Raw genomic sequence first — 56,687 nt, forward strand, 5'->3', positions numbered from 1 at the left:
CCGGGTTTCCGTTGCCCGGCCCGATAAGTTGTGTGCATGTCAAGCCTCATCGGTGGGCATGCTCGCCTCGCACCCCGGGAGGGTGACGCGGGCGAGCGCCCGGGCGCCTCCCGGCCCGTCCGCCACCGAGCCGAGGAGCGACCGTGCCCCAGGACATCGACTTCGCGCTCCCCTGGGACCTCCGGGTCAGCCCGCACCTGGCCGCCGCCCGCGAGCACAACGTCGACTGGATGATCGCGGGCGGCCTGCTCGCCCCCGAGGCGCTCCCGCAGTACCTGGGATGGCAACTCGCCGAGGTGGCGGCCTACTTCTACCCCGAGGCCTCCGAGGAGGGCCTGTTCCTCGCGGCCGATCTGATGGGCTGGTACTTCACCCCGTTCGACGACCAGTTCGACGGGGCGCTGGGCGCCCGCCCGCAGGCCGTCGCCGAGATCCTCTCCCGCTTCGTGGCCGAACTCCACACCGGGAGCGGCCTCGACCACCCGGCGATCTCCGCGTTCGCCGACATCTGGCAGCGCTACTGCCGGGGGATGTCGCCGAACTGGACGGCCCGGACGGCGGCGAACTGGTGCCAGTACCTCGCGGTGTACCTGACCGAGTCCCAGATCCGCACCGGCCAGGTGGCCCCCGGCGGCGTCGAGGCCCACCTGTGGCGCCGCCGCCGCTCGACCAGCGCCTACGTCGTCAACGACCTGTGCGAGCGGGTCAGCGGCTTCGAGGTCCCGGCGCTCGCCTGGTACAGCCAGGCCCTCAACGACCTGCGCGACACCGCGGCCGACATCGTGAGCATCAGCAACGACGTCGCCTCCGTGGAGAAGGAGGCCGGCGGGCAGACCGGCCACAGTAACCTGCTGCTCCTCCTGGAGCACGACCTCGGCATGACCCGGCAGGAGTCCCTCGCCGAGGCGGTGGAGCGCACCCAGGGCCTCGTCCGCCGGTTCACCGCCCTGGAGGAGGAGGCTCTGAGCGTCGGCCGCTGCCTGCCCGAGGGCGGGGAGGAGAGCGTGCGCCGGTACGTCCTCATGCTCCGGGACTCCATGGTCGGCAACGACCACTGGGAACGCACCAGTTCCCGGTACGCCGCCGCACCCGCGCAGCACCCCGCTCCCGGCCCCGCGCTGGACCTGCGCAGGCTGGCCACCCGTACGCGCCCCCGACCGGACGCCACCCGCTGACCACCGCACCACCGAACCCCCTGGGGGAGACGTGACCCAGCACCGGCCCGCGCCGAACGACGACGACCCGCCCGCCACCGCCCCACCGGGCGCACCGCCGCGCGCCCTCGCCACCGTCCCCGTCGCGCCGGGACGCCTGCCGGCCCTCGGGCACCTCGTGCCGTTCATGCGGAACCCGATGAGGTTCATCACCTCCCTGCAACCCGTCGGCCCGCTGGTCCGGATCGACGCCGGCCCGATGACGATGTACCTCGTCAACTCGCCCGCGCTGCTCCATCAGGTCCTCGTCACCGACGCCCGCCGGTACGAGAAGGGCGCCGCCTTCGACAAGGCCCGCACGATCATGGGCAACGGCGTCCTCTTCTCGGAGGAGCCGCTCCACCTCCAGCAGCGCCGGCTCGTCCAGCCCGCCTTCCGCCGCGGCGACGCCCCCGCGTGGCGCGCCACGGCCGCCGCCTGCGCCGCCGCGCGCATCGGCCGGTGGCGGGAGGGGCAGAGCGTCGACGTCCTCGACGAGATGCACCGGATCTCCCTGACGCTGATCATCCGCTCCTTCTTCGCCACGGACCCCGCCCCCGCGACCCTCGACAGGCTCCACCGGATCATGAAGATCCTCCTCGGCGGGATCATGGTGCGGTTCATGACCCCCGGAACGGCCCTGGAGCGCCTGCCGATCCCGTCGAACCGGCGCTTCAACCGGGCCGTCGAGGACCTGAACACCATCGTCGCCGACATGGCCCGGGCCGGCGCCCGCACCCGGCAGGACCCCGGCAACGACCGCCGGGACCTCTTCGCCACCCTCTGCCCCGCCGGCGCCGGCCGCGCCCCGTCGCAGCCGCTCGCCCAGACCTGCGACGAGGCGATCTCCGTCCTGATCGCCGGCACCGAGACGATGGCCACCACCCTGTCCTGGCTCCTCCACGAACTCGCCCAACACCCTGACTGGGAACGGCAGTTACGCGCCGAACTCCGGGCCGCCGACGGAGACACCGGCCAGGCGGAGATCCTCGACCGCCTGCTCAGCGAGGTGCTCCGGCTGCACACGCCCAACTGGGTCCTGATGCGCCGTGCCCGAACGGACGTCGAACTCGGCGGAGTGCACCTGCCCGCCGGTACGGAACTCCTGTTCAGCCTCTCGGCCCTGCACCGCGACCCGCAGGTCTTCGACGACGCCTCCGCCTTCGACCCCGACCGCTGGCTGCCCGGCCGCGAGACCGGCCGCGACCGGTTCGTCTTCATCCCCTTCGGGGACGGCAACCGCAAGTGCCTCGGCGACGCCTTCGCCTGGACCGGGATGCGCGAGATCGCCGCCGAACTCGTCACCCGCTGGAGCCTGCGCCACGCGCCCGGAGCGACGGTCGGCGAGACGCGCCTGTTCGCCACCCTCCAGCCGACCGGGCTGCGCATGACCGTCGCCCCGGCACCGGCCGCCTGACCGCACGTCCACCGCACGCCCGCCGCATGCCCACCGCATGCCCGCCCAGGGAGACGCAGATGCCCGGCACACCCACCTCCACGGCCGTCGCCGCGTTCTACGACAACACCGACGTCGTCGACGCCCTCCTCGGCTCCCGGCTGCATATGGGCTACTGGCCCGGGAGCACGAACCTCGAACAGGCCCAGGACCACCTCACGGACCTCGTCATCGCCGCCCTCGACGCGCCGCGCGGATGCCACGTCCTCGACGTCGGCTGCGGCACGGGCGGCCCGGCACGCCGCCTCGCCCGGACCAGCGGGGTCGCGGTCACCGGCGTCACGCTCAGCGCGCGGCAGGCGGAGCAGGCCGGGGCCGCGCCCGGTGTCTCCTTCCGCGTCGCGGACGTGGTGCGGTTGCCGTTCCCCGAGCGGACCTTCGATGCCGCGATGGTCCTGGAGAGCCTCTTCCACGTCGCGGACAAGCGGCAGGCCCTGCGCGAGATCGCCCGCGTGCTGCGCCCGGGCGCGAGGCTGGCCGTCGCCGACCTCACCCAGCGCCGCCCCCTGGAGGCGCCGACGCCCGGGGCCGCCCAACTCCTCGGCCTCCTCGCCTGCGAGGAGGCCGGTGCGTACGAGGGCCTCCTCGCCGACGCCGGGTTCACGATCCACGAGGCGCGCGGCATCGGTACGGAGATCAGCGCGACCTACCGTGCTCTGCTCGACCGTATGGCAGGAAACCGGCCCGTCCTGGAGAAGACGATCGGGGAGGAGACCGTGCTCGCCCTTGAAGAGGCGGTCCAGGCCTTGGCCGCCGCTGCGGAGGGCGGGGACCTGGGCTACGTCCTCCTGACGGCGAGCCTCACGGAGCGGGCGGAGGTGTAGCCGTGGGGCGGCGGGTGAGTCGGAACACCCGGAGCTCCCGTGCGGTTCGGCGCTGGTAGGCGTCGAGCAGGAACCGGAAGGCGGTGAGCTGCGCCCACGCCTGCTCGCGCCGCTCGCCCGTGAGCTGGGCGGCGGTCACCTCGATCCGCTCGCCCCGCCAGGAGATGACGGCCTGCGGGTGCTTGCGCAGGTTCGCGCTCCAGGCGGGGTGTCCCGGCTTGGCGAAGTTGCTCCCGACGAGCAGCCACGTACCGGTGCCCCCGTCGAAGGTGCAGGCGAGCGGCGTCTCCCGGAGGAGTCCGGACCTGGCGCCCGTACTGGTCAGGACCAGGCCCTCCCGGGGGCGAACCAGCGTGAGCAGCATCTTCCGTCCGCCGGTGAGCCGGTGGACCGTCCGGTCGAGGGCGGGGACGACGTGGGGAGCGACGGCGACGAAGACGGGCGAGGCCGTGACACGCCCGGCGATCCTGGCCCCGAGGCCGGCCGCGTTGCGCGAACACTTCACGCTGTCCATCACATCACGTCGGCACGGTCCCGCGGGGAGTGTTCAACGAGTCTTCATCCCGGCCATGACATATCGCCGGAAAGCCTTCCCCTGGCCGAGGAACCTTGCACCGAGCGAAACTACTAACCGGTAACTACCCTCGATCCCAAGGATCTTCGTGAAGCGAACCGTACCCCTGTCCGCGGCCGTGGCCGTCACCCTCGCCGCGGGCGCACTGTTCACCGCGGGCACCGCCTCCGCGCGGGACCTGTCCGGCGCCTCACACGCCCGGCGCGACCTCTACGGCACCAAGACCCCGTACGCCCCGCAGGGCAGGCCCGGCACGTACGAGAAGGCGCCGAAGGGCTTCACGCCGGTCTTCACCGAGAACGTCGCCCGTCACGGCTCCCGCGCCATGACGGACGGCGGAGACGGCGCCACCGTGCTCGCCGCCCTGAGCAAGGCCCAGGATCAGGACGAACTCACCGATCTCGGCGCCGAGTTGGGACCCCAGGTGCAGTCGCTGCTGGCCGCCGCCACCAAGCTCGGCTACGGCAACCTGTCCGCCCGGGGCGCCGATGAGCACCGGCAGACCGCACTGCGCATGGAGCAGCGACTGCCGGGCCTGTTCGCGGACATCGCCTCCCGGCACGAGCCGATCGTGGTGGAGACGTCCGGCGTGACGCGCGCGGTGGCCAGTGCCAACGCGTTCACGGGCGGTCTGGCGTCGGGCGATCCGGCACTGGCCGGCCTGATCGAGGCGCCCGTCACCGACAAGAACCTGCTGTACTTCCACAAGCAGCCGCAGAACGCCGACTACCAGGCGTACGTGAAGAACGACCCGGACCTCGCCGCCGTCCTCGCGGAGATCGACGGCGACCCCCGCACCACCGAGGCCGCGCGCCACGTCGTCTCGCGCCTGTTCCGGGACGACTACGCCGCGACGCTCTCCGACGAGGAGCAGGTCACGTTCGCCCGCGCGCTGTACCAGCTCTACAGCGCCGCCCCCGACCTGGCGGTGGAAGCCCCGGACGTCGACCTCACCCCGTACCTCACGCGACGCGACGCCCAGTGGTTCGCCTACCTCGACGACGCCGAGGAGTTCTACCAGAAGGGCCCCGCCTTCAGCGGCCGCACGATCACCTACCGGATGGCGGGCGTCCTCCTCGACGACCTGCTGGCCCAGGCCACCGCCAAGGCCACCGGCGCCAGCCCGAACGGCGCGGTGCTGCGATTCACCCACGCGGAGGAGATCGAACCCCTCGCCGCCCTGATGGGCCTGCCCGGCAGCACCGAACCCGCCGAGCCCGGCGAGCCGTACGCCTATGGCAACAACCCGTGGCGCGGAGCGGAGGTCTCGCCGATGGCCGCGAACATCCAGTGGGACCTGTTCGCCGGCACACCGGTTGAGGGGCAGTCGGCCACCTACCTGGTGCGCATGCTCTACAACGAGAAGGAGACGGCGTTCAAGGCGTCCTGCACGCCTGTCGCCAAGAACAGCCACTTCTACGAACTCGACGAGCTGAAGCGCTGCCTCAAGCAGGACTGAGCAGACGGCACGGCGGGGGATGCGCAGGAAGTCGGCCCGGCCGACTTCCTGCTCCCGGGCGAGGCCGTGACACGCCCGGCGATCCTGGCCCCGAGGCCGGCAGAGGTCAACACGGTGCCCTCCTGGACGCTCGGGAACGTGCCGGCGCGACGGGCTCATAGCGTCGTAGCGCAGACGAAGCCGAGGTCGGAAAGCCCTTCCGCCTGGCAGAGCCGGTCGGAGGCGCCGTCGGCGGTGGTCTGCAGGAGTTGGTAGTCGGCGCCGTTGACAGCGCCCCAGTGCATGGCCGCGCGCCACAGCAGGCGGCCCAGGCCTTGGCCACGGTACTCGGGCAGCACGCCGAAGTACTGCGGCAGTAGCCGGGCCTTGCCGATCGGGTCGGCCATGGTCTCCATCGGGCCGATGGCGCCCACCACCCGCTCGTCGCGGACGGCGGTCAGGACGGGGCCGACGCTGTCGATGCGGGAGCGCAGGAAGGCGAAGCCCTCGTCGGCGAGTTCCTCGGCGAACACGGCGAAGGTGGCGCGCACGGGCTGGGGCCGGGCGTCCAGACACTCGATCCCGCCGACCGGCGGGGCCGGCTGGTCGAAGGTGCGGAGCTGGACGCGGGTGGAGGCGGCCACGGGGTCGGGCTCGGCCCGGAACCGGACCACGCGGGCCGTGGTGGCGCCGTGGACGGCGGCAAGCTTGGCGGCCGCCTCCGTGGCCTCGGGGCGGTGCTCGTCGGCGCCGTAGAGGTGGACGCGCAGGACGCCGCGGCCGGTCAGGGTGGGAAGCAGCGTGCGGCGGCCGTCCTGGCGGACGTCGCCGACGAGGAGGCGTTCGTCCTTCCGGCCCGACCAGCGGCGGTCCTTGTCGTGTGGGAGGAACCCGCCGGTGGCAGCGACCTGAACGATGGCGTCGAGCAGGTCGCCGCCGAGCGCGTCAGGGTGCACGGGCCCGAGCGTCGGCAGGTACGGCACGGACATCACGGGGCGCAGCAGGTCCCAGGAAAGCTCCATGCCCGCATCCTGTTCGCCGACCGGGCAGGGCTCGGCTCGGGTTTTGGGCCGCCGCTGCGATTCTGCGGATGTCGCGGAACCCGCGTCGGGCCCGGGCGGGCGTGAGTCGCTCATACGCAGCGGCCGTTCTCTCGTGCTTCGTGACTCGACAGTGTGCAGCCGGGTGAATCCGTAGAGGACCGTGGCGTCGGTGTGGACGGCGTCCGCCCGTTCCTCCGAGAGGTCCTGCCCGCAGGGGGCGACGTCGGTGCGGAAGTGGAGGGGGCTGGAGATGAGTCCGGCCGGGGTCGGGAGCGGAGGCGAGGGCATGCCCGCCGCGGGCGTGCCCCGGCGGCGGCCATGGTGCGGGGGGTTCGGCGCGTGAGAGGGTCGCTCCATGGAACAGCGCGTACTCGGCCGGACCGGCCGCCCCGTATCGATCGTCGGACTCGGCACCTGGCAGCTCGGAGCGGGCTGGGGTGACGTCCGGGAGGAGGACGCCCTCGCCGTACTGGAGGCCTCGGTGGAGGCCGGTGTGACGCTCGTCGACACCGCCGACGTCTACGGGGACGGCCGCAGCGAGCAGCTGATCGGCCGCTTCCTGAAGTCGCGCCCGGACGCCGAGGTGTTCGTCGCCACCAAGTTCGGCCGTCGGGTCGAGCAGCGCCCCGAGCACTACACCCTGGCGAACTTCCGGGCCTGGGCCGACCGTTCACGGGACAACCTGGGGGTGGAGCGGCTCGACCTGGTGCAGCTGCACTGCCCGCCCACGCCCGTCTACTCCTCGGACGAGGTGTTCGATGCGCTGGACACCCTGGTGGCGGAGGAGCGCATCGCCGCCTACGGGGTGAGCGTGGAGACCTGCGCCGAGGCGATGACCGCGATCGCGCGACCGGGCGTCGCGAGCGTCCAGATCATCCTGAACGCCTTCCGGCTGAAGCCGCTGGAGCAGGTGCTGCCCGCCGCCGAGGCGGCCGGGGTGGGGATCCTCGTGCGGGTGCCGCTGGCCTCGGGGCTGCTGTCGGGCCGCTACACCGAGAACACCGTCTTCGCCCCGGACGACCACCGCACCTTCAACCGCCACGGCGAGTCCTTCGACCAGGGGGAGACCTTCTCCGGGGTGGACTTCGCGACCGGTGTCGAGGCGGCGGCGCGGTTCGCCGCGCTCGCGCCCGAGGGGGCGAGCGCGGCCCAGACGGCCCTGCGCTGGGTCACCCAGCAGCCGGGGGTGACGACGGTGATCCCCGGCGCCCGCAACGCGACCCAGGCCCGGGCCAACGCGGCCGCCGCCGACCTCGCCCCGCTGCCGTCGGCCACCCTGGCCGCCGTGCGCGAGCTGTACGACCAGCGGATCCGGGCGCAGGTGCACGGCCGCTGGTGACGAGCTCCGGCGTCGCCCCGCAGTCGGGGATCTGAAGAGGGCGGCTACGACGATCGCCGCCGGGGTCGGTCCGCGGGCCGACCCCGCCGCTGCGACGGCCGGTCGGCCGCACGCCTGGGGCGAACTGCACACCGTGGCCTCCGCACTGCTCCGCCGGGGCGCGCGAGGGGCGATTGCTGGTTGACGCGCCGGCGGCGCTGGACTGAGGGCGGGGGTCCGCCGACGCGGAGTTGCAGGGATCAGACGGTATCGAAGTCTCCGGACTTCAGGCCGGCGATGAAGGAGTTCCAGGCGTCGGTGCCGAAGGTGAGTTGAGGGCCCTCGGGGTCCTTGCTGTCACGGACGGGGAGGATACCCGGGAGGCCGGGGGCGATCTCGATGCACTGGCCACCACCGTTGCTGTAGGACGACTTCATCCAGGAGTTGGGCTTGGTGGCCGTGATGGGGAACATGGTGTGGAACTCCTTCAGCCGGTTGCGGATGAGCGCCAGGGTTTCCGCGCATGAGAGGGCTTGGACCTGGAGCCAATCGTAACGGGTGGAGAGGGAACGGACTTCGCTCTGATCATCGCGCTCGACGTAGCCGCGCTGGATGGTTTCCAGGTATGCCATCCACGTCTCGTTGGGCGAGGTCAGAAGCGTGAACGGCCAAGTCGCCGGGAGGTTTTCGCCGAGACTGGCCGGTGCGATTTGAAGCGTGACGTTCGGGAGGCCGGCCATGCTCTGAAGCCACCGGAGCTGTTCGGTCATGACGAAGGGGCCGCCGACGGTCCGCAGGCAACTCTCATCCATGATGACGTGGACGGACGGGGCGGGCTCTCGATACAGCAGTGCCTGCCGTGCCATGCGAACGTTCAGGCGTTCGTCGACCTTGTCCTCGGGGATCTCGCCTCGCCGAGCTGCTGCGGCGATGAGCGCGGAGGCGTAGGCACGGGTCTGGAGCAGTCCAGGGACGACGTTCAACTCGAAGATCTTGAGAGCGGTGGCCTTGGTCTCGTGCTCGATGTAGGCGAGGAATCCGCCGATGAGAGTGCTGCCCTTCGTGCTCCAGTACAGGAGTTCAAGCGCCCCACACGTGTCGAGCACCTTGTCGGCCCGCCGAAGAAGGGTCAGCGGGGCGGGTCGCTGGCCGGTCTCGATGAGGGAGATCAGCGAGTCGCTGTAGTGGATCAACTCCCCGAGCTCGATCTGTGTGTAGCCCTTGGCCTTGCGGAACCGGCGGAGTTGAGCGCCGATCGCGACGTTCGGAGATGATGCGAGGTCAATTTCCTGCTGAGGCATAGTGATCACGTCATTCCACATCACTGGCTGTCAAAGTGAAGCCCTTCCGATGCTAGCCGTAATTCGCGACTCTTGGTGAGGAGTTAGCGACAGATAGACGCTGCTCGACAGTTCGACTTTCGGAGGTTGTAGATATGACGAACAGTCAATCTACTGAAAGCCTGATTTTGCGGCGGAATTTCCCGCCCTGCCGGTGCGCGCAGTGCGGCGACGCCGTCCCCGAATCCCGCCTGAGCGCGGACGCCATCGCCCCGGCGGCGCCGCCCGCGAGGCGGGTGGCGCCGCCCTCCCACCCCTACCGCCCCTTCATCCTCGGGGAGTCCGTCTTCGACGTCCGCTCCGGCCGGTGGGGCGCCTTCATGGGCTGGCAGCAGGGCCGCGTCTACCTCCGCCCCCTCGGCGGTGGCGTCGAATGGGACACGGACGCGCGCTGGATCTCCACCACCGAACAGTGAGATGCCCCATGAACAGCATGATCGACAAGACCACGACCGAGGACCGTCGCGCCGCCGCCGACATCCTCGACGACCTCCAGGCCGTCCTGAGCGCCGCGAATATCAAACTCCCGTCGCTCGGGATCGACTGGCGCTCGGCGAAAGCCACCGGCGTCATCCTGATCGACCTCGGGGCCGCCCGGCCGGACGTCATCGAACGGCTGGTCGTCGTCCTCCGGCGCGGTATGCGACCGTAGTCGCCGCCGGCACCATCACCGCCGGGAGTTTCGTCCTCGCGAGCCTCGTCTTCCTCGCGATACCCGAGGACATTTCCCCCACCGCCAGCACGCTGGTGTTCGCCCTCGTCTTCCTCGGCTCCTCAACGGGCGGATTCGCGCTCGCCGCTGGCTGGATGAAGGTACCGAGGTGACAGCGCGGGCTTCGAGCACGCTCGAAGCCCGCGCCAAGAATTCAGAACGGCGGGCTTTCCGAATAGCGCGGCCCGGAGCCGGAGTTGGCCCAGAACCGGGCTCGGCGCTCGCGGGCCTCGATGTCGGATGCGTTCTCCAGGGTGCTGGTGTCGTGTCCCACGTCCTTCAACGCGCCCAGGACGCGGTCTCGTCTACGGCGGTGGGTGCTGGAGGCCAGAAGCCGGTGCGAGTGGTCGATGACCTCGCCTCGATGAGAGGCGAGGTCGGGGTGCTCCGAGAGGGGGAGCATCGTGACAACGGCCAACTCCCGGACTTCCGGGACTGGGTGGTCGAGAAATGGGCGGACAGCAGCGAAGAGCGTCGGTCGCTGGTCTCGGAATGCGCGCAGGGCCATGCAAACCCACGTCTCGTGACCCGGTGGGGGTTGCTCCGCTATCGCGAGGTTGAGATCGTCGGCGTCGTCGGCGGTGCAGCCGAGCCATTCGAGCAACTCAGTCAGGGTGGCGACGTATCCCAACTCGTCGATGTCGGCGAGGACGGCGGCCACGAACAGTGCCACCGGAGTGGTGGCTTCGCAGAACATCCGGGTCGGGGCGGAGAAAGCGTTCCAGCTCGCCGGGCAGCGATTCGCCGGTTCCGTTCAGTGTGGCAACGCGCGCCCAGTCCGTGGTGTCGAGGATCGCCTGTTGATGGGGTCTGAAGCCGCTCATGGACGGAGGCTAGTCTGCGCAGGAAGTCGGCCCGGCCGACTTCCTGCGCAGCCCGATCAGCCCAGCACCTTGCGGCAGTGCTCCCATGCGGGCTCGGACAGCAACGGCCGCCAGCCAGTGAACAGTTCGAGCAGCGCGGGGCCGTAGCGGGCCCGCATCTCGGGGCTGACAGCCGCGATGTCCAGTTCGTTGGCGGCCGTGAGCTCCGCGAAGTCGCGGCGCTGCTGGGCAGTTGGCCGGAGCCGCTCGCCGGTGAAGCGGTCGGTGAACTCGGAACCGTCCACGGCGAGGGTGCGGTACGAGGCCTCACGGTCGCAGGAGGCGTACGCGTGGACCAGCTCCTCCGCCTCCTCGCCGATGGCCCCCACCAGCTCGGCCCGACGGGAAAGCGGCAGGAGGTGGGTGGCGAAGCCGTCGGTGCCGTAGAAGGCGTGGCACAGCCCGGCCGAGACCAGGGCCGGGCGGGCGCCCCAGGAGTCGAGGAGGGCGCTGACCCGTACGAGGTGGGCCAGCAGGGTGCCGCCGGGGTGGTCGATGGTCTCGGCGCCGGCCGTCCGCAACAGCGTGAGTGCCTGGTCGGTCATGGTGTTGCTGCCTTCCCCCGCTCGGATGTCACACCTGGCATCGTTGCACGGTCCTACCTGCACCAGCGAAGGAAGGGACCGTCCAGATGAAGACCGTCATCGTGTGCGCCTCCGTGTCGCACGGCAACACCCGTCGGATCGCCGACGCCATGGCCCAGGTGCTGGGCGCGCAGGTGGTTTCCCCGGAGGAGGCGGACCTCACGGGTGCCGATCTCGTGGGGTTCGGGTCGGGGGTGTACTACGCCAGGCTGCACCCGAGCCTGCGGGAGTTCGTCGAGGGGCTTCCGCAGACGGACAACAAGGCGTTCGTGTTCGCGACGAGCGGCTTCGCCGTGCCGTACACCCGCCCGCTCGCCCGGCGCCTCGCGGGCAAGGGCTTCGAGGTGGTCGGCAGCTTCGACTGCCGTGCCCTCGACACCTGGGGCCCGTTCAAGCTGCTCGGCGGCATCCACAAGCACCGCCCGAACAGCGACGACCTCGCCGCCGCACGGGCGTTCGCCTCACGGCTACGCTGAGGGCGTCGAGGAGCGTCGAACCGATGGAGAACCAGTGGGCCGCAGCACCATGCCGGTCAAGAACCACGGCACCGAGCCCCTGTGCCTCTTCATCGAACCGCTCTGCGAGGACTACTGGTTGAAGCCGGACGAGGCCCTCGTCCTCCGCTCCGAGGCGAAGGGCGTCGATGTCTGGTTCGACACCTACGTCAGGGACGGCTGCATCACCGTCTGGCTCTACGAGGACGGCGACCCGTTCAAGGTCCTCATGGACTACGTGGTCGTCGACAAGGACGGCACGGAGCTGGAGTCGGGCTACCAGCGGCCCGGCGGCCAGGAGTTCTCGGCGGCCGGCCCGATCAGCCGCTGACGCCGACGTGGCGAAGCGCGGGCTTCGAGGACGGTCGAAGCCCGCGCGGATTGTGGGTGGCGCTCAGGCGCCGTTGAGGGCGTAGGTGCGGAAGGTGGCGAGGAGGGGCAGGACCTCGGTCTTGGAGGGGTCTTCCGTCACAGCCCTCATGGCGTCGATCACGGTGTGGGCGATGACCTTCGCCACCCGCAGGTCGTCGGCCTCCGCGGCCGTGCCCCAGGCCTTGAGGGTGCGGGTGAGGAGGGCGCTCATCCGGGCGCCGATGTTGGAGCTGACCGCGTCGGACAGGTCCACCATCTCCTCCTCGCTCATGGTGGCGCGCAGCCCGAAGGCGAGCGCCATCAAGGTGTCCATCGCGTGCTCGCCGTAGGCGGCGATCAGTGCGGGGAGCCCGCGCTCCTCGGCGCCGCAGGTCGCCAGGGCGGCGAGCGCCTCGTCGTCGTCCTTCCACGCCGCCTCCAGGGCGGCCAAGGCCCGCAGGGCCTCGTCCATGGTCAGCCCGTCTGTCATGGGTCGAACCGTACGCAGCTTCAGGCCACCATGGACGAATTCTGGCCCTGCTTCACACCTTCGAGTGGAGCTTCGCGAACTGCTCGGCGTCCCAGTGTCCGCCCAGCTCGGGGGAGAGGGAGGCGAGGGCGAGCGCGCCGAAGTCCGGGGCGGAGACGGCCCGTTCGGGAAGGGCGCCGAGCAGCGGGGCGCCCGCCGAACGCGGCAGGTCCGCGAGGTTGCAGCACTCCGCGAGCCCCGGCTCGGCGGGCCAGGAGCCGACCAGGACGCCCGTGAGGGGGAGCCCCCGGGCCTCCAGCGCCTCCGCCGTGAGGGAGACGATGTTGAGCGTGCCGAGCCCGGCCGAGGCGACCAGCAGCACCTCCACCGGCTGCCCCAGCGTGACGGTGGCCCGCGCGTGGTCGGCCAGCGTGCGGCCCTCGTCGTCGTAGCGGACGAGCAGCCCGCCCGCGCCCTCGACCAGGACGAGGTCGTGCGTGGCGGCCAGGTCGAGGACGGCGGAGGCGATCGAAGCGGGAGAGAGGAACGGCAGCCCCGACCGCCGCGCGGCCGTGTCGGGCGCCAACGGCTCGGGGTAGCGGGCGAGTTCGACGTACGTCGCCTCGCCCGCCAGCCGACGGACCTCGGCCGCGTCCCCCGGCTCGCCGGGCGCGACGCCCGTCTGCCCGGGCTTGAGCACGGCCACGCGCTGCCCGGCCCTGAGGGCGGCGGAGGCGACGGCGGCCGTGGCGACGGTCTTGCCCACGTCCGTGTTGGTCCCCGTCACGAAGAGGACGCGCGCGCCGCTCATCCCGCCACCGCCGCGGCGGTCACGGCGGCGGCGATGCGCGCCACGTCCTCGTCCGTGCAGACGTACGGCGGCATGGTGTAGACGAGGTCCCGGAAGGGCCGCAGCCACACGCCCTCCCGCGCCGCCGCCTCCGTGGCGGCGGCCATGTTCACCGGGTGGTCCAACTGCACGACCCCGATGGCGCCTTGGACCCGTACGTCCTGAACTCCCTCCAGCCCCACGGCTCCTGCGAGCCCGGCCGACAGCCCGGCCTCGATGCGCTTGACCTCGACGGCCCAGTCCTGCCCGAGCAGCAGGTCCACCGAGGCGAGCGCCACCGCGCAGGCCAGCGGGTTGCCCATGAACGTCGGCCCGTGCGCCAGGACCGGCATCTCGCCCCGGCTGATCCCGTCCGCGACCTCCGCCGTGCACAGGGTCGCGGCCAGCGTCAGGTACCCGCCGGTGAGGGCCTTGCCCAGGCACATCACGTCCGGGGAGACGCCCGCGTGGTCGGCGGCGAACAGGGCGCCGCTGCGGCCGAAGCCGGTGGCGATCTCGTCGAAGACGAGCAACACCCCGTACCGGTCACAGAGTTCGCGCAGCATCCGCAGGTACTCGGGCGAGTGGAACCGCATTCCGCCCGCGCCCTGCACCACCGGTTCGACGATGACGGCGGCCAGCTCGTCGGCGTGACGGGCCATCAACTCCTCGAACTGCGCGGCGTACTCGGCGTCGTAGGAGGAAGGCGGCTCGGGGGCGAACAGCTGCCCCGGCAGCACCCCGCCCCACAGGTGGTGCATCCCGCCCTCAGGGTCGCACACCGACATCGGGTGGAAGGTGTCCCCGTGGTACCCGCCGCGCCAGGTGAGCAGCCGCCGCTTCTCCGGACGCCCCACCGACTGCCAGTACTGGAGGCACATCTTCAGCGCCACCTCCACGGCCACCGACCCCGAGTCGGCGAGGAAGACGTGCCGCAGCGGCTCCGGCGTGATCTCCACGAGCCGCGCCGCCAGCCGGACGGCGGGCTCGTGGGTGAGCCCGCCGAACATGACGTGGCTCATCCGCCCCAGCTGCTCGCGCACGGCCTCGTCCAGCACCGGGTGCCGGTAGCCGTGGATGGCCGCCCACCAGGAGGACATGCCGTCGACGAGCTCCCGCTGCCCGCCCGCGACGGGCTCGGCCAGGCGCAGCCGTACGCCCGAGGCGGACTCGACCACGTACGGCGTGACCGTGCCGGGCATCGGCCCGTACGGGTGCCAGACGTGGGCGCGGTCGAGGGCGAGGAGGGTGTCGGTGGCAAGCATGCGGGGCGGTTCTCCGGAGGGGAAGGGATCAGGCGTTGGGGGCGAGCTCGGTGCCGGCGCCGCGCTGGCGGAGCTTCACCTGGTCGGCGTGGGGCTCAGTGGGGGACGCGGAGGAGGCCGCGGCCACAGCCGAGGAGTGCCCACCGCACGGCCCGCACCCGCCGCCACTGCCGCAAGCGGACTCCGAGGTCCCGCACGACGAAGCCGCGGCCACGTCCGACCGGTGCCTCGGCAGCGTCGCCTCGCCCGCGCCCTCGACCTCGAACCCGGCGTCCCGGATCATGTCCAGGTCCGCGTGCCCGGCCTGACCCTCGCTCGTCAGGTAGTCGCCCAGGAAGATCGAGTTGGCGATGTGCAGCCCCAGCGGCTGCAGCGTGCGCAGGTGCAGCTCCCGCCCGCCCGCGATGCGCACCTCGGTGTCCGGGTTGACGAAGCGGACCATCGCCAGGATGCGCAGGCAGCGCTGCGGGCTGAGGTGCCACTCCTGGGCCAGCGGGGTGCCCTCGAAGGGGATGAGGAAGTTGACGGGCACGGAGTCCGAGCCCAGCTCCCGCAGCGCGAACACCACGTCGACGAGGTCCTCGTCGCTCTCGCCCATGCCCGCGATCAGGCCGGAGCAGGCGGACAGGCCGGCGCCGTGCGCCTTCTGCACCGTGTCCACCCGGTCCGCGTAGGTGTGGGTGGTGGTGATGTCGCCGTAGGTGGCCTCGGAGGTGTTGAGGTTGTGGTTGTACGCGTCGGCGCCGGCCGCCTTCAGGCGCTCGGCCTGGTTGTCGGAGAGCAGGCCCAGGCAGACGCACAGCTCGACCTCGGGGTCGGCCTCGCGGATGGCGGCCATGGTGTCGGTGACCCGGTCGATGTCGCGGTCCGTCGGGCCGCGCCCGCTGGCGACCAGGCAGACGCGCTTGGCGCCGCCGGCGACACCGGCCTTGGCGGCCTCGGCGGCCGCGTCCGGCTTGAGCCAGGTGTACTTGAGGATCTCGGCCTTGGAACCCAGCCGCTGCGAACAGTACGAGCAGTCCTCGGGGCAGAGGCCGCTCTTGAGGTTCACCAGGTAGTTGAGCTTGACCCGGCGGCCGAACCAGCGGCGGCGGACCTTGCCGGCCGCGGCGACGACGTCCATGAGGTCGTCGTCGGTGGTGGCGAGGACGGCCAGCGCCTCCTCGCGGGTCGGGGCTTCGCCGCGCAGGCCCTTGTCGGTGAGGGTAGAGAGCAGATCCATGGGGCGATCCTGCCCGCTGGCGATCGAGGTTCGCCAGAGGAAACCCGCCAGAAGATCCGTGGAAGGATGTGCCACTTGCCACAGTGTCGAAGCTCACGGCGTCGCCGCTGGTCACACGCTTGACGGGGGACGGACACCGAGCTTACCGATCGGTACGCAATAGCGCGGCGAGCGGTGATCCACAACCACCGACCCCGTGGTCCAGGCCACACGGCGGGTGCTTAGAATCTGCGCCATGACCACGCAGGGGGAGCGCACCCCGACCTCGGGAGACGGCGAAGAGACGGTGAAGCGGAGGATCGGCCGGGGGGCCGGGCTCGGCGGGCGGCTGACGCCCCGGAAGGCCGTGGGCTGGGTCGTGGTGCTCGGCGTGGTCGCGGCCGGCGGCTGGATCATCACCCGCCCGATGCCCGGCGACTACATACCCGGCCTCGGCCCGTCCCACAAGGACGCGACCAAGACGCCCCCCGTCGTCGGCGCCGCGCCGCCGACCACCGACCCCGAGGGCCTGAACGTCGACAACTTCTTCCCCGCCCAGCGCGTGGTCGAGGTGGGCGGCTACAAGGCCAAGCGCAACGGCGCCCGGCAGGGCCTCAACTGCGGCGAAGCGCTCCAGGACCGCGCGCAGGAGGTGCTGCGCAACAGCGGCTGCCAGGCGTACCTGATGGTCAACTTCAGCGGCCAGGACCGCCCGGTGCTCAGCACCGTCACCCTGCTGCGCTTCGGCGACCAGGGCGCCGCCGCCCGGGCCGCCGACCGGCTGCGGGAGAAGCCCGGCTCGCTCACCTTCATCCTCCCGGACGCCCTGCCCGCGCCCGCGCCGAGCGGCACCGGCGGGAAGGAGCCCGAGACGCCCTCGCGGATCGAGGCCGTCGGGCACTACGTGACCGTCACCAGCTCGCGCGTCGGCGACGGCCGCACGCCCGGCGCCGGCAGCAGCCCGACGCCCAGCGGCACGCCCGGCAGCCCGACGCCCACCGCCTCCGGGCCGAGTGCGGAGCAGTCCCTGGACGAGGCCAACCGGGCGCTGTCCTACGCGGCGGGCTCGCAGTTCGTCTGGATGTAGGGACGGCGGCACGGGAACGGCGAAGGGGCCCAACTCGGTTGGGCCCCTTGCGACGTGATCAGGACGTGATCAGGACTTGGTACAGGACGTGATCAGGACTTGGTACAGGACGTGATCAGCCCCCGAGCCGGTCCACCGCCGTGACCCGCACGACGGCCCGCCCCTCCTCGTCCGAGCCGTACAGGTCGACCTCGGCGCTGATGCCCCAGTCGTGGTCGCCCTCCGGGTCGTCGAAGATCTGGCGGACCTTCCAGGCGGAGTCCTCCTCCTCGATGATCAGCATCTTCGGGCCGCGCGCGTTCGGCCCGGTCCCCAGGTCGTCGTACTCGTCCCAGTAGCCGTCCATCGCGTCCGCCCAGCGGTCCGCGTCCCAGCCGTACTCGCCGTCCAGCGTGCCGAGTTCGGCCCAGTGCTCCAGGGCGCACAGCTCCACGCGGCGGAACATCTCGTTGCGCACCAGCACCCGGAAGGCCCGCGCGTTCGCGGTGACCGGCGCGGTCTTGTCCTCCAGGGTGACCTCGGCGGTGGCCGCCTCGCTCGGGTTGGCCAGCTGCTCCCACTCGTCCAGCAGGCTGGAGTCGACCTGGCGCACCAGCTCGCCGAGCCAGGCGATGACGTCCTTGAGCTCGTCCGTCTTCACGTCCTCGGGGACGGTCTGCTCCAGCGCCTTGAACGCGCCCGCCAGGTAGCGCAGCACGATGCCCTCGGTGCGCGCCAGCTCGTAGAAGCCGACGTAGTCCGAGAAGGTCATCGCCCGCTCGTACAGGTCCCGCACGACGGACTTCGGCCGGAGCTCGTGGTCGCCGATCCACGGGTGCGCCCGGCGGTACACCTCGTACGCGTGGGTGAGCAGCTCCTCCAGCGGCTTCTCGTACGTGACGTCCTGGAGCCGCTCCATGCGCTCCTCGTACTCGATGCCGTCGCGCTTCATCTCGGCGACGGCCTCGCCGCGCGCCTTGTTCTGCTGGGCGGCGAGGATCTGGCGCGGGTCGTCCAGCGTCGCCTCGACGACGGAGATGACGTCCAGCGCGTACGTGGGGGAGGTCGGGTCGAGCAGCTCGAAGGAGGCCAGCGCGAAGGTGGACAGCGGCTGGTTGAGCGCGAAGTTCTCCTGGAGGTCCAGGGTCAGGCGCACGATCCGGCCCTCGGCGTCCGGCTCCGGCAGCCGCTCGACCACGCCGCCCTCCAGCAGGGAGCGGTAGATGGCGATGGCGGTGCGGATGTGGCGGCGCTGGGAGGACTTGTCCTCGTGGTTGTCCGTCAGCAGCTTGCGCATCGCCTCGAAGGCGTTGCCCGGGCGGCCGATGACCGACAGCAGCATCGCGTGGCTGACCTTGAAGCGGGAGACCAGCGGCTCCGGGTCGGCGGCGATCAGCTTCTCGAAGGTCTCCTCCGTCCAGCCGACGAAGCCCTCCGGGGCCTTCTTGCGCACCACCTTGCGCTTCTTCTTGGGGTCGTCCCCGGCCTTGGCGATCGCCTTGTCGTTCTCGATCACGTGCTCCGGCGCCTGCGCGACGACCTGGCCGACGGTGTCGAAGCCGGCCCGGCCCGCGCGGCCGGCGATCTGGTGGAACTCACGGGCGCGCAGGATGCGCACGCGCTGGCCGTCGTACTTGGACAGGGCGGTGAACAGCACCGTGCGGATCGGCACGTTGACGCCGACGCCGAGGGTGTCCGTGCCGCAGATGACCTTCAACAGGCCCGCCTGGGCGAGGCGTTCGACGAGGCGGCGGTACTTGGGCAGCATGCCCGCGTGGTGCACGCCGATGCCGTGGCGCACGAAACGGGACAGGTTGCGGCCGAACTTGGTGGTGAAGCGGAAGCCGCCGATCAGGTCGGCGATCGCGTCCTTCTCCGCCTTCGAGCACATGTTGATGCTCATCAGCGACTGCGCCCGGTCCACCGCCTCCTTCTGCGTGAAGTGCACGACGTAGACCGGCGCCTGGCCGCTCTGCAGCAGCTCCTCCAGCGTGTCGTGCATGGTGGTGCGGCGGTACTCGTAGAACAGCGGCACCGGGCGCGTCGAGTTGCGCACCACGGTGGTCGGACGGCCCGTACGGCGGGTCAGGTCCTCCTCGAAGCGGCGGACGTCGCCGAGCGTGGCCGACATCAGCAGGAACTGCGCCTGCGGCAGCTCGAGGATCGGGATCTGCCAGGCCCAGCCGCGGTCCGGCTCCGCGTAGAAGTGGAACTCGTCCATGACCACCTGGCCGACGTCGGCCTTCGCGCCGTCGCGCAGCGCGATCTGGGCGAGCACCTCGGCCGTGCAGCAGATGATCGGCGCGGTCGGGTTGACGCTCGCGTCGCCCGTCATCATGCCGACCTGCTCGGTGCCGAACATCTTCACCAGGTCGAAGAACTTCTCCGACACCAGGGCCTTGATCGGCGCGGTGTAGAACGTGCGCTGCCCCTCGGCCAGCGCCGCGAAGTGCGCGCCGGCCGCCACCAGGGACTTGCCCGAGCCGGTCGGCGTCGCCAGGATCACGTTGTTCCCGGAGACCAGCTCGATCAGCGCCTCCTCCTGCGCCGGGTACAGCGAGATCCCCCGCTCCTCCACCCAGGCGGCGAACGTCTCGTACAGCGCGTCGGGCGTGGCGGGCTTCGGCATCAGGTCAAGGAGGGTCACCGGGCTATCTTGCCTGCTCGCCGCCGCCCCCGGCAAAGCCCGGGGCCGGGCGGGCGGGTCAGCGGGCGGGGCAGCGGTTGGGTCAGCGGTTGGGTCAGCGGTTGGGTCAGGTGGGGGCGGTGGGGGGCCGCTCCGCTCCGAGCCGCGGCCGGAGCTTGTGCCCAGCCGCACATTGCCCCGTTCTCGCGGCCCGTGCCAGAGTGCCGGGCATGGTGCACTCCCTCACCCCCGACGCCCCCACCGCCCCCGCGCAGGTCTTCGACTGGCTCGACGAGACCGCCGCGCAGCGGGCCGGGGCCGGCCTGACCCGGACGCTGCGCAGCCGGGAGGAGAAGGACCCGGTGCTGGACCTCGCGGGCAACGACTACCTGGGGCTGACCCGCCACCCCGCCGTCACCGGGGCCGCCGCCGAGGCCGCCCTGCGGTGGGGCGGCGGCGCCACCGGCTCGCGGCTGGTCACCGGGACGACGGCGCTGCACACCGAACTGGAGGAGGAACTGGCCGCGTTCTGCGGCGCGGAGGCGGCGCTCGTCTTCTCCTCCGGGTACACGGCCAACCTCGCGGCGGTCACCGCGCTCGCCGGCGCGGACACGCTGATCGTCTCCGACGCGTACAACCACGCCTCCCTCATCGACGGCTGCCGCCTCTCCCGCGCCGAGGTCCACCGCGCCCCGCACGCCGCGCCGGAGGCCGTCCGCGAGGCCCTCGCCGGGCGCTCGAAGCGGCGGGCGCTGGTCGTCAGCGACTCCGTCTTCTCGGTGGACGGCGACGCGGCCCCGCTGCGCGGCCTCTCCGCCGCCGCCCGGGCGCACGGCGCCGCGCTGCTCGTGGACGACGCGCACGGGCTGGGCGTCCTCGGCCCCGGCGGTTCGGGGGCGCTCGCGGCGGCCGGGCTGGCGGGGGCGCCGGACACCGTCGCGACGGTGACCCTGTCGAAGTCGCTCGGCTCCCAGGGCGGCGCCGTCCTCGGCCCGCGCCGGGTCATCCGGCACCTCACCGAGACGGCGCGCACCTTCATCTTCGACACCGGACTCGCCCCGGCCGCCGTCGGCGCGGCCCTCGGCGCCCTGCGGCTGCTGCGGGCGGAGCCCCAGCGGGCCGACCGCGTCCTCGAGATCTCCCGCACCCTCGCGGGCGCCCTGACGGCCGCCGGACTGCGCGCCTGCGAGCCGGACGCGGCCGTCGTCTCCGTCCGCGCCCCCGGCCCCGAGGCCGCCGTCGCCTGGGCCGCGGACTGCCGCCGGGCGGGACTGGCCGTCGGCTGCTTCCGCCCCCCGTCCGTGCCGGACGGCATCTCCCGCCTGCGCCTCACCGCCCGGGGGGACCTCACGGAGGAGCAGATCGCCTTCGCCGTGCACACCGTCGCCGCCCTGGCCCCGGAGGGCGCGCGGGAGTAGGCCATCGCCGTCCCCGCGCGCCGGCTTCCGGCCCGCGTCCCTCCCGTACGGGGAGGGCGCGGGCCGGAAACGGGGTGCCCCGCTCCTGACGGCGCCTGCCCGGGCCGGGCAGTGTGCAGTGCCCCCGGGGCTGCCCTTCGGTTCCTTCCCCCGGGGGCGCGTGGTCGGCTGGGATGGGGGTGGCCCTTGTCCGGCTGAGAGGCGGCACCCCCCATGACGCAGGAACACCGCAGGGCCGTGGCACCGGGTGAGCGGCAGAAGCAGGCCCCGCCGAGGGAGTCACGGTCGCGGGAGGGCCTTCTGTCGCTCCAGCGGACCGCGGGGAACACGGCGGTGGTGGGGATGGTCCAGCGCGCCGGGCAGGGCCACCGCTCCGGCCCGGTGACCGGGGCGGGGGCGGCCCCCGTCCAGCGCATGATGGCCCGGTTCCGTGTGCAGAACCAGGTCCGGGGCTTCCGAGGTCGCCTGGCCGCCATCAGGTCGACCCACCAGGAGCCCGAGCGGGCGCAGGAGGCGGCCGACGCCTGGGGCGGGGCGCTCGACACCCTCGAACACGAGGTCTACGCCTGGTTCACCGCCAACGCCAACGCGAACGACGAGGCCAGGAACCTGATGGCGGCCGTGATGGACGAGATCCAGCAGGAACACCACAGGTACATCGCGTTCGTCGTCGAGAACGCCCTTCAGCCCTTCATGACCGGTCTCGCCGACGACGACGCCGAGGCGAACGCCCGGATGACCTGGACCCGGCTCAGCACCAACACCGGCATCAGCGTGACGGACCTGGGAGAAGGGGGTCATCCGACGACGCCGGAGTTCAGGACGTCCGTGCACTCCATGAACGCCCGGCTGATGTCCCGGCCGATGGGGCGCGGTCTGCTCCAGGGGCTGGTCGGCGGCAACGCGGGTGCGCCCGGGGTGAGCATCAGCGCCATCGACTCCGGCCGTCTGGCGAGGGTCGGCGCAGCCCTCGGCATGGCGCCGGGGACGTATCACGACGACGCTCAGGTGGGTCCGGTGGACGACAGCCTGGGCCGTGCCCTCCTCCAGAACGGCGGCCTCGTGCCGGGGACGCCGGAGGCCAGCACGATGTCCCTGGAGCAGAACTACCACGACAGCGTCCCCGGGCGCGGGGACCAGGTGACCGGACGCAGGCCCCAGGACCCGGTGACACCGGCGTTCATCACCTACGGGCACGAACTGACCCACGCCCTGCACAACCAGCGAGGGCTCGGTCTCACGCACGCGCTCGGGGCCGGGGTCGAGGAACTGGAGACCGTGGGCCTCGACAGCGGCCGGCCGGAGGCGACCAGCTTCCTCATCAACCAGCTCGGGGAGAACTACACCACGGAGAACGATCTCCGCGACGAGCACGGGCTGCCGCGCCGCACCTCCTACTGAGGGGGCGGGACGGGTCGGGTCGGGGTTCGGAGACCGGGCACCCGGAGGGCAGGTGTCATCGATTGCTCGCCCGTATGTTGATCAGATCGCCACCCGTATCGGCTAGCCTGCCTCCGGTGCTGCAACGCGTGGTGCGTGTGGGGGAGTTGAGGCCGCCGGTGGTTCGGGGGCGATGCGTCCTTCGTGCGGCCCGCGCCAGGGCACCGCCGTTCCGTACGGTCCACCAGGGGGAAAACGATGTCCCGCACGACCCGTCTCGCCGCCGCTGCGGCAGTTCTGCTCGTTCTCGCCGGCACCACCGCCGCCACCGCCGCGTCGGCCGACGCGCCCGTGGCCGGGGCCGAGGCGACCGTCGCCGTCGGTGCGCGGGGTGTCGCGCCGGTGGTCAGCCCCGACGGGGCGAAGGCCTATGTGGCGGTGACCGAGGCCGACAACACCTCGACCGTCAAGATCGTGGACACCCAGAGCGGGGCCGTCACCGCCCGCCTGGCGCTCGGCACGCTGCAGTGGGGCGCCCACCCGGCGCTCAGCCCGGACGGCAAGCGCCTGTACGTGCTGGACGGCCGGCGCCTCAGCGTGGTGGACACCGCCACCCTGACCCTGACCGCCACCCTCACGCTGCCCGACCAGCCGCGCCCCGCCGGCTGGATCGCGGGCTCGACCTCCGGCCTGGCGTTCAGCCCGGACGGCGCCACCCTGTACGTCTCCCAGAGCGGCCCGACCGCCTACCGGCAGAACGGCCAGAGCCGCATCCTGGCGTTCAGCACCGCCCAGCAGGCCTTCACCGTCTCCGTCCAGGTCCCGGCCCCCTACGTCGGCGCCCCCGCGGCCCGCCCGGGCACCGGCGACGTGTACGTGGGCAGCAGCCAGGGCGTGGTCCACGTGACGGCCGCCGCCACCGCGCCCGCCGTGGCCGGCACCGTCCAGGGCACCGCCTCGAACCTGGACTACAACCTCGCCTTCACCCCCGACGGCAAGCGCCTGTTCGGCCTGGCCGAGCTCGGTAGCGGCGCCAGCACGATCATCAACCCGGCCACCGACACCGTGACCGCCACCTTCAGCCCCGCCACCGGCGGAGACTCCCTGGAGAACCCGCAGGTCAGCGCGGACGGCACCCGCCTGTACCTCGCCGACACCAACCTCGGCGCGGGCACCGCCTCCGTGCTCGCCCTCGACACCGCCACCGGCGCGCCCGTCCCCGCCGACGGCGCGGGCAACCTCGACGAGGACATCCTCACCGGCCTGGCGCTCGGCCCCGACGGCCACACCTTCTACGTGGGCGGCACGGTCGGCCAGGTCGGGAACCTCCAGATCGTCGCCCACTGAGCTCGCTGAGCCCACCGAGCCCACTGGGCCCACTGAGCTCGCTGAGCCCACTGACGGACGATCACGCCCCCTCGGGGGACAGCAGCACCTCCGCGCCGACCGGGCGGTAACCCGCCGCCTGGAAGGCGCGGACGCTGGGCGCGTTGCCCGGCGCCTGCTGGGCCCAGACCACCGCGCCCTCCGGCACCAGATGCCGGGCGGCCGTGGCGAGGGCCCGGCCCAGGCCCCGGCCCCGGGCGTGCGGGTCGACCTCGATCGCGGCCTCCCAGCGCCCGGCGAGGCCCCGGCCGAGGACGAGCACGCCGCCCTCCGCCGCGAACACCCGCACGTCCTCGCGGTAGGCGAGGGCCCGCACCACCCGGGGGTGCTCCCGGTCGAGCACCTCGGTGAGCGCCGGCGGCGGCCCGCCCGGCAGGCGGTCGGCGCAGGTGAGCAGGTCGACGGCGCCGACGACGAGGCCCGTGCGCCCGGCCAGCGCGGTCAGGAACGGCGGGCACAGCGGCGCGGCCAGCGGGTCGCCCGGGACGGCGGCCAGCGTCTTCTCCACCCATTCCGGGCCCTCGTCGACGGAGTCGGCGAAGTCCGCGAAGACGACGGCGTGCGCCGCGAACGCCAGCACCCCGACGTCGCGCGGCGAGGGCTGCGCCACCACCGTCACCGACCCGTCCGGCGGCGGGAAGACCCCGCCCGCCGCGTCCGCCAGGATCTCCGCCAGCCCCCGCATGCCCCACCCCTTCGCCGGTCACATGATCGGTCGTAGCCTAACCCTCCGCCTTCCGCGCCCGGCTCGGCTGCACCCGGGGAGGCTCGCCCGCCGCCTTCGGATGGTCGGGCGGGTAGGGGAGTTCGCCGAACCCCTCGTCGCGGACCTGCTTCTCGTACAGCTCCAGCAGCCCCTCCAGCCGGAAGGCGTGCTCCTCCATCTCCGCGTTCAGGTCCCCGAGTTCGGCGAACCGCGCGGGCACCGTCCGCAGGTCGAAGTCCTCCGGCGAGGCGTCGTCCAGCTCCTCCCAGCGCAGCGGGGTGGAGGCGGTGGCGCGCGGGCGGGCGCGCAGCGAGTACGCGGAGGCGATGGTGCGGTCCCGGGCCATCTGGTTGTAGTCGACGAAGATCCTCTCCCCCCGCTCCTCCTTCCACCACGCGGTGGTGACCGCCCCCGGCATCCGCTGCTCCAGCGCCCGCCCGAGGGCGATCACCGCGTGCCGCCCGTCGATGAACGTCCACTCGGGCACCAGCGGCACGTACACGTGCACCCCGCGACCGCCGGAGGACTTGGGCCAGCCGCGCAACCCGAACTCGGCCAGCAGCGCCCGCAGTTCGTGCGCCACACGGGCGGCGTCGTGGAAGTCGGTGCCGGGCTGCGGGTCGAGGTCGATGCGCAGCTCGTCGACGTGCTCGGTGTCGGAGCGCCGCACCGGCCAGGGGTGGAAGGTGAGGCAGCCCAGGTTGGCGGCCCACAGCACGGCGGCCGGCTCGGTCGGGCAGATCTCGTCGGCGGAGCGCCCGCTGGGGAAGGCGATGCGGGCGGTGGGCAGCCAGTCCGGCAGGCCCTTGGGCGCGCGCTTCTGGTAGAAGAACTCGCCGTCCACGCCGTCGGGGAACCGCTGCAGCGTGGTCGGCCGCTCCCGCAGCCCGCGCAGCACGCCGTCCGCCACGGCCAGGTAGTACTGGGCGACGTCCATCTTGGTGAAGCCGCGCTCGGGGTAGTAGACCTTGTCGGGGTTCGACAGCCGGACGGTCCGCCCGGCGACTTCCAGTTCCACGGCAGCGCCCATGCGTCTCACGCTAAGCGCGCCGCGCCCGGCGCGCGCCCCGGGGCGATGCGGGCGAGGATCGGGGGCATGGACCTGCCCGTGATGCCGCCGGTGTCGCCGATGCTCGCCAAGTCGGTGGCGAAGATCCCGCCGGGGATGCAGTACGAGGCCAAGTGGGACGGCTTCCGCAGCATCGTGTTCCGCGACGGCGACGAGATCGAGCTCGGCAGCCGCACCGGCAAGTCGCTGACCAGGTACTTCCCCGAACTGGTCGAGGCCTTCCGGCGCGAGCTGCCCGAACGGTGCGTGCTGGACGGCGAGGTGGTGATCGCCCGGGACGGGCGGCTGCGCTTCGAGGAGCTGCTGGAGCGCATCCACCCGGCCGCCAGCCGGGTGCGGCTGCTCGCCGAGCAGACCCCGGCCTCCTTCGTCGCCTTCGACCTGCTCGCCCTCGGCGACGACTCCCTCCTGGGCGAGCCGCTCTCGCACCGCCGCCCGGCCCTGGAACGGGCGCTGGCCGACGCGGCCGACCCGGTGTTCACCGCCCCCGCCTCCACCGACCGCGAGCTGGCGCAGACCTGGTTCGCCGAGTACGAGGGCGCCGGGCTGGACGGCATCGTGGCCAAGCCGCTGGACCAGCCGTACCGGCCGGGGGAGCGGACGATGTTCAAGATCAAGCACGAGCGCACGGCCGACTGCGTGGTCGCCGGCTACCGCGAGCACAAGAGCGGCCCGGTGGTCGGCTCCCTGCTGCTCGGTATCTTCGACGACCAGGACAAGCTCCAGCACGTCGGCGTCTGCGCCGCCTTCTCGATGGCCCGCCGCGCCGAACTCGCCGAGGAGCTGGCCCCGTTGAGGACGGACGACCTCGCGGCGCACCCCTGGGGCGCCTGGGCGGAGGAGTCCGCGCACGCCGAGGGCCGACTGCCCGGGGCCGTCAGCCGCTGGACGGGCGGCAAGGACCTCTCCTGGATCGCGCTGCGCCCGGAGCGGGTGATCGAGGTCGCGTACGACCACATGGAGGGCACCCGCTTCCGGCACACGGCGCAGTTCCGCCGCTGGCGGCCGGACCGGGCGCCGGAGAGCTGCACGTACGCGCAGCTGGAGGAGCCGGTCTCGTACGACCTGGCGCGGGTCCTGGGGATCTGACCCCGCGCTGAACGGCCCGAAACGCCGAACGGCCCGAAACGCCGAACGGTCCGAAACGCCGAACGGTCCGAACGCCGAACGGCCCGAACCGGTAGGCCGGTTCGGGCCGTTCGAGGCGTGCGGGCCCCTCAGGAGTCGTCCCCCTCGGAGACGTGCAGCGTGGCGGAGCCGGAGGGCGCGGGCGTCAGGGGTGGGCTCACGGACGGCGAACCGGACGGCGCGGCGGACGGCGACGCGGACGGGGACCCGGGCGCCGTGGGCGAGCCGGTCTCGGCGGCCGTCGGCAGCGTGTAGACGTTGTTCGGCGAGACGATCTGGGTGATCGCCCTGGCGAGCAGTGTCGACGGCTCCGAACCCTGGTACGAGATGTCGGTGTTGGTCATGATGACCAGCGACGCCTGCGCCGCCGGGAGGTAGACCACGACGGTCTGGTAGCCGGGCAGCGAGCCGTTGTGCCCGATCCACCCGTGGGTCTTGAACACCCCGAAGGCGTACTCGAGTTCGGGCAGCCCGGCGCCCTGGCCCTTGAGCCGCTCCGCCTGGGTCGCCGGGTTGAGCAGCGGCGCCCCGGTGGCCAGCACCTTGGACCAGGTCTGCAGGTCGGCGAGGTTGGAGATCGCGGCGCCGGCCGCCCAGCCCCAGGACGGGTCCCAGTTGGTGGCGTCGGTGACCGAGCCGTTGGGCGTCTGGTTGGTGACGCCGCTGGCGTGCGGGGAGGGGAAGGAGGCGTCGGTCGGGAAGACCGAACTCTTCATCCCGGCGGGGTCGAACACCTGGGCCTTGACGAAGTCGGCGAGCGACTGGCCGCTGACCTTCTCGACCGCCAGGCCGAGCAGGATGGCGTTGGTGTTGGAGTACTCGAACTTGCTGTTCGGCGGGAAGTTGGCCGGGTGCTTGAAGGAGTACGCGAGCAGCTGGTCCGGGGTGAACGGGCGCGTCGGGTCGCCGAGCAGCGCCTGGTCGAAGTCCGGGTCCTGGCTGTAGTTGAACAGGCCGCTGCGCATGTCGCCGAGTTCGCGCAGGGTGATCCCGTCGCCGTTCGGGACGTTCGGGACGTACTTGCTGATCGGGTCGTCCAGGCCCATCTTCCCCTGGTCGACCAGCCGCAGGACGGCGGTGGCGGTGAGGGTCTTGGTGACGCTGCCGATCCGGGTGTACAGGTCGGTGGTCATGGGCGTCCTGGCGGTGGGGTCGGCCAGCCCGAACGCCTTCCGGTAGCTGCCGTCCGGGGTGGTGTAGCCGACGATCACGCCGGGGACGCCGGCCTGGGTCATCGTCTGCTGGATCGCGGAGTCCAGCTTGGCCGTCACGTCGGGCGTGAGCGCCACGACGCCGCCGGAGGCGGACGCGGAGGGGGAGCCGGACGAGCCGAACCCCGAGGCGGACGGGCTGAGCGCGGCCGGAGCCCCTGTGACCACGGCGCCGCCGCCGGAGGTCGTGGCGGAGTCCGACCCGCCGGAACAGGCGGCCGTGGTGAGCAGCCCGGCCACCGCCAGGGCGGCGCAGGCGGCGCGGCCCGCGCGGGTCGTACGGGAGGTGCGCGTGGTGTTGGTCATCGGTCGAGGTGCCTCTCCGGGGCGAAGGCCCCCTTGGCGGACGGCCCCGGAGCGTCGCTCCACGGGGACGTGGGGGGAGCGTCGCCACCGTAAGCACCGCCGTGCCGGGGCCGCGCGCCGGTCGCGCGCGGGCTGGACCGAACGGATCGCGGCCCACCCGAGTGGCCCGACCCGGGTGGCGCCCGGCTGTCAAGTACCGCCGGCCGACCAGCGGTTGGTGTCGCGCCGAGGGGCGTGCGCTCCGCCGGACGGGTGAGCGCCGATCGCGCCGCAGCCGTGGCGGGGGCGGGCTCGGGCACGATCGTTCAGCTCAGCTGTGACCGGCCTTAAGAATTCCTCGATGGACCGCACCCCCTCTCACCAGGCAGATTTCTGCCTGCCCGGAGATCGTCCGTCGAGAACGGCCGAACCGGGCCCCTCGGCCTCGCCCCACCCGCGCAGCCCGTACCAGATCCGCACGTCAGGAGCCGTCGCCCGTGAAGGCACTCGTCAAGCAGAAGGCCGAGCCCGGTCTCTGGATGATCGACGTCCCCAAGCCCGAGATCGGCCCCGGCGAGGTGCTGATCAAGGTGCTGCGCACGGGCATCTGCGGCACCGACCTGCACATCCGCACGTGGGACGGCTGGGCGCAGCAGACCATCAGGACGCCGATGACGATCGGCCACGAGTTCGTCGGCGAGGTCGCCGAGCTCGGCGCCGGCGTCGCGGACATCGCGATCGGCGACCTCGTCTCCGGCGAGGGCCACCTGGTCTGCGGCAAGTGCCGCAACTGCCTGGCCGGCCGCCGCCACCTGTGCCGCAACACCATCGGCCTGGGCGTCAACCGCGACGGCGCGTTTGCCGAGTACGTGGCCCTGCCCGCCTCCAACGTCTGGGTGCACCGGGTGCCGGTCGACCTGGACGTGGCCGCGATCTTCGACCCCTTCGGCAACGCCGTGCACACCGCGCTGTCCTTCCCGCTGGTCGGCGAGGACGTGCTGGTCACCGGCGCCGGCCCGATCGGCATCATGGCCGCCGCCGTCGCCCGGCACGCCGGCGCGCGCAACGTGATGATCACCGACGTCTCCCCGTACCGCCTCGACCTGGCCCGCAAGGTCGGCGTGACGCTGGCGCTGGACGTCTCCCAGCACACCATCGAGGAGGGCCAGCAGAAGCTGGGCCTGCGCGAGGGCTTCGACGTCGGCCTGGAGATGTCCGGCCGCCCCGAGGCGATGCAGTCGATGATCGCCAACATGACGCACGGCGGGAAGATCGCCATGCTCGGCTTGCCCGCCGACGACTTCGCGGTGGACTGGGCGCGCGTCGTCACCTCGATGATCACCATCAAGGGCATCTACGGCCGCGAGATGTTCGAGACCTGGTACGCGATGTCCGTCCTGCTGGAGGGCGGCCTGGACCTCAGCCCGGTGATCACCGGCCGCTACGCCGCGGACGACTTCGAGGACGCCTTCGCCGACGCCGCCGGCGGCAACTGCGGCAAGATCATCCTCGACTGGACCGCCTGAGCCACCCCCGCCGACCGCTAGGAGCCTTCCGTGTTCGACAACGTGCGCGCCGACGTCGCGGCCACCCTCGACGAGATCCGCGAGGCCGGCCTGTTCAAGCCCGAGCGGGTGATCGGCACCCCGCAGAGCGCGGCCGTCACCGTCACCGGCGGTGGCAGGCCCGGCGAGGTGCTCAACTTCTGCGCCAACAACTACCTGGGCCTGGCCGACAACCAGGAGGTGCTGGACGCGGCCAAGGACGCCCTGGACCGCTGGGGCTACGGCATGGCCTCCGTCCGCTTCATCTGCGGCACCCAGGACGTGCACAAGGAGCTGGAGGAGCGCCTGTCGGCCTTCCTCGGCCAGGAGGACACCATCCTCTACTCCTCGTGCTTCGACGCCAACGGCGGCGTGTTCGAGACCCTGCTGGGCGCGGAGGACGCCGTCATCTCCGACGCGCTCAACCACGCGAGCATCATCGACGGCATCCGCCTCAGCAAGGCCCGCCGCCACCGCTACGCCAACCGCGACATGGCCGACCTGGAGAAGCAGCTCCAGGACACCCAGGACGCCCGCCGCCGCCTGATCGTCACCGACGGCGTGTTCTCCATGGACGGCTACGTCGCCCCGCTGCGCGAGATCTGCGACCTCGCCGACCGCTACGACGCGATGGTCATGGTCGACGACTCGCACGCCGTCGGCTTCGTCGGCGCCGGCGGCCGGGGCACCCCGGAGCTGCACGGCGTGATGGACCGCGTCGACGTCATCACCGGCACCCTCGGCAAGGCGCTCGGCGGCGCCTCCGGCGGCTACGTCGCCGCCCGCCGCGAGATCGTCGCCCTGCTGCGCCAGCGCTCCCGCCCGTACCTGTTCTCGAACTCGCTCGCCCCGGTGATCGCGGCCGCCTCGCTGAAGGTGCTCGACCTGGTCGAGAACTCCAACGAGCTGCGCGAGAAGCTGGCGGCCAACACGGCGCTGTTCCGTTCGAAGATGACCGAGGCCGGGTTCGAGATCCTGCCCGGCGACCACCCGATCGCCCCGGTGATGATCGGCGACGCGGCCGAGGCGGGCCGGCTCGCCGAGCTTCTGCTGGAGCGCGGGGTGTACGTGATCGGCTTCTCCTACCCGGTGGTGCCGCACGGCCAGGCCCGCATCCGGGTGCAGCTGTCGGCGGCGCACTCCACCGAGGACGTCGAGCGCGCCGTCGCGGCCTTCATCGACGCCCGGGACGCCCTGGCCCTGGAGAAGTAGCCCCACGAGCCGCCCGTGGGCACGGTCCGCTCGGAACCGGACCGCGCCCACGGGCTCAAGGACCGCCGTGCGTCGCGGGCGCCATCCCGCCCGCGCCGCACGGCCCACAGACCACCTGCCCCACCCTCCCGCTTCGGGGGTGGGACGACGGCCCGCCCGTCGTCCCACCCCCGTTCGCGGTTCCCGGAGGGGCCGCCGCGCCGTCAGTGCTTCGCGAAGACCTGGATGTTCGAGGGCTCGGCCGGGCCGTTCTGCCCGGGGACGAGGTTGCGGCTGGTCGACTCGAACAGCACGGTGCGCCCGTGCGCGTCCACGTGCGGGAGGTCGGAGTCGCCGTTGCCCGGCGAGCCGTCCGGGGCGTCGGTGATCCGCTCGACGCGGCCGGTGTTCAGGTCGTAGCGGTAGACGTCGAAGCGGTCGTGCTGCTTCGGGCCGGGCACCAGGTTGGTGGCGAAGGAGTCGAAGTACACCCAGTGGTCGTCGGCGGTGACCTGGGGGCTGTCGGAGCCGGCGGTGGAGACGGTGCCGGGCAGGCCGGCGGTGAGCGGGATCAGGGTGCCCTTCTTCAGGTCCCGGGCGAAGATCTGGTTCTCGTACTGGCCGCTGTCGGGGGCGCCGACGGGCACGGACAGCCCGTAGACCACGTAGCGCCCGCTCGGGCTGAGCGTCGCGTCCAGGGTCGCCCCGGTGGTGACCTGGCCGCTGGTGTCGTAGCTGGTCGGGACGATGGCGCGGGTCGTCGTGTCGTAGACGTAGTAGGTGCCCTGGATCATCTGGCCGAGGCTCAACTGCGGTGTGGTGGCGGTGCGGTGCGGGGCGCCGGGGATGAACAGGTCGGGGGCGTTCGAGCTGAAGCCGACGTAGCGGCCGTCCGCGCTGATCGTCGCGTTGACGGACTCGCCCCTGGCGGCCGTGCCGGCGGCGGTGGCGGAGACGACCCGGGTGGTGTGCGTCCAGCGGTCGGTGAGGTAGACGGTGGAGTCGTGGTTCGGCGTGGTGAGCTGCTCGCCCGCCGCCTTCGCGGGGCCGACGAGGTCGGTGCGGTCGGAGACGTAGGCGACGTAGCGGCCGTCGGCGCTGATGGACGCCGCCCAGGCGTAGTGGCCGAGGTCGGTGTCGGGGGCGCCGTGCGGGGCGCTGACCAGGTCGGTGTGCCCGGTCCGGCGGTCGCGGACGTAGACGTTCACCCGGCCGGGGGCGGGGGCGCCGGGGACGACGCCCGGGGCGTCGGTCTCGAAGGCGACGAAGCGGCCGTCGGCGCTGATCGCCGTGCCGCTGGACGTGCCGCCCAGAGCGGAGCCGTCGTCGGCGAGGCTGACCCGCTCGGTGCGGTTGGTGTCCAGGTCCCGGACGTACGCGTCCGTGCCGCCCTGTGACGTCGACGGCTGGGCGACGAGGTCGGTCGCGGCGGAGGTGAACAGCGCGTAGCGGCCGTCGGCGCTGACGGCCCCCGACTGGGACTGGCCGTTGGGTTTGGCGCCGCCGACACCGACGCTGACCTGGACGGTGTGGAGCGGGCGCAGCCCCTGGTCCGCCTGCGCGGGGGCGGCGGTCAGGGCGAGTGCGGCGGCTGCCGCGAGGGCGCCGGCGGGGCCGGCGAAGCGGCGCTTGGCGGGATGCTGCATGACGGAGTGTCCTCCCCGGAACGGCCCGCCGGTTCCGGACGGCGGGCACCGGGGAGAGCCAATCGCCGGGCGGTGCGGGTGGTCAACCGCAGCCCTGGGGAGGAGTTGAAAATACGTCAACCACCGTATTCCGTACGGGAGTCGGGCCGCTCCGGGGCTCGGCGCGACTCCCGTACCAGGGGTCAGAGAACGCGGCGGAACACGTTGGTGAGGGTGTTGTCGTCGCCCGGCACGATGCTGCCGCCGACGGCGTCGAACAGGACGGTGTCGCCGGTGGCGTCGACGAAGGGCTGGTACGAGCTCGCGGTGGCCTGGCCGCCGTCCGGGGTCAGGCTGACGCGCTCCAGGCGGCCGGTCGCGACCTCGCGGCGGAAGACGTCGGCGGCCTGGTTGGTGTCGCCGGGGACGATGGCGTCCGAGTAGGAGTCGAAGTAGATCCACCGGCCGTCGGCGGTCATCACCGGGTCGTAGGAGCCCTGCGTCGAGGCGGGGCCGGGCAGGTAGGTGCTGACCACGGTGACCTTGCCGGTGGCCAGCTCGTGGGCGTAGACGTCCATCCGGATGCCGTGGGAGCCGGGGTGCGGGTCGACGCCGTAGGTCGGCAGGCCGTAGAGGGCGTAGCGGCCGTCGGGGCTGATCCGGGCGTCCATCAGGCCGACGCCGCGCCGGGCGCCGGTCTCGTCGAGGCTCGCCTCGACGGTGCGGCCGTCGGCGGCGGTCCAGACGTAGTACGGGTAGAAGCGCGGGCCGGCCAGTTCGGCGTCGGAGGCTTCGGCCGCCGCCGCAGGGGTCTGGGGGACGAGGTTGTAGGCGCGGGAGACGAAGCCGACCGTGCCGCCGTCCCAGCTGATCGTCGGACGGTAGGAGTGGCTGTCGGCGCCGGTGCCGTCGAGGCCGGTGGTGACCAGGCGGGTGGTGTGCGTCCAGCGGTCGGCGACGTAGATGTTGATCTTGCCGCGGTGGATGCTGGTGGCCAGGTCCGTGCGGTTGGAGGCGTAGGCGACGTAGCGGCCGTCCGCGCTCAGCGTCGGGTTGTCGGCGCTGCGGATGGTCTCGTCGTCGGTGGTGGCGAGGACGCCCGCGCTGACCAGCTCGGTGCGGCCCGTCCAGCGGTCGCGGACGAAGACGTCGCTCGCGTGCTTGGCCTGGCCGGGCACCACGTCGGTCGCCGGGGTGCTGAATGCCACGTACCGGCCGTCGGCGCTGATCGAGGCGTCCGAGGTGGCGGCGTTCAGCGCCGAGCCGTCGTCGGCGACGCTGACCCGCTCGATGTGGCCGTTGCGCAGGTCCCGGACGTAGACCTCCTCGGCGTTCGGCGTGCCCTTGGTGGGTAGCAGGTCGGTGGCCGTCGAGGAGAACAGCGCCGAGCGGCCGTCCGCGCTCAGCCCGAGCGCGTTCGAGGCCCCGTTCAGCTGCTCGCCCTTGAAGCCCTCGCTCACCCGGGCCGTCCGCCCCTTCGGCGGGCGGGCCTCGGCGGCGGGCATCGCGGCGCCCGCCACGACGACCGCGGCCAGGACGCAGGCGGTACGGGCCAGCCGGCGGCGGGAACGTGCGGTGATCATTCTTCCTCCCCTGACGACGTCGCCGGGCCCGGAGCTGCCCCCCGGACCCGGATCGGGCACGAGCCAAGCGCCGTCCGGCCACGGGCGTCAACGCATGTACGGACAAAGTCGAAGGATCTCGTCCGGAAATACGACAGCGGCGTGGACGGACTTCGGCACCCCGCCGGGAGGGCTCCGCCGCGCTGGCAGAATTGATGCGTGATCGACGCTCGACGGCTGCGGACCCTGCGGGCCGTGGCGGACCACCGCACGGTGACCGCCGCGGCGGCCGCCCTGTACCTGACCCCCTCCGCCGTCTCCCAGCAGCTGGCCGCCCTGGAGCAGGAGACCGGGCACCACCTCCTCGCCCGCGAGGGCCGGGGCGTACGGCTGACGGCCGCCGGGGAGATCCTGCTCGGCCACGCCGACGCCGTGCTCGCCCAGCTGGAGCGGGCCGAGGCCGACCTCGCCGCGTACAGCGGGGGAGCGGCCGGGGAGGTCACCGTCGCCTCCTTCGCCACCGGCATCTCCCACGTCCTCGCCCCCGCGATCGGGCTGCTCGCCGAGCGGGCGCCCGGCGTGCGGCTCAAGGTGCAGGACGCGGAGGGGGACGCCAGCCTGCCCATGGTCCTGGACGGGCGGGCCGACCTCGCGGTGGCCGTCGAGTACCGGGGCGCCCCGCGCGCCGACGACGCCCGGCTGACCAGGGTGCCGCTGTACGCCGAGCCCTTCGAGGCCGTCCTGCCGCTGGACCACCCGCTGGCCGGGGAGGCCGGCCCGCTGGCCGTCGCCGCCTTGGCGGACGAGCCCTGGATCGGGCCCTACCCCGGCAACCCCTGCCACGACGTGGTGCTGCTCGCCTGCGAGCACGCCGGGTTCCAGCCCCGGCTGCTGCACTCCTCGGACGACTTCCGCGCCGTCGTCGCCCTCGCCTCGGCGGGTGCGGGCGTGGCCCTCGTCCCGCGCTCCGCCCTGCGCGGCGTCGACCTCGCCCGCGTGGCCGTCCGCCCCCTCGACAGCGACCTCGCCACCCGCCGCGTCTTCGCCGCCGTCCGTACGGGCGCCGCCGGGCACCCGCTGATCCGGCCCGTCCTCGACGCCCTCGCGGAGGCGGCGGCCGAGGGGGCGTAGACGGGTCGTACGGAATGTACGGGCTGTACGGCTTGTGCGGCTGCACGGCGTCCCGAACCGGGCGGCGCCGCCGTTCGTGCTCGGCGGGGCGTCCCGGCAAGGGCGGCCGTGCAGCCGCAGGATCGTGGGGCGGTCGTGACCTCCGGTGTGTCCGCGAAGCCTGCCCGCGAAACGGTACCGATCGGTTCCGACCGAGAGGACGGTACCGACCGGTGCCGTTTGGCGTCAAGGGCGGTTAGGATCGTCCGCATGGCAGTCAACGCACGGGCGCGCCTGCTGGCCACCGCCGAGTCCCTCTTCTACGCCTACGGGATCCACGCGGTGGGAGTGGAGCGCATCCTCTCCGAGTCCGGTGTGGGCCGGGCCTCGTTCTACCGTCACTTCGCCTCCAAGGAGGCCCTGGTGACGGCCGTCCTCGAAGGCCGCGACGCCCGCTGGCGCGCCTGGCTCTCCGAGCGGGTCGCGGCCCACGGCGGCCACCCGCTGAACGTCTTCGACGCGCTGGCCGAACGCTTCGCCGCCCCCGACTACCGGGGCTGCGTCGCCATCACCACCATGACCGAGATCGCCGACCGCGCCAGCCCGCCCCGACGGATGGCCGCCCTGCACAAGGACCGCGTCGTCGAGCTCGTCGAGCAGCTGATGCGCGAGGCCGGAATCACCGAACCCTCCTCCCGCGCCCGGGAGTTCGCACTTCTCATGGACGGCGCCATCGTCACCGCCCTGCGGGAGGGCACCCCGGACGCGGCCTGGCGCGCCCGGGGCATCGCGGAGTCCCTGCTGGCGGCCTGACCCCGCGCGCATAGGGTGGGGACGGCCGACGCCCCGCAGCCCGTACGGAGACTTCATGCGCCCGACCAGCCCGACCAACCCGACCGGCCCGACCAGCACCGCCCCCGACGCCCCGCTCCCGATCGGCGTGATCGGGCTCGGGGACATCGCGCAGAAGGCCTACCTGCCGGTGTTCGGCGCCATGCCGGGCATCGACCTGCGCCTGATGACCCGGGACGCGGCCAAGCTCGCCCGCATCGGCGACGCCTACCGGGTCGGCCCCGAGCGGCGGTTCACCGACCTGGCCGAGCTGATCGGCAGCGGCATCCGCGCCGCCTTCGTGCACGCCGCCACCTCCCAGCACGTCCCGATCGTCGAGGAACTGCTGGGCGCCGGGGTGGACGTGTACGTGGACAAGCCGCTCGCCTACGACCTCGAAGGCGCCCAGAAGCTGGTCAACCTGGCCGACCGCACCGGCCGTTCGCTCATGGTCGGCTTCAACCGGCGCCACGCGCCCGGCTACGCCCAGGCCCTGGAGCGCCCGCGCGACCTGATCGTCCTGCAGAAGAACCGCGAGGGCCTGCCGGAGGCCGCCCGCACGCTCGTCTTCGACGACTTCATCCACGTCGTCGACACCCTGCGCTTCCTCGCCCCCGGCGAGATCGAGCACGTCGACGTCCGCGCCCGCGTCCGCGACGGCCTCGTCGAACACCTCGTCCTCACCCTCGGCGGCGACGGCTTCACCGCCCTCGGCATCATGAACCGCCTCTCCGGCTCCACCGAGGAGGTCCTCCAGGTCTCCGGCGCCGACTCCAAGCGCGAGGTCCACAACCTCGCCGAGGTGATCGACCACCGCGGCCAGCCCACCGTCCGCCGCCGCGGCGACTGGGTCCCCGTCGCCCGCCAGCGCGGCATCGAGCAGTGCGTCCACTCCTTCCTCGACGCCGTCCGCACCGGAAAGCCCCTCGACGCCCACGACGCCCTGCGCACCCACGAACTCTGCGAGCAGATCGTGAACCGCATCGAGGCCCTCTGACCCCCCGCCCCCACCGGCAGGACGGGGCCCCGGAGGGCGGATAGCCTGGAAGGAGCCGATCTGGCGGGAGCGCGCACTCCTGAACCCTCACACCCTCCAGAGGCTCACGATGGACTTCCAACAAGCCTTCGCCCAGGACCTCTCCCAACGCACCGGCACGACGATCGACGGCTCCGCGATGGGCAGCAGCGACGACGTGCAGAACCAACTGTCCGCACTGAGCGACTTCCTGGGCTCGCTCGACGACAGCAGCAAGCAGACGCTCGACGTCATCTCCCAGTCCGGCGTGGACCTCTCGTCCGCGACGGACGACTCCGGCGCGTCACTCGGCCTTCCCGGCGGCCCGCTGCTCGGGATCGCGGCCCAGGCCGGTCTCGGCCTGACGGCGATGGTCAGCGACGGGCAGGCCAGCCTCCAGGTCGCCATGAACGAGTCGGGCGGCGGCGGCAGCGGTGAGTCCGGCGAATCGTCCACCGCCTGAAGGAAGGAGCGGCACGATGTCCGATTGGGACTCGTTCACCAGTTGCATGGAGAGCAAGCAGACCGATGTCGGCGACTTCCTCAGGAACGCGGGCCTCCAGGCGTACAACGGCAGCAAGGACCAGGCCTTCGCGGCGGTCAAGGCGGCCACGGCCTGGTACTCCCAGCTCGACGGGAAGGTGAAGTTCGCCCTCGGGTTCGCCTCGAAGAAGCTCGGCGACGCCGCCTGGAAGCGCCTCTCGGAGCTGGTCGCCTCCTCGGGCGGCCTGGTCGCCGCAGCCGGCGGCGCGGCCGAGGTCGTCGGCGAACTGGCCGTCATGCTCGCCGCCCTCGCCGCCGGCTTCGAGATCGGCGTCTTCTTCACCTCGGCCGCGGTCTGCATCGACGCCTGACCCGCGTGTGCGGGCTGCCGTGAACCGGGTGGGGCTGGGGGAATTCTGGAAGGAGGCCGACGGGGTGGGGAATTCCTGGGAGAAAGCTGGGAGTCGGGCAAACAACGGGTCATGGGGCGGGAACGAGGAGTTCATGCGCGGGGTCTTGTCGGGGCATTTTCTACGCGCGTAAGTTGTGGGCCCGGCGGGGGAGTTCGGTCGTCCTCCGTCGATCTTGACGCGGGTAGCGCGCATCCTCGCACTGCGCGGCCCGTCGACGACTAGGAGTCCCGCACCGGTGTCCACCGCCTCCGCTCCCCGCCCCCGTAGAGCCGTCCTGCTGCGCGCCAGCCTCCTGTCGGCCACCGTGGCCGCCTCGCTGGTGCTCGTGCCGCTTCCCGTCGCCGGGGCGGCCGGCGCCGCCGTGCCCGCGCCGACGGAGGCCGGGCCGCTGCGCATCCACGACATCCAGGGCACCACCCGGATATCCCCGCAGGCCGGGAAGCCGGTCGTCGGGGTGCCCGGTGTCGTCACGGGTGTGCGGGCGTACGGCAGCGTCAAGGGCTTCTGGCTGCAGGACCCGAACCCGGACGCGGACCCGGCGACCAGCGAGGGCGTCTTCGTCTACACCGGCTCCAACCCGACCGTGAAGGTCGGCGACTCGGTGCTGGTCAGCGGCAAGGTCACCGAGTACTACCCGAACTTCGCGGGCGGCTCGCAGTCCATCACCGAGATCACCGGCCCCGCCGTCACGGTGCTCTCCGCAGGGAACCCGCTGCCCGCCCCGGTCGTGGTCGACACCCGCAACATCCCCGGCACCTACGCCCCGCCCGCGGCGGCGGACGGCAGCGTCGACTCCGTCGCGCTGAACCCGGAGAAGTACGCCCTGGACTTCTACGAGTCCCTGGAGGGCATGCTCGTCCAGGTCAAGGACGTGCGGGTCGTCCAGGCCACCGACAAGTACAACGAGCTGTGGGTCGCCGCCGACCGCCAGGACCAGCGCAGCCAGCGCGGCGGGCTGCTGTACGAGTCGTACCGCGAGCCCAACGTCGGCCGCCTGATGGTGCAGCAGCAGGCGCCCGTCACCCAGCAGCCCTTCCCCGTGGCCAACGTCGGCGACGTGCTGACCGGCGCCACCACCGGCCCGCTGGACTACAACCAGTTCGGCGGCTACACCCTCGTCGCCGGGACGCTCGGCGCCCTCCAGGACAACCACCTCCAGCGCGAGGTCACCGCCCAGGCCGGCGAGCGCGAACTCACCATCGCCACCTACAACGTGGAGAACCTGGCCGCCACCAACCCCGACGCCAAGTTCGCCGAGCTGGCCCAGGGCGTGGTGACCAACCTGCGCTCGCCCGACGTCGTCGCCCTGGAGGAGATCCAGGACGACAACGGCAGCAAGAACGACGGTACGGTCGGCGCGAGCAGGACCGTCGCCAAGTTCGTCGAGGCGATCAAGGCCGCCGGCGGCCCCGCGTACGACTGGCGCTCGATCGACCCCGAGGACGGCAAGGACGGCGGGGAGCCCGGCGGCAACATCCGCCAGGTCTTCCTGTTCAACCCCCAGCGCGTCTCCTTCACCGACATCCCCGGCGGCACCGCCACCACCGCCGTGGGCGTCACCGGAACCGGCGCCACCACCGCGCTCACCGCCTCGCCCGGGCGGATCGAGCCCGGCGACGAGGCCTGGACCAACAGCCGCAAGCCCCTGGTCGGGCAGTTCTCCTTCCGCGGCAAGAAGGTCTTCGTGATCGCCAACCACTTCAACAGCAAGGGCGGCGACCAGGGCATCGACAGCCGCTTCCAGGCCCCCACCCGCGGCTCCGAGGTGCAGCGGCTCAAGCAGGCCACCGTCGAGCAGGCCTTCGTCGCCAAGCTGCTGGCCGCCGACAAGGAGGCCAAGGTCGTCTCCCTCGGCGACTTCAACGACTACCAGTTCTCGCCCGCCCTGGCCGCCCTCACCAAGGACGGCGTGCTGCGCGACCTGGTGAACGAGCTGCCCGAGAAGGAGCAGTACTCGTACGTCTACCAGGGCAACTCGCAGGTGCTCGACCACATCCTGGTCAGCCCCGAGCTGGGCTATGCCAAGTACGACGTGGTGCACATCAACGCCGAGTTCGCCAAGCAGGCCAGCGACCACGACCCGCAGGTGGTCCGCCTCAAGCCGTGACCTGAGCTGCGGTTATGCTGCCCGGACCCGTCGGTGACCACCGGCGGGTCCGGGCACATTTCGGGGGCGCAGCACATGGGGTACCGGATCGAGCGGATCGGCGCGGGGGACTGGGAGCGCCTGAAGGCCGTACGGCTGGAGCAGCTCCTCGACACGCCGATGGCCTTCGTCGAGACCCACGAGGCGGCGCTCGGCCACCCCGAGAGCGAGTGGCGCGACCGCGCCGCCGCCGTGAACGGCCCCGGCCGGGTCGGCCTGGTGGCGGTGGACGGCGACGGCGGCGAGTGGGTCGGCACGATGCTGACCCTCCCGCACCCCGAGGAGCCCGAGACCGCCGTGCTGATCGGCGTCTGGGTGGCCCCCGGGCACCGCGGCCGCGAGCGCGGGGCGACGGACGCGCTGCTCGACGGCGTCCTGGACTGGGCCCGCGCCGAGGGCAAGGACCGCATGGTGCTCCGGGTGCACGAGGCCAACGACCGCGCCGCCGCCTTCTACCGGCGGCGCGGCTTCGCGTTCACCGGCGACGCCCAGCCGTTCGTGCTGGACCCGGCGACCGTCACCCTGCGGATGAGCCTCGCGCTGGGCTGAATCAGCGTTGGGCCGGCTCGGCGTTGGGCCGGTTCAGCGTTGGGCCGGTTCAGCCCACGTAGTCGGCCAGGTGCTCCCCGGTCAGCGTCGAGCGGGCGGCGACCAGCTCGGCCGGGGTGCCCTCGAAGACGACCCGCCCGCCGTCGTGCCCCGCGCCCGGGCCCAGGTCGATGATCCAGTCGGCGTGCGCCATCACCGCCAGGTGGTGCTCGATCACGATCACCGACTTGCCCGAGTCCACCAACCGGTCCAGCAGGCCCAGGAGTTGCTCCACATCCGCCAGGTGAAGCCCGGTGGTCGGCTCGTCCAGGACGTACACCCCGCCCTTGTCCGCCATGTGGGTCGCGAGCTTGAGCCGCTGGCGCTCGCCGCCCGAGAGGGTGGTGAGCGGCTGCCCGAGGGTCAGGTAGCCCAGGCCCACGTCCGCCAGGCGCTCCAGGATGCGGTGGGCGGCCGGCAGGTGCGCCTCGCCGGAGCCGAAGAAGGCCTCCGCCTCCGCGACCGGCATCGCCAGCACCTCGCTGATGTCCCGCCCGCCGAGGTGGTACTCCAGCACGGACGCCTGGTAACGGCGGCCCTCGCAGTCCTCGCAGGTGGTGGCCACCCCGGCCATCATCGCCAGGTCGGTGTAGACCACGCCCGCGCCGTTGCAGGTCGGGCAGGCGCCCTCGGAGTTGGCGCTGAACAGGGCGGGCTTGACGCCGTTGGCCTTGGCGAAGGCCTTGCGGATCGGCTCCAGCAGGCCCGTGTACGTCGCCGGGTTGCTGCGCCGGGAGCCCTTGATCGCCGTCTGGTCGACGGAGACCACGCCCTCGGAGGCAGCCCCCGACGGTCGACACAGCGAGCTGTGGATCAGGGAGCTCTTGCCCGAGCCCGCCACCCCGGTGACCACCGTCAGCACGCCCAGCGGCACGTCCACGTCCACGTCCCGCAGGTTGTGGCTGCTCGCACCCCGGATCTCCAGCTTCCCGGTCGGCCTGCGCACGGCCGCGCGCAGCGCCGTACGGTCCGCGAGGTGGCGGCCGGTGACGGTGTCGCTGGCGCGCAGCCCGTCCACGCTGCCCTCGAAGCAGACGGACCCGCCCGCCGTGCCCGCGCCCGGGCCGAGGTCGACGACGTGGTCGGCGATCGCGATGGTCTGCGGCTTGTGCTCGACGACCAGCACGGTGTTGCCCTTGTCGCGCAGGCGCAGCAGCAGGTCGTTCATCCGGCTGATGTCGTGCGGGTGCAGGCCGGTGGTGGGCTCGTCGAAGACGTACGTGGTGTCGGTGAGGGCCGAGCCGAGGTGGCGGATCATCTTGACGCGCTGCGCCTCGCCGCCGGAGAGGGTGCCGGAGGGGCGGTCGAGGGAGAGGTAGCCGAGGCCGATCTCCACGAAGGAGTCCAGGGTGTGGCGCAGGGTGGTGAGCAGCGGCGCGACCGTCGGCTCGTCCAACTTCCGTACCCAGTCGGCGAGATCGCTGATCTGCATGGTGCAGGCGTCGGCGATGCTGATGCCGGCGACCTTGGAGGCGCGGGCGGGCGCGCTCAGCCGGGTGCCCTCGCAGTCGGGGCAGACGGCGAAGGTGACGGCGCGCTCGACGAAGGCGCGGATGTGCGGCTGCAGGGCGTCCTTGTCCTTGGAGAGCATGGACTTCTGGAGCTTGGGGATCAGGCCCTCGTAGGTGAGGTTGACGCCGTTGACCTTGACCTTGGTGGGCTCCCGGTGGAGGAAGTCCTGCATCTCCTTCTTGGTGAACTTCCGGATCGGCTTGTCCGGGTCCAGGAAGCCGGAGTTGGCGTAGACGCCGACCGTCCACCAGCTGTCGGTCTTCCAGCCGGGGATGGTGAACGCGCCCTCGGCGATCGACTTGGTGTCGTCGTACAGCTGGGTGAGGTCGATGTCGGTGACGGTGCCCCGGCCCTCGCAGCGCGGGCACATGCCGCCGGTGATGCTGAAGCTGCGGCGCTCCTTGACGGTCCTGCCGCCGCGCTCGACGGTGACGGCGCCGGCGCCGCTGATCGAGGGCACGTTGAAGGAGTACGCCTTGGGGGAGCCCAGGTGCGGGTCGCCGAGTCGGCTGAAGAGGATGCGCAGCATCGCGTTGGCGTCGGTGGCGGTGCCGACGGTGGAGCGCGGGTCGGCGGCCATCCGCTGCTGGTCGACGATGATCGCGGTGGTCAGGCCCTCCAGGACGTCGACCTCGGGGCGGGCGAGGGAGGGCATGAAGCCCTGGACGAAGGCGCTGTAGGTCTCGTTGATCAGCCGCTGGGACTCGGCGGCGATGGTGTCGAAGACCAGCGAGCTCTTGCCGGAGCCGGAGACGCCCGTGAACACCGTCAGGCGGCGCTTGGGGATGTCGACGGCGACGTCCTTGAGGTTGTTCTCGCGGGCGCCGTGCACCCGGATCAGGTCGTGGCTGTCGGCGATGTGCGGCTCGGGCTGCGGCGCGTCCGTCTTCCTGGCCATGCGGTGGTCTCTCTCCGTCTCGTACTCATCGGGCGGGGCCGCCCCTCCTCGTTCGGTGCGCGAGGAGGGGCGGGAAGGAGGAGCCTTCAGCGGACCTCGTTGAAGCGGATCATGTTCCCCGCCGGGTCACGGAAAGCGCAGTCTCGCACACCGTACGGCTGCGTGGTCGGCTCCTGGACGATCTCGGCGCCGCCGGACTTGAGCCGGTCGAAGACGCCGTCCAGGTCCGGGGTGGCGAGGACGAGCCGGGCGTACGTGCCCTTGGCCATCATCTCGGTGATCAGGCGGCGCTCGTCCTCCGTGACGCCCGGGTCGGCCGCCGGCGGCTCCAGCACCACCGACACGCCGGGCTGCCCGGCCGGGCCGACGGTGATCCAGCGCATCGGGCCGCCGCCGACGTCCTGGCGGACCTCGAAGCCGAGGAGGTCCCGGTAGAAGGCGAGCGAGGCCTCGGGGTCGGTGTGGGGGAGGAAGGACCAGTGGATGGTGATCTCGTTCATGACTGCAACGCTAGGCGCGCACCCGGCCCGGGCGCTTCTCGAAAACTGACCGGTTGGCGCCGGGCGCGAGCGGGGCGTGCGCGTCAGACGGCGGGCAGGGCCTTCCAGTCCTCCCAGGCGATGTCGCGGCCCAGGTGGCGGGGGCTGCGGAAGGGCCAGTCGGCGGCGATCCACTGCGGGACGAGCGCGTCCAGCGCCCGCTCCACCTCGCTGCCGACGAGATCGGCCACCACCCACCAGGACACCTCGGCGTCCGCCCCGGTGCGCTCGGGCGGGTCGATGTAGACGCAGCCGTGGACCGCGGTCTCGGCGGTGTCGAACAGGGCGTAGTTGAAGGACTGGTGGGCGGCGATCTCCTTCTCGTGCCGCAGCAGGTCGATGCGGTTCGACTCGTACGTCAGCGTCTCGGCGGGCCAGCCCCAGGCCGGGCCGAAGATGCTCCACAGGTGCTCGCGCGAGCCTGTCACGGCGGGGTAGTCGAGGGGTGCGTCGGCCTCGCGGATCGGGCGCAGGTGGTGCGCGCCGCCGGGGAGCGGGACGTGGAGGGGGTGCACGAAGTCAGCGGGAAGCCAGGTCATGGCGCCGAGGCTAGTCAACGGCGGGCCGCGGGCCCAGCGAATTCCCGGCGCCCGGGTCGGTCCGCCTGCTCGCGTACCGCACAACCGACTGCCGGCCCCTGCCGCTTCTGTTCCACGGGCCGGTTCGTTTCGTCGGCCAGATCCCTGGCCGTACGGTTCCGGCCAAGTGGGGCACGTGCGCGGGGCAGTTCCACGGCTCCGCTTGGAGGTGCCCGGCGGCGTGCTCTTGAGCATGTCCCTGACAGGACGGCGCGGCGGTGACGGCCGGTCCATGCGGCGGGCGTTCCGTTTGGAGGCCAGGCGGTTCGGTGATTCCGGCCAAGGTGTACAGCACCTGTTCCCCAGGGCCCTTCGGTCGCGGAGGATTTCAGTCCTCGCCCATGCCTTCCACCCAGGAGTGGAAGGGAGTGGACCCGCGTCCTGCCGTGTCACGGGTCCCGGCGGACGTCGACGGCGTTGGAGGGGCCTTGTCCGGAGGTGCCGGCACAGCGCGGTTGTCCGCGCGGTCGTGGTTGCGGTGGATCGTGTTCGCGGTGGCGACGGTGTTGGTGGCTTCGACGGTCCAGGCGGCAGGCATGCCGTCGGCATCGGCGCGGGCGTCCTCGGCGTCGAGGACGGTGCCGCGGGATCTGCCGATCCTGTCGGTCCCGTCGGCGGCCGAGCGGAAGCCGCAGGCCGAAGCGAAGCAGCCGGAGGCCGACTTCGCGCCCTTGGCGACCGGCGAGCATCCGCGGTTCGGCGCGCGCGGATCGGCGCGCGCCGCGGCCCCGGCGGCGCCGCAGACCAGCCTGGTCTCCCCGGTCGACGGTGCTGTCGTGGGTACGGAGACGCCGGCGCTGCAGGTGGCCCCGGCCGGTGACGGTGTCCTGTACTGCTTCAAGATCTCCACCGGGTTCGACGGCCGTTCGGGCAGTGTGGTGGACTCCGGGTGCCTCGACCAGCCGCAGTGGACCGTCCCCAAGCACGTGCTGCACGACGGCGCGCGCTACACCTGGACGGCGGCCACCGCGATGTCCGGCGCGACGACCGCGACCCCGCCGCAGTGGGTCGGGCACTTCACCGTCAACCAGCGGGTCGGCGACCCGGGCCCGGCACCGACGGACCACCTGGGCCCGGTGACGGTGAACCTGTTCAACGGCAACGCGCACGTCGAGGCCGCCGGCCCGGCGTTCCGGACCGTCGGCGGATCGGCGGGCGTGAACCTCGCCTACAACTCCCGCGAGGGCGCCCCGCACGGTGTGCGCGCCTCCTACTTCAACGACTCCCGGCACGCGGGCACCCCGGACACGACCCCCGTGATGGTGCGCGGAGAGTCCCAGGTCAACCTGGACTGGGGCATCCCGTGGACCGGCAACCCGGACAACCAGCCGTGGCGCGACAACCCGATGCCGCCCGCCCTGGACAAGAACTGGTTCGTCGTCCGCTGGGAGGGCCAGTTCAAGGCCCCGGTCACCGGGGACTTCCGGTTCGCCGGCTCGCACACCGACGGCGCCCGGGTCTGGCTGGGCGACAAGCTGGTCTACGACAACCCCGGCCCCGCCGACCCCGGCGACGACTTCCTCCTGCCCGGCCCGCACCAGGCCCAGGAGATCGCGCTGAAGGCCGGTCAGCTGGTGCCGCTGCGCGTCGAGCTGTACCACCACTCCGACCAGCGTCCGCGCATGGTGCTGTGGGCCAAGAGCAGCACCGGCCCGGACACCCAGCGCGTACACACCCTGGAGCCGAGGATCGTGCCGACGCAGTGGCTGTTCTCCTCGGATGCGCAGGCGCTCCCGGCGGGTTGGACGCTGTCGGCGCAGTCCAGCGGCTACAGCCGCGCCGAGATGCTGGACGGCTCGGTGGTGCTCACCGACGGAGCCGGCGGCAAGCACACCTGGGCCAAGGCCTCCACAGCCGGCTACACGCCGCCGGCGGGCGAGGACGGTGTGCTCGCCTTCGACACCTCGGGCCGGATCACGCTCACCGAAGGCGACACCGTGTCGCTGTTCAACCCCGACGGCACGCTGGCGGCGGTGGAGTCGGTGCTGGACGGCAAGAAGCCGGCCGCACTGCAGTACGTCTACAGCGGGACGCCACCGCGGCTGACGCAGATCAAGGACCCGGTCTCCGGCCGGTCGCACCAGCTCTTCTACAACACCGACGGCAGCGACGGCTGTTACGGCGGAGTCGCCCGTCCGCCGGGCTCCGACCCGGCACCGCCGCAGATGCTGTGCCGGATTCGGTACTGGGACGGCAGCGAGACCCGGCTCTGGTACCAGATGGGCACCCTGGCCCGGGTCGAGAACCCCGGCGCGGTGATGCAGGACTTCGACTACGTGGGCAGGGCCTCGGCGAAGCAGCGCTACGACGAGGCCGGGGACAACGAGTTGGAGAAGCAGAAGGCCCTGGACAGCATCGGGCCGCTGGCCACCGTCCGGGGAAGCCTGGCGTACGACTGGGTGGCGCACCAGGCCCCGTCCGCGGAGAACGGGTGCACCAACACCGGTGACACCGCCGCCGCCTGCACGGTGATCGGCTACGACTCCGTGATCGAGGACCCCAAGGAACCGCCCACCCTGCGCGCGGTACAGGTGCTGGCACCGGCCCCGGACGGCCGTACGGCCGGGATGCGAGCCGAGCACTTCTACCAGTACTACCTCGAACGCAAACAGGCCACCGTGGCGCTGGCCGGGGTGTACGACTCGACCCGCTCGCGCACCGTGACCTACGACGACGCAGGCCGCACCCTGGTCACCACCGACTTCACCGGGGCGAGCATCGCCGCGGAGTGGAACACCAAGGACCAGGCCACTGCCTCCGTCGACAGCGCCGGCCGGCGCTCCACCACGGTCTACGACCACGCCGACCGCCCGGTCGACAAGTACGGGCCCGCGCCGACGTCCTGCTTCACCGGCCGGACCCCGACGCCCGCGTGCGCGGGGAAGATGCCGCACACCCACACCACCTACGACGAGGGGCTGGCGGGGCTGTCCGCCGCCTTCTACGACAACCCGGAGCTGGCGGGTGTGCCGACGGTGTTCGCCACCGGGGTCGGCGCGGGCGACGGGGCGCTGTCGCGGTCGTGGGGCGCGAGCCCGCCGGTGGCGAACTCCGGTGGCTGGTCGGGCCGATTCACCGGCGAGGTCCAGTTCCCCGCCGCCGGGGACTACGGCCTCGGGTTCACGGCGGTCGACGGCGTCCGCCTGTGGGTGGACGACGTGCTGACCGTCGACAGCTGGAGCGACAAGCCCAGCACCGCGGTCACCGGGACGTACACCAACACCACGGCCGGCAGTCGGCACCGCGTCCGGGTCGACTACTACAACCGCTCCGGCACGACCGGGGCGCTGGCCTTCACCTGGACCCCGCCCGGCACCGGCGCCCCGACCCCGGTGCCGGGGGCGAACCTCGCGCCCCGCTACGGCTGGTCGACGGGTACGACCACCGAGGACACCTCCGGCGGCGACAAGGAGCGGGCGCCGTCCAAGCGCGGTGCGACCAGCTACTCCGACCCTGCGGCGGGGATCGACCCGGTGTACGGGCTCGTCGTCTCCACGACGGCCGATCCCGGCGGACTGGGCCTGACCTCCCGCACCACCTACGAGCGGCCGGGCGTCGGCTACCTCCGCAAGATGACCACGGCCATGCCCGCCGGTGACATCGCCAACCCCGACAAGCGCAACACCACCACCTATTACGGCGACACCGAGACCCGCGCCAATCCCTGCGACCCGAACGCCCCGGCCGCCAACCAGGGCGGTATGGCCAGGACCGCCACCGCCGCCAAACCGGGCAACGGGGCAGCGCTCACCGGCGAGACGGTGTACGACGAGGCCGGCCGAGCCGTCGCCGAACGCGTCAACGACGAAGCGTGGACCTGCACGAGTTACGACGTACGCGGCCGGGCGGTCAAGAAGAGCATCCCGGCCTTCTGGGACAAGCCCGCACGCACCGTCACCACCGACTACGCCGCCGGCGGCGACCCGCTGACGGCGAAGGTGACCGACGAGAACGGCTCGATCACCACGGTGATCGACCTGCTGGGCCAGGAGGTCGGCTACACGGACGCCAACGGCGTCACCTCCAGGTCCACCTACGACCAGGTGGGCCGGCTGACCACCGACACCACCACGGTCAAGGGCGTGTCCAGCACCGTGTCCTACGCCTGGAACGACGCCAACCAGCTGACCAACGTCAAGGTGGACGGGACCAGCGTCGCCACCCCCGCCTACACCGCCGCGGCCGAACTGGCCTCTGTCACCTACGGCAACGGGTCCCGCCTCGACTCGCTGACACGCAACGACTCCGGCAAGCCCACGGCATTGACGTGGACCACCGCCGGCGCCACCGTGGTCGACACGGTGACCCGCTCCCGCGACAACCGCGTCACCGACGACGTGGTCACGGCGGACGGGAAGACCTCCGCGACCTACTCCTACACCTACGACACCGCGGGCCGACTCGTCGCGGCGACCGTCCCGCACCACCGGCTCACCTACCGGTTCGACCCGGCCGACGGCTGCGGGCCAGCGGTGGCGGCCGGGGCGAACACCAACCGCACCGCATCCACCGACAGCCTCAACGGCGCCCCTGCGGTCACCACCACCTACTGCTACGACGGCGCCGACCGGCTGACCTCCGCCAGCGGCGGCCTCACCCTGGCCCTCGCCTACGACGCCCACGGGGACACGGTCAAACTCGGGGACGACACCCTGGGCTACGACTCCGCCAGGCGGCACATCCAGACCACGACCGCGTCGGGTACCGCGATCTCGTACACCAGGGACCCGGCCGACAGGCTGACGGCCCGTACCGTCACCGGCGCCGCCGACGGCTCGAAGAACGGGACCACCCGCTACTCCTACAGCTCCAAGCACGATAGCGCGGACCTCGTCCTGGACAAGGACGGCGGCCTGCTGCAGCGCATCGTGCCGCTGCCGGGTGGCGTGCTGCTGACCAAGAACTACGACAAGGCCGTCACCACCAACTGGTCCTACCCGAACATCCACGGAGACGTGCTGTTCACCGCCGACGGCACCGCCGCCCGCACCGGTGACATCCGCCTCTACGACCCCTACGGCCAGAACATCGACCCCGGGACCGGCGCCTTCAGCGACATTCCCGTCCCCGCCACCGCTGCCGGCGGCATGGACTTCGGGTGGCTCGGCCAGCACGAGCGGCCGGTGGAGCACCTGGCCGGCCAGCAGGCGATCGAGATGGGCGCACGCGTCTACCTCCCGGTCCTGGGCCGGTTCCTGCAGGTCGACCCGGTCCCGGGCGGGTCGGCCAACGACTACGACTACGTTGACGCGGACCCGGTCAACGGCCTGGATCTCGCCGGGACCTTCAGCTGGAAGTCGGTGGTCCGCGTCGGCACCACCGCGGCGGAAGTGGTGGCCTTCGTGCCGGGGCCGATCGGCACGGTCGCCTCCGGGGTGGCCGTGGCGGGCCAGCTCGCGCAGGGCAACAAGCAGGCCGCGGCGATGGACGCGCTGGGCATGATCCCCGGCGGCAAGCTCGCCAGTACCGTCGCCAAGACCGCGGCCAAAGAAGCCTCAACCGTTGAAAAGGCCGCCGCAGCGGTCGAGAAGGAGTGCAACTCCTTCGCCCCCGACACCCCGGTGGTCATGGCCGACGGCACCGTCAAGCCGATCAGTGACGTGCACGAAGGCGACCAGGTCCGAGTCACCGATCCCGCCACCGACCGAACCGCGACGGAACCCGTCACGTACGTCATCACCGGCCACGGTACGAAGCACCTGATCGACATCGGCCTCGAAGGGCCGCAGCCGGCGCCGGTCACCGCCACCGCCGGCCACCCCATCTGGATCGAGGACCGTGGCTGGGTCGATGCCGGCAACGTCCGAGCCGGTGACGTCGTCCGTGGTGCGCCCGGTTCCACGGCGCGGAAGGTCGCGTCCGTCCACGACCGCGGCGATGTGGCCGACGCGACCGTCTACAACCTCAGCGTCAGCACCATCCACACCTACTACGTCCAGGCCGGGTCGAGCCGGCTCCTCGTGCACAACGCGGCGTGCAGCAGGCCCGGGATGGACTTCACCCGGGCCGGCAAAAGGACCGTCGTCGCGCTCAACGCGGACAAGTACAACGGAATCAACCTCTGCGAATGGTGTGGCCGGGAAGTCGTCCAGCCGCAGAAGTCGCAGCGCGGAGTGACGCCGTCCAACGACGAACGCCAGGTCGACCACATGGATCCCAAGGCTAACGGTGGTTCCGGAACCCCTGAGAACGGCCAGCTGCTCTGCCGCTGGTGCAACGGCTGGAAGTCGGACAAGTGACATGCGAAAGGACCACGCGTGTGGCCAGAACCGTAGCCAGGAAAAGAAGATCGTTGTGGCAGGTGGCGACCGTCCTCGCCGCGATGGTGGGCGCGGCCCTGGGGGTCGGCGCCGCTCCGGCCGCGGCCGCGCCCCCAGCGGACACGAGCCTGACGGCACTGATCCAGCTGCCCTTCACCAACGTCAGCAACGGCAAGCTGCTGGACGTCCAGGACGGCAGCTACGACGACAGTGCGCCCATCTCCGTCAACTCGGCGCCGGGGTCTGCCACGACGTGGCGCATCAACACGGGCACCAGCCTCGGGTCGGGGTTCGCCATCGCCAACGCCACGACCGGCAAGTGCATGGACCTGACCACCGCCCGCTACCAGCTGCGGCAACAGCCGTGTGACGGGCGCGCGTCCGAGCAGTGGTACTTCCAGCCGATCTCCGGATCGGCGCAGAAGGCGTTCAGAATCCGCCAGGTCGGAGACAACTCCTGCCTGACCGTCCAGATTCCGCCCGCCGGCGACAACTGGGTGTACACCTACCGCTGCGACAACACGCCGTACCAGCAGTGGACACTGCCCGCCGAGCTCTACCAGACGGCGTGGAACATGGCCGTGGACTACGCGGCCGCCCGGTGCAACAAGGACACCGCGACCTGCTCCTGGACCACGAGCAGCCAGACGCCGCCGTTCACGCTGCCGGAGCAGTGCGTCTCCCCGATCTGGTTCAACGACACCTCGACCACGATCCCGTGGGAGTTCTCGCTGAGCACCACCACGGGGTGGAGCAACACCATCGGCTTCAAGCTGGGGGGAAGCCTGAAGGTCGGCGGCACCATCGGTCTCGCCAATGTCGAGCTGACGATCAACGGTGAGATCAGCGGCGCGACCACGGTGGACCTCAAGCAGGAGCTGGGCAGCAAGCTGACCGTGAGCGTGCCCCCGCGCCAGTACGGGTGGGTCACGCTGTCCGAACTGGCCACCAAGGCCACCGGAACCTTCACGTTCGACGCCCAGGGCTTCCCTTGGACCGCCGACGACACCATCACCGTGCCCCTCAAGTACGACAACAATGGCGGCGCGAGCATCTACAGCGCACGGACCAGGGCAACGTTCACCAACTGCGCCGGAACCTAGGAGGGAACCTGGGAGCAGCGCCCGCCCGGTCCTGGATGCGGCGGCCCGGTCAATTCCGGGGCCATCGTGTCCAGGCCGGGTACGTGGGCATGCGTTCACCGGGTCGGGTGCCGGTCGAATGGCGAACGGGGGGCGGAATCGGTTGATTCCGCCCCTCACATCATGATCGGCTCTCCCAATCGTTCCGACGGCAACGGCATGCAGCCTGAAAGACGGCGCAGGCCACTGGTCGCCGTTGGGGAAGTCGGGCGCGAGGTGTCGGGGGGTCAGGTGCCGAGCAGGTCGGTCGAGACCGCCCACAGGCGCTCGGCGGCAGCGGGATCGAGCGCCCATTCCTTGACGCCGTGCGGGTGTTGTGCGAGGTCGGCGTCGTTCGGCACGGTGTAGGCCTCCTGCGAGTCATCGAGGTAGTGGCCTCCGGAGTGGGCGAACTGCGGGGCGACGGCCGCGACCATGGTGGTGGCGGCTCCCTGCTGGACCGTTTTGTACGTGAAGACTCCGGCGGCCTCGGCGGCATCGAGCGACTGCTTCTGCCGCGCGGTGAAGTTCCGCTGCAGACCCGTCGCGACGCCGCCGGGGTTCACCGCGTTGGCGACGATGCCGTCGGACGCCCACAGGCGGGTCGCCTCGACGGCGAACAGGGAGTTCGCCGTCTTCGACCGGGCGTAGGCGATCTGCGGGTCGTAGCCGCGCCGCTCGAAGTGGAGGTCGTCGAAGTCGACGCCGGAACGCATGTGCGCCGTCGAACTGACCGAGACGATCCGTGCCCCGTCGCGGTCGGACGCTCCGAGGGCAAGGGCGTCGTGCAGGCCGACGGCGAGTGCGAGGTGACCCAGATGGTTCGTCGCGAACTGCAACTCCCAGCCCTCGCGGGTTCGTTCGAGGCCACCGGTGACCACGCCCGTCGCGCGGACGATGATCAGCGCGTCGATCGGCCTCAAGCACCAGGCCGCAACGCGGGAGTTCTACCTCGAACGCCTGAAGACCGCCATCGAACTCCTGGTGCACTGAAGCGCCGAGGCCTGCTGCTCGTGCCCGGAGCCGCCGGTACCTCCGGCCCTCGCGTACACGCGGCAAGCGACCGTGGCGGGAACGGTGAGACTCCGACGACACGGATGAGACCGAGTGAGAATCCGCCATCTGCCGTGCGACAGGACACCGAGTCGTGCAGTCGCTCAGTGTGTGTGACTCGGCACGCTACTTGTCGCTAACCGCACTACTCGACGTGCGGTTCTCCGGGTGGGTCAGCACGACAACTGTCGCTGATTCAGCGAGGTATCTGTCGGTTGGTGATCGTTCGGCAAGCAAGGTGTCGCCAACTCCGACGTTCCGGAGCGGTCGGCTGCGCGGACGACCGATGGCTGCGCGAGAGCGGCGGGCACCCCAGCGTCTCGGAGAAGGTCCGGGCAGCGATCCTGGCCGTCCGGGAGGAGACCCGGCTCCACCGCTCCAAGGTGGACGCCCGCACCCGGGAGACGATGATCCACCGCTACGTCCGCGAGACGTTCCCCGGCCAAGAGATCAAGGTCCCCAGCTACGACACGCTCAGGCGGGTCCGGCACGAGTGGTTCGGCCCGGGCCGTGGTCGGCAGCGTTACGAACGCTCCGCGTCGCTGCCCGAGAAGGACGGGCACGTGCTGGTCACCAGGCCGGGCCAGGTGGTCGCGCTGGACGCGACGATCTTGCCGGTGATGGTCCGTGAGGGGGTCTTCGGCGACCCGGTCCGCGTCCACCTGACGCCGGCGCTGGACGTCTACACCCACTCCATCTGCGCTTTCCGGCTCACGCTGGTGTCGGACGCATCGGTCGACGTCGCGATGGTGCTGCGGGACGTGATGCTCCCGCTGCCCATGCGGGCCGACGGGGACGGCGAGATGGAGTGGCCCTACCCGGGACTGCCGGCCGCAGTGGTGGCGGAGTTCGTCGGCCACCGCGTCGCGGCCCTACCGTTCTTCGCGCCGGAGACGGTGACCACCGACCACGGCAGTGTCTACCGCAACCACCACCTGGTCGAGGTCCAGGAGGTGATCGGCTGCCGGGTGCTTCCGGCGCGGGTGCTGCGGCCCCAGGACGTACGCGGCGTCGAACTCGGTGTCTGCCGAGTTTGGTTGACACTTCTGGCCAGGCGTGGGGTCGAGGGCCACGAGATCCGAGACGAGGACATCGCCCGACCGTCCCCGCTCAAGCACCGCAACCGGATAAGAACCTGCTCCGCCGCTACTGCTTCACCGCCTCCACCCCGGCGGCCGGCGCCCTGCGCCCGCTGCGCGACCCGGAGGCGCCGGAGCCGGACGAGGACGACGACGCGGCATGGTTCCGGAGGAGGAGGTGGGGCCTAGTTGGTTCCGGCTGTGAGTTCATTGAACAGCTTGTTCGCCGACTCCGAGGTGAACTGGCGCTGGAGTTCGGCGCGGGCGATCTGCTTCTTGAACTCGCCCTCGTAGCCGGTGAATCCGGCGTTGTGCATGAGATCGGTGATCCACGTGGCGAACGCCTGATAGTTCCAGATGTGCGGCAGGCAGGTCTGCGAGTAGCTGTCGAGGAGGCTGGAGTCGCCCTCGGTGGCACGGCGGATCACCGCACGGGCGAAGACCTCGGTGTCGTGCAGAGCGAGGTGGATGCCCTTGGCGCTCATCGGCGGCACGATGTGCGCGGCGTCGCCCAGGAGGTACAGGCTGCCGTAGCTCATCGGGTCGAACACCACGCTGCGCAGCGGAACGATCTGCTTGGACAGGATCTGCCCGCGCGAGGGCGGCGTGCCGAAGCGGGCCTCCAGTTCGCTCCAGATGCGCTCGTCCGGCCACCGTTCGGGGGTGTCGTCGACCGCGCACTGGAGGTAGATGCGGCTGGCTTCAGGGCCGCGGGGGATCATCCCGGCCAGGCCCCGTTCGTGGATCGCCATGCCCGAGGGCTTGGTCTCGGTGGCGGCCAGGACACTGAGCCAGGAGTAGCCGCACTCGTGGGAGTACTCGGTCAGCGCGGCGGCGGGGATGGACCGGCGGGAGACGCCGTGGAAGCCGTCGCAGCCGGCTACGAAGTCGCACTCGATGGCCCGCGCCGCGCCCTTGGCGTCTCGGTAGCGCACCACCGGGCGGCCCTCGGCGAGGTTCTCCGGAGCGACGTCCGCGGCCTCGTAGCGCAGGTCACCGCCTTCGCGGAGAAAGACGTCGGTGAGGTTGCGCACCAGGACCTGCTGCGGGCAGTACAGGCTCTCGTTGTCGTCCTCGTCCACGTCGATGGGCATCGCGTGGCCGTCGATGTAGAAGCCGCCCTCGCTGTGCGGGATCGGGTCGCCCGCCAGGACTTCCTCCAGGCCCCAGTCACGGAACAGGCGCACCCCGAAGGTGTCGATCGTTCCGGCGCGCTGGCGCTTCTCGACGTAGGCGCGAGGGTGTTTCTCCAGCACGATGCAGGCGACGCCGTTGCGCAGCAGGAGGTTGCCGAGGGTCAGACCGGCGACGCCGGCCCCGATGATGACGACGGCCGTGTCGTCGCGTGTCTCAGTCATGCGTTCAGGCCCTTCATGATCCGTACGGTGGTCGGTACGCGCCGAACGCGTACATCGCGGCGCCGGCCATGGGGTCGGGGGCCGCCGCCCGCTCGCTCGCTGTCCACTGTGAAAGACCCAGCGGACTCCAGACCACCGGCAAGTCGACACTCGATACCGGAAACCCGCCAAGCCGATTCGGGCCACGCCCACTGCACGCTCGACCAGCACACATCGGGCAGACGGCCCAGCGGCTAGCGTCCGTGAATGCGGAGACCAGCCTGGTAGCGGCCGGGTGTCTGGCCGACGACCTCGGTGAAGGCGTCGATGAAGGTGGACGGATTGGACCAGCCGCACGCGACTGCGGTCTCCGTCACCGTCATCCCGTCGGTCAGGTGCGCCAGAGCGTGGTGGATGCGCAGGGTGGTCCGCCAGCGGTGGAAGCTCATGCTCAGCTCGGCGTGGAACAGACGGCTGAGCGTGCGCTCGCTGGCCCCCACCGCCCGGCCCAGCTCGGCCAGGGTGGAAGGCCGGGCGGGGTCCGCGCGCAGCCGGTCGGTGGCGGCGCGCAGCCGGTCGTCGCTCGCTTCGGGAAGGTGCAGGGAGGTCTCGGCGGCGTCGGCCAACTCGTCCACGATCACGGCGAGCAGGCGCCGGTGGGCGCCGGGCCGCCGTTCCGGCTCGTCGGTGAGCGCCAGAAGGGCCTCGCGCAGCAACGGGCTCACCGCGAAGACGCTGGGGTGATCGATGAGCCCGGCGCACAAGTCGAGCGGCACGGACACCAGCCGTACGTCGGTTCGCCCGTAGAAGCGGTGCGAGTGGGCAAAGCGCGGAGGCGTCCAGGTGATCCGGTCCGCCGGGGCGACCCACGTGCCGCGCTCCGTCGTCGTGACCAAGGCGCCGGCGGCGGCGTAGACCAGCTGACCGTGGACGTGGCTGTGCGGATCGAGCTGAAAGCCGTGCGGCAGCCAGGCACCGCCCTTCAGGATCTCCTCGTCTGTCTCGGCGGGTGTCGATGAAGGTTGGCGAGTTTTCAGCATCAGGCGTCAGGTTACCGGTGGTGTCACACGAGGCGCCCCGCCGACAGTGGTCGCATGACCACGATGAACCTCAAGTCCCGTCCCCGAGGGAGGTAGCGGTGGCCTCCCGGATGTGACTGGAAGTCGTAGTTGGCGGACGGGGCTGCAGTTCGTGCAGGTGGTTGCGCGAGTTGGAAGTGATAGTTGGCGGTTTTTGGAACCGATAGTTGGCGGTCTTCTCAGATAGTGACTACGGAGGGTGAGACGACCGCTCAGGTGGATGCGTCGATCTTCCGCGCGAGCTGCCGGGCATGGCTGTCGAGGATCTTCCGCAGAGCCTTCCAGAAGCGGTTCCCCGCCGGATTGTGGATGTGATCGAGGGCCGCGCGTTGGGACCATCCTTGGAAGATCATCGGCGGGTTCGTAGTCAAGGGAGGCTGGAAGCAGGGGGCAAGCTCCCATTCGCTGCCTGTGACGGCGGTCCAGATATGGGCGGATGCCGCGAGATGGACCTCGCCGCCGGGTTCCGTCGAGTGGTCCTTGTCGGCGGGTGG

48 protein-coding genes and 1 pseudogene (1 of these 49 only partly in view) are annotated in these 56,687 nt (G+C 71.8%); 26 read left to right on the forward strand and 23 right to left on the reverse strand.

What is annotated here, in order from left to right:
- The first annotated feature begins 143 nt into the window (after positions 1–143).
- The 3 genes from ACIRRS_RS08840 to ACIRRS_RS08850 are packed head-to-tail and all read left to right on the forward strand — an operon-like array spanning position 144 to position 3,473.
- Positions 144–1,175, forward strand: a complete 1,032-nt coding sequence (locus ACIRRS_RS08840; protein ID WP_402966890.1) for a pentalenene synthase — start codon at positions 144–146, stop codon at positions 1,173–1,175.
- Positions 1,176–1,206: 31 nt separating this feature from the next.
- Positions 1,207–2,610, forward strand: coding sequence for a cytochrome P450 (locus ACIRRS_RS08845; RefSeq protein ID WP_402966892.1), 1,404 nt, complete (start codon positions 1,207–1,209; stop codon positions 2,608–2,610).
- 59 nt (positions 2,611–2,669) lie between these two features.
- Positions 2,670–3,473, forward strand: a complete 804-nt coding sequence (locus ACIRRS_RS08850; RefSeq protein WP_402966894.1) for an SAM-dependent methyltransferase — start codon at positions 2,670–2,672, stop codon at positions 3,471–3,473.
- Here the strand turns inward: ACIRRS_RS08850 and ACIRRS_RS08855 are convergent.
- Positions 3,451–3,987 (reverse strand): nitroreductase/quinone reductase family protein, encoded by a 537-nt coding sequence (locus ACIRRS_RS08855; protein ID WP_402966896.1) that lies wholly within the window; start codon positions 3,985–3,987, stop codon positions 3,451–3,453. The genes ACIRRS_RS08850 and ACIRRS_RS08855 overlap by 23 nt on opposite strands.
- Positions 3,988–4,135: 148 nt before the next feature.
- Here ACIRRS_RS08855 and ACIRRS_RS08860 point away from each other — a divergent pair, with 148 nt between their 5' ends.
- A complete protein-coding gene (locus tag ACIRRS_RS08860) occupies positions 4,136–5,506 on the forward strand; it encodes a histidine-type phosphatase (protein ID WP_402966898.1) in 1,371 nt (456 codons plus the stop codon).
- 155 nt (positions 5,507–5,661) lie between these two features.
- Here ACIRRS_RS08860 and ACIRRS_RS08865 read toward each other — a convergent pair whose 3' ends face one another.
- On the reverse strand, positions 5,662–6,507 hold the full coding sequence (locus ACIRRS_RS08865; RefSeq protein WP_402966900.1) for a GNAT family N-acetyltransferase: 846 nt from the start codon (positions 6,505–6,507) through the stop codon (positions 5,662–5,664).
- Between the two features lie 376 nt (positions 6,508–6,883).
- Here ACIRRS_RS08865 and ACIRRS_RS08870 point away from each other — a divergent pair, with 376 nt between their 5' ends.
- The gene (locus ACIRRS_RS08870; RefSeq protein ID WP_402966902.1) at positions 6,884–7,867 is read left to right on the forward strand and encodes an aldo/keto reductase; all 984 of its coding nucleotides are present in this window, start codon (positions 6,884–6,886) and stop codon (positions 7,865–7,867) included.
- 239 nt (positions 7,868–8,106) lie between these two features.
- On the opposite strand, the gene ACIRRS_RS08875 is transcribed toward ACIRRS_RS08870, so the two are convergent.
- Positions 8,107–9,147, reverse strand: coding sequence for a Scr1 family TA system antitoxin-like transcriptional regulator (locus ACIRRS_RS08875; RefSeq protein ID WP_402966904.1), 1,041 nt, complete (start codon positions 9,145–9,147; stop codon positions 8,107–8,109).
- 275 nt (positions 9,148–9,422) lie between these two features.
- Between ACIRRS_RS08875 and ACIRRS_RS08880 the strand changes: the two genes are divergently transcribed.
- The gene (locus ACIRRS_RS08880; protein ID WP_402966906.1) at positions 9,423–9,602 is read left to right on the forward strand and encodes a hypothetical protein; all 180 of its coding nucleotides are present in this window, start codon (positions 9,423–9,425) and stop codon (positions 9,600–9,602) included.
- 8 nt (positions 9,603–9,610) lie between these two features.
- Positions 9,611–9,838 (forward strand): hypothetical protein, encoded by a 228-nt coding sequence (locus tag ACIRRS_RS08885; RefSeq protein WP_402966908.1) that lies wholly within the window; start codon positions 9,611–9,613, stop codon positions 9,836–9,838.
- 214 nt (positions 9,839–10,052) lie between these two features.
- Here the strand turns inward: ACIRRS_RS08885 and ACIRRS_RS08890 are convergent, their stop codons facing one another.
- Both ACIRRS_RS08890 and ACIRRS_RS08895 read right to left on the reverse strand, forming a co-directional pair.
- Positions 10,053–10,571 (reverse strand): hypothetical protein, encoded by a 519-nt coding sequence (locus tag ACIRRS_RS08890; RefSeq protein WP_402966910.1) that lies wholly within the window; start codon positions 10,569–10,571, stop codon positions 10,053–10,055.
- A 207-nt stretch (positions 10,572–10,778) separates the two neighbouring features.
- Positions 10,779–11,306 carry a DUF6817 domain-containing protein gene (locus ACIRRS_RS08895; RefSeq protein ID WP_402966912.1) on the reverse strand — a complete coding sequence of 176 codons (528 nt, stop codon included), beginning with the start codon at positions 11,304–11,306 and terminating at the stop codon, positions 10,779–10,781.
- A gap of 86 nt (positions 11,307–11,392) precedes the next feature.
- Here ACIRRS_RS08895 and ACIRRS_RS08900 point away from each other — a divergent pair, with 86 nt between their 5' ends.
- Together ACIRRS_RS08900 and ACIRRS_RS08905 are read left to right on the forward strand one after the other, a co-directional pair.
- Positions 11,393–11,821 (forward strand): flavodoxin family protein, encoded by a 429-nt coding sequence (locus ACIRRS_RS08900; RefSeq protein ID WP_402966914.1) that lies wholly within the window; start codon positions 11,393–11,395, stop codon positions 11,819–11,821.
- Between the two features lie 34 nt (positions 11,822–11,855).
- Positions 11,856–12,170 (forward strand): hypothetical protein, encoded by a 315-nt coding sequence (locus ACIRRS_RS08905; RefSeq protein WP_402966916.1) that lies wholly within the window; start codon positions 11,856–11,858, stop codon positions 12,168–12,170.
- 63 nt (positions 12,171–12,233) lie between these two features.
- Here the strand turns inward: ACIRRS_RS08905 and ACIRRS_RS08910 are convergent, their stop codons facing one another.
- Genes ACIRRS_RS08910 through bioB form a run of 4 tightly spaced genes read right to left on the reverse strand, consistent with a single transcriptional unit; the run spans position 12,234 to position 15,975 of the window.
- Positions 12,234–12,680: a hypothetical protein gene (locus ACIRRS_RS08910; protein ID WP_402966918.1), complete on the reverse strand. Its 447-nt coding sequence runs from the start codon at positions 12,678–12,680 to the stop codon at positions 12,234–12,236.
- 52 nt (positions 12,681–12,732) lie between these two features.
- Complete coding sequence (gene bioD, locus ACIRRS_RS08915) at positions 12,733–13,470, reverse strand: dethiobiotin synthase (RefSeq protein WP_402966920.1); 738 nt, start codon at positions 13,468–13,470, stop codon at positions 12,733–12,735.
- Positions 13,467–14,753, reverse strand: coding sequence for an adenosylmethionine--8-amino-7-oxononanoate transaminase (locus ACIRRS_RS08920; RefSeq protein ID WP_402966922.1), 1,287 nt, complete (start codon positions 14,751–14,753; stop codon positions 13,467–13,469). The genes bioD and ACIRRS_RS08920 overlap by 4 nt, the downstream gene beginning before the upstream one ends.
- Positions 14,754–14,781: 28 nt before the next feature.
- On the reverse strand, positions 14,782–15,975 hold the full coding sequence (gene bioB / locus ACIRRS_RS08925) for a biotin synthase BioB (RefSeq protein ID WP_402966924.1): 1,194 nt from the start codon (positions 15,973–15,975) through the stop codon (positions 14,782–14,784).
- A gap of 235 nt (positions 15,976–16,210) precedes the next feature.
- On the opposite strand from bioB, the gene ACIRRS_RS08930 reads away from it, so the two are divergent.
- On the forward strand, positions 16,211–17,041 hold the full coding sequence (locus ACIRRS_RS08930; protein ID WP_402966926.1) for a hypothetical protein: 831 nt from the start codon (positions 16,211–16,213) through the stop codon (positions 17,039–17,041).
- 115 nt (positions 17,042–17,156) lie between these two features.
- Here the strand turns inward: ACIRRS_RS08930 and ACIRRS_RS08935 are convergent, their stop codons facing one another.
- Positions 17,157–19,649 carry a DEAD/DEAH box helicase gene (locus ACIRRS_RS08935; RefSeq protein WP_402967059.1) on the reverse strand — a complete coding sequence of 831 codons (2,493 nt, stop codon included), beginning with the start codon at positions 19,647–19,649 and terminating at the stop codon, positions 17,157–17,159.
- A 227-nt stretch (positions 19,650–19,876) separates the two neighbouring features.
- On the opposite strand from ACIRRS_RS08935, the gene ACIRRS_RS08940 reads away from it, so the two are divergent.
- The 3 genes from ACIRRS_RS08940 to ACIRRS_RS08950 all read left to right on the forward strand — a co-directional run bounded on the left by ACIRRS_RS08940 (position 19,877) and on the right by ACIRRS_RS08950 (position 23,791).
- Entirely contained in the window at positions 19,877–21,064 is a 1,188-nt protein-coding gene (locus ACIRRS_RS08940) for an 8-amino-7-oxononanoate synthase (RefSeq protein WP_402966928.1), read from the forward strand.
- Between the two features lie 342 nt (positions 21,065–21,406).
- A complete protein-coding gene (locus ACIRRS_RS08945) occupies positions 21,407–22,465 on the forward strand; it encodes a M91 family zinc metallopeptidase (RefSeq protein WP_402967061.1) in 1,059 nt (352 codons plus the stop codon).
- Between the two features lie 237 nt (positions 22,466–22,702).
- Complete coding sequence (locus ACIRRS_RS08950; RefSeq protein WP_402966930.1) at positions 22,703–23,791, forward strand: hypothetical protein; 1,089 nt, start codon at positions 22,703–22,705, stop codon at positions 23,789–23,791.
- Positions 23,792–23,852: 61 nt separating this feature from the next.
- On the opposite strand, the gene ACIRRS_RS08955 is transcribed toward ACIRRS_RS08950, so the two are convergent.
- The gene (locus tag ACIRRS_RS08955) at positions 23,853–24,515 is read right to left on the reverse strand and encodes a GNAT family N-acetyltransferase (RefSeq protein WP_402966932.1); all 663 of its coding nucleotides are present in this window, start codon (positions 24,513–24,515) and stop codon (positions 23,853–23,855) included.
- 37 nt (positions 24,516–24,552) lie between these two features.
- Positions 24,553–25,566 (reverse strand): non-homologous end-joining DNA ligase, encoded by a 1,014-nt coding sequence (ligD, locus tag ACIRRS_RS08960; RefSeq protein ID WP_402966934.1) that lies wholly within the window; start codon positions 25,564–25,566, stop codon positions 24,553–24,555.
- Between the two features lie 66 nt (positions 25,567–25,632).
- Between ligD and ACIRRS_RS08965 the strand changes: the two genes are divergently transcribed.
- Positions 25,633–26,694, forward strand: a complete 1,062-nt coding sequence (locus tag ACIRRS_RS08965; RefSeq protein ID WP_402966936.1) for an ATP-dependent DNA ligase — start codon at positions 25,633–25,635, stop codon at positions 26,692–26,694.
- 128 nt (positions 26,695–26,822) lie between these two features.
- Here the strand turns inward: ACIRRS_RS08965 and ACIRRS_RS08970 are convergent, their stop codons facing one another.
- Positions 26,823–28,250: a serine hydrolase domain-containing protein gene (locus tag ACIRRS_RS08970; protein WP_402966938.1), complete on the reverse strand. Its 1,428-nt coding sequence runs from the start codon at positions 28,248–28,250 to the stop codon at positions 26,823–26,825.
- Between the two features lie 476 nt (positions 28,251–28,726).
- Here ACIRRS_RS08970 and tdh point away from each other — a divergent pair, with 476 nt between their 5' ends.
- Positions 28,727–29,755, forward strand: a complete 1,029-nt coding sequence (gene tdh / locus ACIRRS_RS08975; protein WP_402966940.1) for an L-threonine 3-dehydrogenase — start codon at positions 28,727–28,729, stop codon at positions 29,753–29,755.
- A 30-nt stretch (positions 29,756–29,785) separates the two neighbouring features.
- Entirely contained in the window at positions 29,786–30,985 is a 1,200-nt protein-coding gene (locus tag ACIRRS_RS08980; protein WP_402966942.1) for a glycine C-acetyltransferase, read from the forward strand.
- Between the two features lie 203 nt (positions 30,986–31,188).
- On the opposite strand, the gene ACIRRS_RS08985 is transcribed toward ACIRRS_RS08980, so the two are convergent.
- Both ACIRRS_RS08985 and ACIRRS_RS08990 read right to left on the reverse strand, forming a co-directional pair.
- Positions 31,189–32,610 carry a hypothetical protein gene (locus ACIRRS_RS08985; protein ID WP_402966944.1) on the reverse strand — a complete coding sequence of 474 codons (1,422 nt, stop codon included), beginning with the start codon at positions 32,608–32,610 and terminating at the stop codon, positions 31,189–31,191.
- 182 nt (positions 32,611–32,792) lie between these two features.
- Positions 32,793–34,172, reverse strand: a complete 1,380-nt coding sequence (locus ACIRRS_RS08990) for a TolB family protein (RefSeq protein WP_402966946.1) — start codon at positions 34,170–34,172, stop codon at positions 32,793–32,795.
- 198 nt (positions 34,173–34,370) lie between these two features.
- Between ACIRRS_RS08990 and ACIRRS_RS08995 the strand changes: the two genes are divergently transcribed.
- The 7 genes from ACIRRS_RS08995 to ACIRRS_RS09025 all read left to right on the forward strand — a co-directional run bounded on the left by ACIRRS_RS08995 (position 34,371) and on the right by ACIRRS_RS09025 (position 40,698).
- On the forward strand, positions 34,371–35,282 hold the full coding sequence (locus ACIRRS_RS08995; RefSeq protein ID WP_402966948.1) for a LysR family transcriptional regulator: 912 nt from the start codon (positions 34,371–34,373) through the stop codon (positions 35,280–35,282).
- Between the two features lie 249 nt (positions 35,283–35,531).
- On the forward strand, positions 35,532–36,074 hold the full coding sequence (locus ACIRRS_RS09000) for a TetR/AcrR family transcriptional regulator (protein ID WP_402966950.1): 543 nt from the start codon (positions 35,532–35,534) through the stop codon (positions 36,072–36,074).
- A gap of 55 nt (positions 36,075–36,129) precedes the next feature.
- Entirely contained in the window at positions 36,130–37,089 is a 960-nt protein-coding gene (locus tag ACIRRS_RS09005) for a Gfo/Idh/MocA family protein (protein ID WP_402966952.1), read from the forward strand.
- Between the two features lie 109 nt (positions 37,090–37,198).
- Positions 37,199–37,570, forward strand: a complete 372-nt coding sequence (locus ACIRRS_RS09010; RefSeq protein ID WP_402966954.1) for a hypothetical protein — start codon at positions 37,199–37,201, stop codon at positions 37,568–37,570.
- 16 nt (positions 37,571–37,586) lie between these two features.
- Positions 37,587–37,961 carry a hypothetical protein gene (locus tag ACIRRS_RS09015; RefSeq protein WP_402966956.1) on the forward strand — a complete coding sequence of 125 codons (375 nt, stop codon included), beginning with the start codon at positions 37,587–37,589 and terminating at the stop codon, positions 37,959–37,961.
- A 277-nt stretch (positions 37,962–38,238) separates the two neighbouring features.
- Positions 38,239–40,110, forward strand: coding sequence for an endonuclease/exonuclease/phosphatase family protein (locus tag ACIRRS_RS09020; RefSeq protein WP_402966958.1), 1,872 nt, complete (start codon positions 38,239–38,241; stop codon positions 40,108–40,110).
- Between the two features lie 75 nt (positions 40,111–40,185).
- Entirely contained in the window at positions 40,186–40,698 is a 513-nt protein-coding gene (locus ACIRRS_RS09025) for a GNAT family N-acetyltransferase (RefSeq protein WP_402966960.1), read from the forward strand.
- A gap of 49 nt (positions 40,699–40,747) precedes the next feature.
- On the opposite strand, the gene ACIRRS_RS09030 is transcribed toward ACIRRS_RS09025, so the two are convergent.
- The 4 genes from ACIRRS_RS09030 to ACIRRS_RS09045 all read right to left on the reverse strand — a co-directional run bounded on the left by ACIRRS_RS09030 (position 40,748) and on the right by ACIRRS_RS09045 (position 45,105).
- Entirely contained in the window at positions 40,748–43,147 is a 2,400-nt protein-coding gene (locus ACIRRS_RS09030; protein WP_402966962.1) for an ATP-binding cassette domain-containing protein, read from the reverse strand.
- Between the two features lie 86 nt (positions 43,148–43,233).
- On the reverse strand, positions 43,234–43,647 hold the full coding sequence (locus ACIRRS_RS09035) for a VOC family protein (RefSeq protein ID WP_402966964.1): 414 nt from the start codon (positions 43,645–43,647) through the stop codon (positions 43,234–43,236).
- 83 nt (positions 43,648–43,730) lie between these two features.
- The gene (locus tag ACIRRS_RS09040) at positions 43,731–44,225 is read right to left on the reverse strand and encodes an N-acetyltransferase (RefSeq protein ID WP_402966966.1); all 495 of its coding nucleotides are present in this window, start codon (positions 44,223–44,225) and stop codon (positions 43,731–43,733) included.
- A gap of 367 nt (positions 44,226–44,592) precedes the next feature.
- Positions 44,593–45,105 carry a hypothetical protein gene (locus ACIRRS_RS09045; protein WP_402966968.1) on the reverse strand — a complete coding sequence of 171 codons (513 nt, stop codon included), beginning with the start codon at positions 45,103–45,105 and terminating at the stop codon, positions 44,593–44,595.
- Between ACIRRS_RS09045 and ACIRRS_RS09050 the strand changes: the two genes are divergently transcribed.
- Both ACIRRS_RS09050 and ACIRRS_RS09055 read left to right on the forward strand, forming a co-directional pair.
- Positions 45,041–50,503, forward strand: a complete 5,463-nt coding sequence (locus ACIRRS_RS09050) for a PA14 domain-containing protein (RefSeq protein WP_402966970.1) — start codon at positions 45,041–45,043, stop codon at positions 50,501–50,503. The genes ACIRRS_RS09045 and ACIRRS_RS09050 overlap by 65 nt on opposite strands.
- Before the next feature lie 62 nt (positions 50,504–50,565).
- Entirely contained in the window at positions 50,566–51,627 is a 1,062-nt protein-coding gene (locus ACIRRS_RS09055) for an RICIN domain-containing protein (RefSeq protein WP_402966972.1), read from the forward strand.
- 266 nt (positions 51,628–51,893) lie between these two features.
- Here ACIRRS_RS09055 and ACIRRS_RS09060 read toward each other — a convergent pair.
- A pseudogene (locus tag ACIRRS_RS09060) lies at positions 51,894–52,532 on the reverse strand (SDR family NAD(P)-dependent oxidoreductase); the annotation flags it as partial.
- A 384-nt stretch (positions 52,533–52,916) separates the two neighbouring features.
- Between ACIRRS_RS09060 and ACIRRS_RS09065 the strand changes: the two are divergent.
- Complete coding sequence (locus ACIRRS_RS09065; RefSeq protein WP_402967063.1) at positions 52,917–53,966, forward strand: hypothetical protein; 1,050 nt, start codon at positions 52,917–52,919, stop codon at positions 53,964–53,966.
- Here the strand turns inward: ACIRRS_RS09065 and ACIRRS_RS09070 are convergent.
- From ACIRRS_RS09070 to ACIRRS_RS09080, 3 genes are all read right to left on the reverse strand, one after another.
- Entirely contained in the window at positions 53,963–55,135 is a 1,173-nt protein-coding gene (locus ACIRRS_RS09070) for a 4-hydroxybenzoate 3-monooxygenase (RefSeq protein WP_402966973.1), read from the reverse strand. The genes ACIRRS_RS09065 and ACIRRS_RS09070 overlap by 4 nt on opposite strands.
- Positions 55,136–55,368: 233 nt before the next feature.
- Positions 55,369–56,154 carry a helix-turn-helix domain-containing protein gene (locus ACIRRS_RS09075; RefSeq protein WP_402966975.1) on the reverse strand — a complete coding sequence of 262 codons (786 nt, stop codon included), beginning with the start codon at positions 56,152–56,154 and terminating at the stop codon, positions 55,369–55,371.
- A 251-nt stretch (positions 56,155–56,405) separates the two neighbouring features.
- On the reverse strand, positions 56,406–56,687 hold the 3' portion of the coding sequence (locus ACIRRS_RS09080; RefSeq protein ID WP_402966977.1) for a TniQ family protein. Its footprint extends 1,593 nt past the window's final position; the window shows 282 of its 1,875 coding nt (coding positions 1,594–1,875); the start codon falls outside the window, past its right edge; the stop codon is at positions 56,406–56,408.

Source organism: Kitasatospora sp. NPDC101183 (assembly GCF_044767945.1).
Lineage (GTDB): Bacteria > Actinomycetota > Actinomycetes > Streptomycetales > Streptomycetaceae > Kitasatospora.

Excerpts from the sequence above, each read along its gene's own strand:
- ACIRRS_RS08850 (WP_402966894.1), top strand. The coding sequence starts at position 2,670 with ATGCCCGGCACACCCACCTCCACGGCCGTCGCCGCGTTCTACGACAAC.
- ACIRRS_RS08855 (WP_402966896.1), bottom strand. The coding sequence starts at position 3,987 with ATGGACAGCGTGAAGTGTTCGCGCAACGCGGCCGGCCTCGGGGCCAGG.
- ACIRRS_RS08865 (WP_402966900.1), bottom strand. The coding sequence starts at position 6,507 with ATGGAGCTTTCCTGGGACCTGCTGCGCCCCGTGATGTCCGTGCCGTAC.
- ACIRRS_RS08870 (WP_402966902.1), top strand. The coding sequence starts at position 6,884 with ATGGAACAGCGCGTACTCGGCCGGACCGGCCGCCCCGTATCGATCGTC.
- ACIRRS_RS08875 (WP_402966904.1), bottom strand. The coding sequence starts at position 9,147 with ATGCCTCAGCAGGAAATTGACCTCGCATCATCTCCGAACGTCGCGATC.
- ACIRRS_RS08885 (WP_402966908.1), top strand. The coding sequence starts at position 9,611 with ATGAACAGCATGATCGACAAGACCACGACCGAGGACCGTCGCGCCGCC.
- ACIRRS_RS08895 (WP_402966912.1), bottom strand. The coding sequence starts at position 11,306 with ATGACCGACCAGGCACTCACGCTGTTGCGGACGGCCGGCGCCGAGACC.
- ACIRRS_RS08900 (WP_402966914.1), top strand. The coding sequence starts at position 11,393 with ATGAAGACCGTCATCGTGTGCGCCTCCGTGTCGCACGGCAACACCCGT.
- ACIRRS_RS08910 (WP_402966918.1), bottom strand. The coding sequence starts at position 12,680 with ATGACAGACGGGCTGACCATGGACGAGGCCCTGCGGGCCTTGGCCGCC.
- bioD (WP_402966920.1), bottom strand. The coding sequence starts at position 13,470 with ATGAGCGGCGCGCGCGTCCTCTTCGTGACGGGGACCAACACGGACGTG.
- ACIRRS_RS08920 (WP_402966922.1), bottom strand. The coding sequence starts at position 14,753 with ATGCTTGCCACCGACACCCTCCTCGCCCTCGACCGCGCCCACGTCTGG.
- bioB (WP_402966924.1), bottom strand. The coding sequence starts at position 15,975 with ATGGATCTGCTCTCTACCCTCACCGACAAGGGCCTGCGCGGCGAAGCC.
- ACIRRS_RS08930 (WP_402966926.1), top strand. The coding sequence starts at position 16,211 with ATGACCACGCAGGGGGAGCGCACCCCGACCTCGGGAGACGGCGAAGAG.
- ACIRRS_RS08935 (WP_402967059.1), bottom strand. The coding sequence starts at position 19,649 with ATGCCGAAGCCCGCCACGCCCGACGCGCTGTACGAGACGTTCGCCGCC.
- ACIRRS_RS08940 (WP_402966928.1), top strand. The coding sequence starts at position 19,877 with ATGGTGCACTCCCTCACCCCCGACGCCCCCACCGCCCCCGCGCAGGTC.
- ACIRRS_RS08945 (WP_402967061.1), top strand. The coding sequence starts at position 21,407 with ATGGTCCAGCGCGCCGGGCAGGGCCACCGCTCCGGCCCGGTGACCGGG.
- ACIRRS_RS08950 (WP_402966930.1), top strand. The coding sequence starts at position 22,703 with ATGTCCCGCACGACCCGTCTCGCCGCCGCTGCGGCAGTTCTGCTCGTT.
- ACIRRS_RS08955 (WP_402966932.1), bottom strand. The coding sequence starts at position 24,515 with ATGCGGGGGCTGGCGGAGATCCTGGCGGACGCGGCGGGCGGGGTCTTC.
- ligD (WP_402966934.1), bottom strand. The coding sequence starts at position 25,566 with ATGGGCGCTGCCGTGGAACTGGAAGTCGCCGGGCGGACCGTCCGGCTG.
- ACIRRS_RS08965 (WP_402966936.1), top strand. The coding sequence starts at position 25,633 with ATGGACCTGCCCGTGATGCCGCCGGTGTCGCCGATGCTCGCCAAGTCG.
- ACIRRS_RS08970 (WP_402966938.1), bottom strand. The coding sequence starts at position 28,250 with ATGACCAACACCACGCGCACCTCCCGTACGACCCGCGCGGGCCGCGCC.
- ACIRRS_RS08985 (WP_402966944.1), bottom strand. The coding sequence starts at position 32,610 with ATGCAGCATCCCGCCAAGCGCCGCTTCGCCGGCCCCGCCGGCGCCCTC.
- ACIRRS_RS08990 (WP_402966946.1), bottom strand. The coding sequence starts at position 34,172 with ATGATCACCGCACGTTCCCGCCGCCGGCTGGCCCGTACCGCCTGCGTC.
- ACIRRS_RS09000 (WP_402966950.1), top strand. The coding sequence starts at position 35,532 with ATGGCAGTCAACGCACGGGCGCGCCTGCTGGCCACCGCCGAGTCCCTC.
- ACIRRS_RS09005 (WP_402966952.1), top strand. The coding sequence starts at position 36,130 with ATGCGCCCGACCAGCCCGACCAACCCGACCGGCCCGACCAGCACCGCC.
- ACIRRS_RS09010 (WP_402966954.1), top strand. The coding sequence starts at position 37,199 with ATGGACTTCCAACAAGCCTTCGCCCAGGACCTCTCCCAACGCACCGGC.
- ACIRRS_RS09015 (WP_402966956.1), top strand. The coding sequence starts at position 37,587 with ATGTCCGATTGGGACTCGTTCACCAGTTGCATGGAGAGCAAGCAGACC.
- ACIRRS_RS09025 (WP_402966960.1), top strand. The coding sequence starts at position 40,186 with ATGGGGTACCGGATCGAGCGGATCGGCGCGGGGGACTGGGAGCGCCTG.
- ACIRRS_RS09030 (WP_402966962.1), bottom strand. The coding sequence starts at position 43,147 with ATGGCCAGGAAGACGGACGCGCCGCAGCCCGAGCCGCACATCGCCGAC.
- ACIRRS_RS09035 (WP_402966964.1), bottom strand. The coding sequence starts at position 43,647 with ATGAACGAGATCACCATCCACTGGTCCTTCCTCCCCCACACCGACCCC.
- ACIRRS_RS09040 (WP_402966966.1), bottom strand. The coding sequence starts at position 44,225 with ATGACCTGGCTTCCCGCTGACTTCGTGCACCCCCTCCACGTCCCGCTC.
- ACIRRS_RS09070 (WP_402966973.1), bottom strand. The coding sequence starts at position 55,135 with ATGACTGAGACACGCGACGACACGGCCGTCGTCATCATCGGGGCCGGC.
- ACIRRS_RS09075 (WP_402966975.1), bottom strand. The coding sequence starts at position 56,154 with ATGCTGAAAACTCGCCAACCTTCATCGACACCCGCCGAGACAGACGAG.